The following is a 51,697-nucleotide window of genomic DNA, read 5'->3' as shown; positions in this document are numbered from 1 at the left end:
CCTTTATGGCGCCTTCGGCGACAAGCGCGCGCTCTACATCAAGAGCTATCAGCGCTATCGCGATGACTACACCGCCAAGGTACTCGCGCTGTTCAAGGCCGATATCGATATCCGCGAACGCCTGCGTCGCTTCTATGCCGCCGCGCTCGACATCTACACGACGGGTGACGTCGATCCGCGTGGCTGTTTCGCGGTCATGACGGTGGCGTCCGATGCCATCGCCGATCCGGAAATCCGCAGCTTGATGGTCGAAGGCTTCAAGGAACTCGACGATGCCTTCGCGTGGTGCTTCCGCACCGCGATGGCGCGGGGTGAGTTACCCGAGACGACCAATGTCGATGTGCTGGCAAAGATGGCATCCGCCCTGCTGAATCTGTCGTCGATCCGAGCTCGCGCGGGCGTATCGCGCGCCGAGATCGATGCCATCGTGGATGGCGCCATCGAGCAACTCTGTCGCGCCTGATGCGGGAACCCGCCTGCGCGCCAGACCACAATAATTTCAGCTAACCTGTCGGCATCGCCGCGCGCTGCCCGTCTTTCAATCAAGGAGCACCCATGCTGTACGCCATTCTCTGCTACCACGATGAGGCCGTTGTCGGCGGCTGGTCCAAGGACGAAGACGACAACGTCATGGCGAAGCTCGCCGTCGTGCATGGCAAGCTGGCCCAGCAGGGCCGGCTCGGCCCGGTGGCGCGGCTGCTGCCGACCACGGCGGCCACCACGCTGCGGAAGGACGATCCGCCGGTGGTGCTGGACGGCCCGTTTGCCGAGACCAAGGAGCAGCTGCTCGGCTTCTATGTCGTTGAGGCCGAAAACCTCGATGGTGCGCTGGAGATCGCGCAGGAACTCGGCCGCGCGAATCCCGGCGGTGCCTATGAGATCCGTCCGATTGGCGTCTTTCACGGGACATTTGCGCCATGACCGATGTTGCCTGGATCGATGCAGCCCTGACCTCGGCCCGTCCCCAGGCGCTCGGCGCGCTGCTGCGCTATTTTCGCGATCTCGACACCGCGGAGGAGGCGTTCCAGAACGCCTGCATCCGCGCGCTGAAGACTTGGCCGCAGAACGGCCCGCCGCGCGATGCCGCGGCGTGGCTGATCATGGTCGGTCGCAACACCGCCATCGACGATCTCCGCCGCGGCAAGCGCCAGCAGCCACTGCCCGATGACGATCACGCGATTTCCGATCTCGACGACGCCGAAAGCGAACTCGCCGACCGGCTCGATGGCTCGCATTATCGCGACGACATTCTGCGGCTGCTGTTCATCTGCTGCCATCCGCAACTGCCGGCCACGCAGCAGATCGCCCTGGCGCTCCGCATCGTGTCCGGCTTGACAGTGAAGCAGATCGCGCGCGCGTTCCTCGTCAGCCAGGCGGCGATGGAGCAGCGCATCACCCGCGCCAAATCTGCCATCGCAAAAAACAAGGTGCCATTTGAAGCGCCCGGCGCGCCGGAGCGTAGCGAACGGCTGGCCGCGGTGGCTGCCATGCTCTATCTCGTTTTCAACGAAGGCTATTCGGCCGGTGGCGACAGCGCCGATCTGCGCGCGCCGCTCTGCGAGGAAGCCATCCGCCTTGCGCGGCTGCTGCTCAAGCTGTTTCCCGCCGAGCCCGAGATCATGGGTCTCGCGGCACTGATGCTGCTGCAATATGCGCGCTCGAGCGCGCGTTTCGATGCCAATGGCGACGTCATCCTGCTGGAAGATCAGGATCGCGCGCAATGGAATGGCAAGATGATTGCCGAAGGCCTGGCACTGATCGACAAGGCCATGCGCCATCGCCGCACCGGCGCCTATCAGATCCAGGCGGCCATCGCGGCTCTGCATGCGCGCGCCGCAAAGCCCGAGGATACGGATTGGGCCCAGATCGAACTGCTCTATGGCTCGCTCGAAATCCTGCAGCCGTCCCCGGTGATCACGCTGAACCGGTCGGTGGCGGTCTCCAAGGTGCGCGGCCCGCAGGCGGCGCTCGACATGATTGCGCCTTTGGCCACCAAGCTCGCCAGCTACTTCCACTTCTTCGGCGTGCAGGGCGCCTATCTGATGCAGCTCGGCCGCAGTGACGAAGCCCGCGAGAGTTTCAATCGCGCGATCGCGCTGGCGAACACAACCGCCGAGGCCGACCATATCCGCAAGCATATTGACCGGCTGATGGAAGACAGCAGGGCGAAAGTGGCTAGGACGTAGCAAGCACATAGGATGGGTTGAGCGCAGCGATACCTATCCTGCAAAAATCTTCGCCGGCACTGTCGGGATCGGCTAGTTCTGTTCGTCTTGTTTGTATCGACGGCTTGTCATCTCAAGGACCACCATGCCCATCTCCCGTACCGCTCTCTGGATCGGCCGCATTCTCAGCGGGCTCGTCATCGCCTTCCTGCTGATGGATGGCGGCATCAAAATGGTGCCGATCAGGGAAGTCACCGACACCATGCAGCAGCTCGGCTATAGTGGTTCGGTCGAGCAGGCGCGCCTGCTCGGCGCCAACACCTTCGCTTGCGCCGTGCTCTATGCCTTTCCGCGCACCGCCATTCTCGGCGCCATCCTGCTCACCGGATTGCTCGGCGGCGCCATGGCGACGCATCTGCGGGTCGACAGCCCGCTGTTCACCCATCTGTTGTTCGGCCTCTATATCGGCCTGATGGCATGGGGCGGGCTCTATCTGCGCGATCCCGCCCTGCGGGCGCTGATGCCGATCCGGAACTAGAGACTCAAACCAAGGAGACGACCATGCAGATCAATCCCTATCTCCACTATGACGGCAATTGCGAGGAAGCCTTCAAGTTCTACGAGAAGGCGATCGGTGCCAAGATCGATGTGATCATGCATGTCGAGGGCTCGCCGGCCGCCGAACAGATGCCGCCTTCGATGGCCAAGAAGGTGCTGCATGCCCAGCTCTCGATCGATGGCGAGGTCATCATGGCTTCCGATTGCCCGCCGGATTATTTCGAGAAGATGCAGGGTTTCTCGGTCTGCCTGCAGGCGCAGACACCGGCCGAGGGTGAGAAGTGGTTCAACGCACTCGCCGAAGGCGGCGAGGCCAAGATGCCCTTCGCCGCCACGTTCTGGTCAAAGGGCTTTGGCATGTGCGTGGACAAGTTCGGCGTGCCTTGGATGATCAACACCGCGCAGGACTGTCCCGACCAGTGATGGTTTGCCGGCTTCTCCCCGTGATATGCGGGGAGAGGCCGATCCTGCTGAATTGAAAAGTGTCTGCAATGTCCCCGTTCGCCCGCAACGCCATCGTGCTCGGCCTGCTTTGTGCCGTCGGTCCCTTCGCCATCGATATGTATCTGCCGGCGCTGCCGGATATCGAAGCCGATTTCGGCGCGACCACATCGGCAACGCAGCTGACACTGACGTCCTATTTCATCGCCTTTGGCCTGTGCCAGATCGCCTATGGTCCGCTCTCCGATGTCTATGGCCGCAAGGCGCCGCTGTATGCGGGCCTGGCGCTGTTCGTCGTAGGGTCGGTCGGCTGTGCACTGGCGCCGACGGTTGAAACGCTGATCGCGTTTCGCTTCGTGCAGGGGCTCGGCGCTGCGGCCATGGGCGTGATCCCGCGTGCCATCATCCGTGATCTGCACACAGGCGTCGAAGCGACGAAATTGATGTCGCTCGTGATGCTCGTGTTCTCGGTCTCGCCGATCCTGGCGCCGCTCGGCGGCAGTGCGCTAATCGTGCCATTCGGCTGGCGCGCCGTGTTCGTCGCCGTCACGATTGCAGCTCTCATCGCGACCGTGCTGCTGGCGGTGATGCTGCCGGAAACACGGCCGGTGCAGGAGCGCATCCGCGGCGATGTCCGTAGCGTGCTCGGCCATTTCGGCACATTGTTTCGCGATTGGCATTTCCTCGGCCTCACCTTCATCGGCGGCCTCGGCATGTCGAGCTTCTTCACGTTCCTGTCGATGTCGTCCTTCGTCTATATCAAGACCTATGGCATGAGCCTCGCGGAATACAGCGTGGCGTTCTCCGTCAACGCGGTCGGCTTCATCGGCATGTCGCAGCTGGCAAGCCGGCTCGGCGGACGTTTCGGCATGGGGCGCGTGGTGATGGGGGCCGTGGCCGCCTATGCCAGCTTCGCCGTGCTGCTGCTGGCGCTCACGCTGGCCGGCTTCACCAGCCTGTGGGTGCTGATCCCGCTGCTGTTCACGTCCTTCGCCTTCCTCGGCCTGGTGATCCCCTCGACCATGGTGCTGTCGCTGGAAAATCACGGCCCCATCGCGGGCAGCGCCAGCGCGCTGGGTGGCACGCTGCAAATGCTGACCGGCGGCGCGGTGATCGCGGTCGCCGGCCTGTTCTTCAACGGCACCTCGATGCCGATGGTCGTCACGATCGCGCTGACGGCGGTGACTGCACTGGTGATCACGGTGGCCACACTGCGCCCGCGTGAGCTTTCGCCGCAGCTCGCCGAATGAGTGAAATCTGCTAGGTTTGATCGATCGAGGGGGAGGGATGAAGCGAATGACGTTCGGTTTGGCCTTCGCGGCAGCGATCGGTTCGGGCCTGATGGCCGGGCTGTTCTTCGTCTTCTCGGTCACGATCATGAGTGCGCTCGGCAAACTGCCGGCCGCCGCCGGCATCGCCGCGATGCAGTCGATCAACACGACCATCCTCAGCCCGCTTTTCCTCACCGCTTTCATGGGCACGGCGCTGCTCTGCGTCGTGCTTGCGATTGTCGCGATGCTGAATTGGTCCGGCCCGGCATCAGGCTGGCTGGTGACGGGTGCGCTGCTCTATGTGGCCGGCACCTTCCTCGTCACCATCGTCTTCAACGTGCCGATGAACGACGCGCTGGCGTCTGCTGCGCCCGACAGCGGCGAGGCGGCCAATCTCTGGACGCGCTATCTATCGGTGTGGACCGGCTGGAACCACGTGCGCGCGGTCACCTCGACCGCTGCGCTCGGGGCATTCATTCAGGCGCTGCGCCTGCTCTAGCCGTTGATCCCCTCACGCCGCAGCGTGGGCAAGCCGATGCCGGTCGCGTCGAAGCCGCCATCCACCGCCAGCATCTGGCCGGTGATATAGCTGGCGCGATCGCTGCACAGGAAGAAGATGGCATCCGCCAATTCGTCCTCACCGCCATAGCGATTGAGCGGGATTGCGTCGTGATAATCGGCGCGGATCGCCGGCGTATGGACGGCCTTGGCCATGGCCGTTTCCACCGGGCCTGGCGCCACCGCATTGACGCGGATGCCGAGCAGTGCCAGTTCGACCGCGCATTGCTTGGTGAAGTGAATGATGCCGGCCTTGCTGGTGCCGTAGGCGACGCGCAGCGTCGATGCCCGGAGCGCCGAGATCGAGGCGATATTGACGATGGCGCCGCCGCCATGTTCGCGCATCAGGGGCGCTGCCGCCTTGGTGCAGAGGAACGGGCCGGTGAGGTTCACCGCCATGATGCGTTCCCACTCGTCCAGCGTGGTTTCCAGCACCGGCTTGAAATTCGCGATACCGGCATTGTTCACCAGCGCATCGAGGCGGCCGAAGCGGGCCTGCGTCTCTGCAAAAGCCTTGGCCACCGCTGCCTCGTCGGACACATCGGTATGCAGCGCCAGCGTATTTTCCGGATCATTCAGCGCCTTGACGCTGGCGGCGAGCAGATCGCCCTCGATGTCCAGCAGGGCAACGCGAAAACCCTCTCCGAGAAACCGCTTCGCCACCGCGAGCCCGATGCCCCGCGCGGCGCCCGTCACCAGCGCCACTTTACCGGTGTTTTGTGTGCCTTCAGTCTTGACCATTGTCCGTCCCGATCCGTTTCGTCATCTTTGCCGGCGTGTTTAGGAGACACTGCGGGGCGAGACAATGCGGATTTTGTCGGAATCCGGACATTCGCCTGTCGGAAATCGCTTTCGCGGTTCGTCTTCCAGACACCAATCAAGATCGGAGAATGCCTTGTCGCTCACCCTGCATTTTCATCCGCTGTCGTCTTATTGCTGGAAGGCCCTGATCGCGCTGTATGAGAACGACACGACGTTCACGCCCAACAACGTCAATCTCGGCGATCCCGATCAACGTGCGGCGCTGCTCGGGCTATGGCCGATCGGCAAGTTTCCGGTGCTGCAGGACGACGCCCGCGGTGAGATCGTGCCGGAATCGACTATCGTCATCGAATATCTCGATCGTCACTATCCCGGCGCGACGCGTTTCATCCCGGACGGTGATCCCGGCCTGAAGACGCGGCTGCGCGATCGCTTTTTCGATCTGCATTTCCACGCGCATATGCAGATGATCGTGGGTGACCGGATCAGGCCGGCCGATGTGAAGGATCCGCACGGTGTCGCCGAGGCAAAGCGCAAGCTGCGTGTTGCACTGGACATGGTTGAGCGCGACATGGCCGACCGACAATGGGCCATGGGCGAGGCTTTCACGCTGGCCGACTGTGCTGCCATGCCCCCGTTGTTCTATGGCAACAAGGTTCTGCCCTTTGCGGAGACGCATCCCATCGCATTCGCCTATCTCCGGCGTTTGCAGGCGCGGCCTTCGGTGGCGCGTGTGCTCGAGGAAGCCGAGCCCTATCTGCACATGTTTCCGGAGGAGTGACGATGCCGAGGAACGATAAGGCCGGGATCATCCGTGACTTATTCGCGGCCTATCTGGCGGATGACCGCTCGGCCATCGAAGCCGCATTTGCCGACGACTTCAGCTTCACCAGCCCGTTCGACGACGCGATCGACAAGGCCACCTATTTCGCCAGATGCTGGCAGTCGACTGACTGGATCGCCGCCCATGACATCGAACACATTGCCGTTGAAGGGGATGTAGCCTTCGTGACCTATCGCTGCACCACGACCAGCGGCAAAAGCTTCCGAAACACCGAGCTGTTCACCTTCGCCGGGTCGCGCATTCGAGCGATCGACGTCTATTTCGGCGCGACCTATCAGGGCGGGGTGTTCTAGAAGCAGGCGTCCTGAACGCGCTGGCGCTCACAGAAATAATGTTCGCGCCATGTCGGATCGCTGATGTCTCCACCGTCATTCTGACAGTCGAACATCAAACGGAGAGTGGTCCATGCGTTTCATGGTGATCGTGAAAGCCTCGAAAGACACCGAAGCCGGCGTGATGCCGTCGATGGAGTTGCTCACGGCGATGGGCAACTTCAACGAGGAGATGGTCAAGGCCGGCGTGATGCAGGCCGGCGAAGGTCTGCATTCGACATCGAAGGGAATCCGCATCCGTTATGACGGCGGCGAGCCGACGGTCACGCCGGGGCCGTTCGCTTTTTCGGATCATCTTGTCTGTGGCTTCTGGCTGATCGAGACGGAGACGCGGGACGAGGCCGTCGCCTGGATGAAGCGCGCGCCGTTCGAGAGCGGTGCCGAGATCGAGATCCGCCAGATATTTTCGACGGAGGATTTTGGCGACGCGCTGACGCCTGAACTGCGCGAGCAGGAAGACCTGATGCGCGCGCAGCTTGAGAAGTAACTGCCTCAGGCGGCGAGCGACATCTTTCGATACAGCGAAGAGTAGCTCGCCGCCGAGATGTTCCACGAGAACGACTTCGCCATGGCGCTGCGGCGCATGGAGTTCAGCCTGTCCTGCGAGCCGAAGGTCGCGAAGGCGCGCAGGATGCCGCCGAGGAAGGACTCGGTGGAGGGCTTGTTGAAGAGGAAGCCGGTCTCGCCATCGATGATGGTTTCGGCCAACCCGCCGGTCTGATGACCGATCGGCAGCGAGCCGAAGCGCTGGGCATACATCTGGCTCAGCCCGCAGGGCTCGAAGCGCGAAGGCATCAGCGTGAAATCGCTGCCGGCAAAGATGCGGCGCGCTTCGCGGTCATTGAAGCCGATGGCGACGCCGATAGCATCCGGGCGGCGGCGATGCGCTTCCATCAGCGCGTTCTCGATCTCCACCTCGCCGCGCCCGGTGACGACGATCTGGCCACCAGCGGACACGATGGCGTCGGCGGCGGCGAGGACAAGGTCGACACCCTTCTGGTGAACCAGGCGCGCCACCAGACCGAAAATGGGCCCGCGTGACAGCGCGAGCCCGAATTGCTGACGGACGCCATCGGCATTGGCGCGTTTGGCTTCCCAGTCGCCGGCGCCGAACGGGCGCATCAGCTCGGAACAGAAGCGCGGATCCCAGGTCTCGTCGATGCCGTTGAGGATGCCGGTGAGCTGCGAGGCATTGGAGCGCTTGCGCAGCAGGCCCTGCAGGCCGCAGCCGAATTCTTCCGTGGTGATCTCGCGGGCATAGGTCTCGCTCACCGTAGTGAGATGCGTCGCGTAGTTCAGCCCGCCCTTGAGGAAGGACAGCTTGTCATAGAATTCGACGCCGTCGATATGGAACGAGTCCGCTGGCGCCCCGATGCGGCGCAGCGCGGTCTTCGGGAACAGGCCCTGATAGGCGAGATTGTGGATCGTCAGGATGGTCGGGATCTGGCTGCCGTTCCAGGTCAGATAGGCCGGCACCAGCGAAGCCGGCCAGTCATTGGCGTGGACGAGGTCGGCGCCCCAGTTCGGGTCGAGTTGGCCCGCGGCCAGCAGCGCGGCGGCCGAGGCGAAGCGGGCGAAGCGGATATCGTTGTCCGGCCAGTCGCGGGCATTTTCGTCGCCATAGGGATTGCCGGGGCGATCATAAAGCTGCGGGCAGAGCAGCACATAGATCGGCATGCCGTCCTTGGTGGCGGCGAGGCCGAGGGTACAGGCCGGCATTTCAGCCAGCGCCGGGCAGTGACCGACGATCTCGATATGCCCGCACTGGGAGATGACGTCCCGATAGCCGGGGAGGATGACGCGGACATCGGTCCAGTTGCGCAGCGCGCGGGGAAGGGCAGCCGACACGGCGGCAAGTCCGCCCACGCGGACATAGTCGTCGATCTCAGGCGTGACGAACAGAACCCTCAACGCAGCCCCTCGTGCCCCCAAGCGGCGAAAGTCATGAAAGCTGGTCCAGTGCCCTTGGGTGCACACTACCTGACGGTTTTGGAACTCAGTTTTATTACTTGCGCCGCAAATCAACTCTCTTTGCAATGCAGTATATCACACCACTTAATGCGGCGTTGCAAAAGAGAAATGTGATGCGCGCGATTTGTCGCTAAAATTTCTCACGCGTCGGTCGGGTGCTGGACGACCAGCCGAAGGAAGCTCATCACACAGCCAATGGCGGCGAAGCCGGCGCCCAGCGCCAGCGCCCAGGTCGCACCGGCATGGCCGAACAGGCCGAAGCAGAACGCGGCAAGGGCCGCGCCGGTACTCTGGCCCGTGAGCCGGGCGGTGGCGACGATGCCGCTGGCGCCACCGCTGCGGCCGGCCGGGGCGCTGGACATGATGGCTTTCATGTTCGGCGCCTGGAAGAAGCCGAAGCCCGCACCGCAGATCACCATGCGCCAGACGATGTTGGCGATGCTCGGTTCCGGCGGCAGCGTCGCCAGCAGCACCATGCCGATGCCGAGCAAAGCGAGACCGATGCCGCCAAGGGCGCCGGCGGGGTAACGGTCCGAGAGACGACCGGCGATCGGCGCCATGAAGCCGACGACCAGCGGCCACGGTGTCAGGAAGATGCCGGTCTCGACGGCGGAGCGATGTAGAACTTCCTCGAAGTAGAAAGGTAGGGACACGAAAGCGAGGCCCTGCACCGAAAAGGAACAGACCGCGGTCGCCGCCGACAGTGCAAAGAGCGGCCGGCGGAACAGGTCGATGGGGAGCATCGGCGCGGGATGTCCGGCCTGCCGCCGCAACAGCACCCACCCGATCAGCAGCCCGACAATCAGTTCGGCGATCACGATCGGCGCCGAGACGTGATGCGCGGCGCTGTCGATTCCGGTGATCAGCAGGCCAAGGCATGTCACCGCGAGCAGGGCGCCGAGATAGTCGAAGCGGTGGGTTGCGCGGGGTGTCGCGGGGAGGGTCTTCAGGCTGATGATCAGGGCCGCGAGGCCGAAGGGAAGATTGATCGCGAACAGCCATTCCCAGCTGGCGACCGAGAGGATGGCGGAGGCCACGGTCGGCCCGATCGTGAAGGATGTCGCCACCACAAGTGCATTATGCCCGAGCCCGCGGCCGAATTGGTGCGGTGGATAGATCGTGCGCACGAGGGCGGCATTGACGCTCATGGCGCCGGCGGCGCCGAGGCCTTGCAGGATGCGGGCGATCAGCAGTGTCTCCAGTGACCAGGCGAGCGCGCAGGCGACCGAAGCGACCGTGAACAGGACCAGCCCGAACAGATAGATGCGTTGATGGCCGATGATCTCGCCGAGCGCGCCGAACGGCAGCAGGGTCGCGACCATGGCGATCTGATACACATTGACCACCCAGATGACATCGGCCGGCGTCGCCTTGAGCTGCGCGGCGATGGTGGGAAGGGCGACATTGGCAATCGCGGTATCGAGCGAGGCCATGGCCAGCGCGGTGAAGATCGCGGCACGTGCCCAGCGCTGCTGCTGCGGCGTCAGCCCGTCCGTCGGCTGAGGAGCCTGTGCCGCGATACCATCTGCCATCTCTGGGAATTCCTGGATGCGGCCGCCACCGTGGCCGATCCCGGCTATCTAGGCCAGTTCGTCGCAGGCCTGCAGGCGTGCAACTGCATGTGCCATATGCGCCCGTCGACGGCTCAGTTCGCTTTCGGCTTGAACCACGTCCCGCTCGCGACAGCCGTGGCGATGATGGTGCCATAGGTCACCAGTGCGAATGCGAGACAGGCGAACAGCCAGGTCAGCGAGCCTGTCAGCCGCAGCGCCAGCCAGCCGCCGCCGATCGAGATCAGGAGCCGCAGCACGCCGGCCACCAGCGGGAACAGCATCTTGCCCGCACCCTGCGAGGCGAAATACAGCGACAGGCCAAGACCGAAGAAGCCGTAAGCCGGACCAACGATCCGCAGATAGGCGCTGCCGGTCTCGATCATCTGAGGGTCCCAGCCGAACAGGCCGAGCCAGGCCGCCGGCCAGATCGCCGCTGCGAGGCCGACCGTCTCGGTGATCGCAAACACCATGGCGCCGCCGATCAATGCTGCGCGCAGAGCGCGGTCTTCCTGCCCGGCGCCGATATTGGTGCCGACCAGCGCGACCAGGGGGCCGCCAAAACCGAAGGCCAGCGGCACCATCAGGAATTCCAGCCGCACGCCGGTGCCGAAACCGGCCACCGCATCGCCGCCGGCGAAGCCGCCGACCAGTGCGGTGGTGAGCAGCACCGTCAGGCTTGTCTGCAGCGAGATCACCGCAGCGATGGCGCCGACGCGCAGGATGTCGGCCGACAGATCCCAGCGCAGCGGCGCCCATTTGAAATGCACGATGCTGCGGCCGGACAGGATATAGCCTGCCAGCACGGCGCCCACGGTGAAGGTGGAGAGCACCACCGCCCAGCCGCCGCCGGCGATGCCGAGGGCGGGGATCGGTCCCGAGCCGAAGATCAGGAGCGGCGAGAGCGGGATCAGGATCACCACGCCGATGCAGATCGACAGCGACGGCACCAGCATGTTGCCGGTGCCGCGGATGATGCTGGCAAAGCCGTTCATCAACCACACCAGGACGCTGCCGCCGAACACGACATTGGAGTATTGCATGGCCGCGTCGAGCGCGCCGCCGCTGACGCCCATGGATGTGTAGATGGCGCGGCCGAAGATCAGGAAGATGGCCGAGCCAGTGAGGCCGAGCAGGATATTGATGAAGGTCGCATGCAGAACCAGCGCTTCCGCATCTGCCGTGCGCCTTGCGCCGAGCGCGCGGGCAATGGCCGAGGAGATGCCGCCGCCCATCGCGCCGGCCGAGAGCATCTGCATCATCATGAAGCCGGGAAACACCACGGCCATGCCGGTCAGCGCGTCGCTGCCGAGATGCGAGACCCACCAGGTTTCGATCAGGCCGGTGGACGCCTGCGCCAGCATCACCAGCAGATTGGGCCAGGCAAGCTTCACCAGCGTGGAGGCGATCGGTGCCTGCAGCAGCATGCGGGTGCGCGGATTCATCTCAGGCACCGGCGCGGGATGGGCGGCTGCGATCGCCTGCGGCGTTTCCAGTTTCATTGTGTTCCGTCCTTCTGCGGGCGCGGTTTGGTGAGCCGGCGTTGCACGCGCGCGCTGGCGGCGGGGCCGGGCGCATTGGCGTGGGTGGCTTCGGTGATGGGCTTGCCGGTGTTGCGATCGACAAGGATGGGATCAACGCGTGCGCCGGTTTCCTTGTCGACCAGAACAACGCTCTCGCCTTCAGGCGCGAAGTGCCGGTTGCCCCAGGCCTGCAGCGACCACAGCACGGCGCGGAAATCGCGACCGCGCGGGGTGACGATGTATTCGTAGCGCAGCGGCTTTTCGCAATAGGGTCGTTTCTCGAGCAGCCCGGCCTCGACCAGCACGGCGAGGCGCCTAGTCAGCATGTTCGGGGCAATGTTCAGGTTCTTCTGAAACTCGTCAAAGCGCGTCATCCCGTAGATGGCGTCGCGCATGATCAGGATGCTCCACCACTCACCCACGCGCTCAAGGCTGCGGGCGACCGGGCACTCCATCTTGTTGAAGCTCTTCCTCTGCATGGGCGACAACCTAGGTGAGTCACTATCATCATGCAAGTAACGACGCGGGGACGTTTGCCCCGGAAGCGTTACGGCCGCTCATTAAATGGAGACAATGAGTAAGAGAGAGGTATTTAGGTGTGAAATTATCTTATGTCCGCTGCCGAACTTATCGGGCCGACCGTCGTTGTGAAGCACCACCGCTCTGCTTTTGGCTTCTATCGGTGATGAGATCGCATCTGGTCCCGCCTTCTGCAAATGGGATCATGCGATGTGTGACAAGTGTACCGAGACCCAGGCGCAGATCGCGAAATTCCGTCACTTTCTCGACCATCCCCTCGACCCGCTGACCAAGGAACGGCTGACGGCGGCTGTGGTCGAAATGGAGGCGAAGCTGCTCGGCTTCCATCCCAGGGCCGATAAGTGATCAAACGAGAGCGTTACCAGTGGCCGCCCATCTGCAGGCCGGCGACATAGAAAACGGCAAAGGTCAGCGCCATCGCGGCGCCGACAAGCAGTTGCTCGCGAAGCGGAAGCTGGAACCAGGACATTTTGAGACCCAAGTGAAAGTCGCGTGGAAGACGATGATGTCCGGTAAAGCATCGGCCAGCGCTTGAAAAGTTAAAACGCGGTTCCATGCGCTGAAGCCGTAGGATGGGTAGAGCGCAGCGAAACCCATCACCATAGGCGCGCGGCCGTCATGGGTTTCACTCCGGCGCTGCGCGCCTTCGCTCTACCCATCCTACAGGCCTGAGCGCTCATCCCACCATCCGCTCCCGCCCGACCCAGAAGCTGGCCCGCAGCGCCTTCTTGTCGATTTTGCCGACACCCGTCATCGGCAGTTCCGTCACGAACTTCACATGTTTCGGCGCATGGGCCGAACCCTTCTGCGTTTTCACCAGATTGATCAGTTCCTTTGCATCCGGTTGCGCGCCGCTGCGCGTCACCACGACGGCCGTGACGGCCTCGCCCCATTTGTCGTCGGGAATGCCGATCACGGCACACATGGCGACATCGGCGTGGGTGGAGAGCACATCCTCGACTTCACGCGGGAAGATGTTGAAGCCACCGGAGACGATCATGTCCTTCTTGCGGTCGAGGATGAACATGTAGCCGCGCTCGTCCATGCGGGCGATGTCGCCAGTATGCAGCCAGCCGTTCTTCAAAGTCTCCGCGGTCTGCTCCGGCCGCTTCCAGTATTCCAGCATCACATGCAGCGCGCGCACACAGATCTCGCCGGCTTCGTTTGGCGCGACCTCGTTGTCGTCATCGTCGAGAATGCGGATATCGCACATGGCGATGGGGAAGCCGCAGGACAGGAACAGGTCGGGCTGCTTCACATCGTGATCCGACTTGCGCAGCACGGACATCGGATAGCATTCGGTCTGGCCGTAAAGCTGCGAGAACACCGGCCCGATCCGCTCGATGCTTTCCACCAGCCGACTCGGCGACATCGGCGAGGCGCCATAGAGCACGAGGTCGAGCGAGGAGAGATCGGTCTTCGCCAGTGCGGGGTGATCGAGCAGCACATAGATCATGGTCGGCACGAACAGCGTGAAATTGATGCGCTGGCGCTCGATGGTCTTCAGCACGGCCTCGGGATCAAAGCCCTTGAGCATATGCACCGTGCCGCCGCGCATCAGCGCCGGCAGCACCTTTGTGCCGGCCACATGGCTGATCGGCGCCACGGTGAGGTAGCTCGGCGTGTCGGGAATCTCGAAATCCGACAGGATGCCATTGGCAAAGGGCGAAACCTCGCGATGCCGGCGCAACGCGCCTTTGGATTTTCCTGTCGTGCCGCCGGTGTAGTTCAACACGGCGACGTCATCGATCTCGGCCAAATCACGTGCGGTGGCAGCACCGTTCTTCTCGATCACCTGCAGGAGATCGACGCCGTAATCAGCACGGCCGAGCGTTAATACGTGGCGCAGCCCCTGCGCCTTGGCCGCCAGTTCGCCACCACGCTGCAGGAAATTGTCGGCATCGATGACCAGGATCTGCGATTCCGAATCCTCGATCTGGTCGATCTGATCCTGTTGGGATCCCAGAGGATGCAGCCAGGTGATGGCGAAGCGTGACAGTTGCGCGGCGACGCCGGTGCACCATGTATCCGCGCGATTGGCGGTGAGCAGCGCGACCTTGGTGCCGGGCCTTGCGCCCAGGGTCATGAACACATGCTGCAGCCGCCCGATCATGTCGGTGGCGCCGCGATAGGTGAGGGAGCCGCCGGGCCAGCTGAAGGCGATGCGATCGGGATAGCGCGCCAGCGCACGCAGGGTCTGCAGGCCTACCGTCGGAAACGTGTTGAGCACGTCCGTCATCGCATCCTCCCGTTTTGTCCCGGCCTCTGCGGGCCGATGATGGCGATCAGGCTAGCAACGATTTCAGTGCGTGCAAATACAATCCGATGCGCGCAACGCAGCATGGCGTGCGCGAACTTGTGGCGACTCCCGGAGTTTGCCTGTGCTAGATATCCGGCCGATGGTTCGGCTGCGTCACAGGAGACAACGATGCGCAAGTTCTTGACCGTGCTGGCAGCACTGGCGACCCTCGGCCTATCCGGTTGTGGTTACAACGCGATCCAGACCAATGACGAACAGGTGAAATCGGCATGGTCCGAGGTCGTGAACCAGTATCAGCGCCGCGCCGATCTCGTGCCGAACCTCGTCAATTCCGTGAAGGGCTTTGCCCAGCAGGAGAAGGACGTGCTGCTCGGCGTCACCAATGCCCGCGCCAAGGTCGGCAGCGTGCAGGCGACGCCCGATGTGGTGAACGATCCCGGCGCGCTGCAGAAATTCCAGGCCGCGCAGGGTGAACTCTCCAGCGCTCTGTCGCGTCTGCTGGTCGTCACCGAGAATTATCCGCAGCTGAAATCGGACGCGCTGTTCAAGGACCTGATGTCGCAGCTCGAAGGCACCGAGAACCGCATCACCGTGGCGCGCAACCGCTACATCAAGTCGGTGCAGGATTATAACGTTGGCGTGCGCACCTTCCCGAATAATCTGACCGCCATGATGTTCGGCTATAAAGAGAAGGCGAACTTCTCCGTCGCCAATGAAGGCGAGATATCCACCGCGCCCAAGGTCGACTTCAACCCGACGCCGGCGCCCGCGAAGTAACGCGGCGATGAGGCTCGTTCAGGCCGGCCTGCTGGCGCTGCTGCTGTTCTGTTGTGGCGCGCCGGCCTTTGCCGATGTCGCCGTGCCGGCACTCACCGGGCGCGTGGTCGATCAGACTGGCACGCTGTCGTCCAGCGAACAGGCCGATCTCAGCCGCACGCTGGCCGATTTCGAGAAACGCAAGGGCAGCCAGATCGCTGTCCTCATTGTGCCAACCACGCAACCCGAAAGCATTGAGCAGTTCTCCATCCGCGTCGCCGAGGCGTGGAAGATCGGCCGCCAGAAAGTCGATGACGGCGCGATCCTGCTGGTCGCCAAGAACGATCGCAAGCTGCGCATCGAGGTCGGTTACGGCCTCGAAGGCGCGCTCACGGATGCCACCACCAAGCGCATCATCGACGAGATCATCGCGCCGCGTTTCAAGTCCGGCGATTTTGCCGGGGGCATCACGGCCGGCGCCGAACGCATGATGAAGGTGATCGACGGCGAGCCGCTGCCGGCGCCTGCGGCAAAGTCGGAGTGGACGTCGTCGCCGAACATGATCGAGAATCTGTTCGATGCTGCGCCGTTCCTGCTGATCGGCTCGCTGTTCGTCGGAGGCCTGCTGCGTGCCGTCTTCGGCCGCTTTATCGGATCTGCAGTGGCGGCTGTAGTGGCCTCGGCTGCGGTCTGGTTTCTGTTCGCCAGTTTTCCGCTTGCCTTTGCCGCAGGCCTGGTCGCCTTCGTCATCCTGTTCATCGCGGATGCGTCGACTTCCAGCGGTGGTGGTGGCGGAAGCTATTCCGGCGGTTCATGGTCGTCGGGGAGCTCAAGCTCGTCGAGCAGCAGCGGCAGCTTCAGCGGCGGCGGGGGCAGTTTTGGTGGCGGCGGCGCTTCGGGGAGTTGGTGATGAGTGTGTCACGCATCGGCAGACATCTGCTCGCCAATCGCGCCCGCGTCCGCAGGGCGTTTTCGCCCAAGGCGATGGCGGCGATCGAGCAGGCGATCAAGGCAAGCGAGGCCACGCATGCTGGCCAGATCCGCTTCGTCGTCGAAGGTGCGCTCGACGGCGTGCCGCTGTTCCGCAACCAGGCGGCCCGCGACCGCGCCATCGACGTGTTCGCGCAACAGCGTATCTGGGACACCGAGCACAATAACGGCGTGCTGATCTATCTGCTACTGGCCGATCGTGATGTCGAGATCGTGGTCGATCGCGGCATCGACCGCCATGTCGGCAAGGCGGGCTGGGAAGTGATCTGCCAGATGATGGAAACGCATTTTCGCGCCGGTCGTTTCGAGCAGGGCGTCATCGCCGGCATCGAGGCGGTGACGGCGCATCTGGCGAAGCATTTTCCGCGCGATGGCGCGGCGGTGAACGAACTCCCCGACGCTCCGGTGGTGTTGTAATTCTCGTCATTGCGAGCGCAGCGAAGCAATCCAGCCTTTTGGCTTGGCTCCGGATTGCTTCGTCGCCTGCGGCTCCTCGCAATGACGGTGAGAGGCCGGGCCTCAAGCCTTCATCGACTCCCGTGCGCCCACGCGCTCGAACCACGCGGCGATCTTCTGATTGCCGCGGTCCCAGGGCTGGCCGACCTTGTCGGCAAAATCGAGCCAGCAATACAGCACGATGTCGGCTATGGTGAACCGCGTGCCGGCGAGAAAAGGCCGATCGCCCATCTGCCCGTCGAGCCACTTCAGCCGATCGGCCACGATCTTCTTCAGACCGGGTGCTGCTTCCGGCACACAGACGATGCGCGTCTCGAAGCGCTTGAGCCCCTCGGCGAAGCGATAGGCATTGGCGATGTGCTGGCAGATGTTGAGATCGATGCGTTGACGCCACATCCGCGCGTCCGCGCGCTCCTGCGGTGTCGCGCCGATCAGCGCCGGCTGCGGTTGGGTTTCCTCGAAATATTCGCAGATCGCCACGGTCTCGGAGAGAAAACTGCCATCGTCGAGCTCGAGGGTCGGCATCTGCCCATGCGGATTGCGCGCCAGATGCGCGGCTTCGCGGTTTTCGCCAGCGGCCAGATCGACGGTCTGCGAGGGCAGGGTGATGCCCTTCTCGGCCAGAAAAATGCGCACGACGCGCGGGTTGGGGCCGATGGAATCGTAGAGCTTCATGGCATGTCCTGATGTTCGTAGTTGCGCCTCGTTGTGCGAAGCCGGCGCCTGCGCGTCAAGCCATGGTTCCGCCGCCGGACAAGAGGTGAAATTTTCGTAACCGGGCGCCTGGGTAAGAATTTGGCAAGTAATGAAAGTTACCAAATTATTGAACGATCCTGGAGACTTTTACCGTGAGCGAGCACAGCGCCGATTTCACCCCTGACGCAAATGACCGCAACAGGCATGTGGATTCGCCCAATCTGGTGCCCGGTCAGGGCGATGGACATCGCGCGGGTGGTGCGACGAAGGAAGCGCCGAAGCTCGGCGCGCCCGGTCGCATCACGCTGATGGGGCCGTCGCTGGATGGTGCGCAGCGCGACGACCACAAGCGGGAGCGCTCCTGGGAAGACATGGTCAATTCCGAGCCGCGCATCGAGCACGAGCAGAAGGCCGGCACCGCGCGCATGCTGGCGATTGCGGCCATGATCGCGGTCGGCATCACGGTCGGCGCCGTCGGCGGTTCGGTGGCGATGAGCGGTCTCGGCAAGCTGTTCGCGGCCGATGAGAGCAAGTCAGCCACGACCGTGGCCCTCGAAGAACATATCACCCGCCTTGAAAGCGAAGTGGCCGCGCTGAAGGTCGATGCCGACAAGGCGAACAAGGCGACCGCAACCGCGCGCGCCAAATTCAACGATCGCCTCGACAAGCTGGAAAAGGCCCAGGCCGAGCCGAATGCCAAAATCGCCAAGCTGAACGAAGCCGTCGAGAAACTGCGCACCGCGCCGCCGCCGGCCCCCGTCGCGGCTGCTCCGGCTCCGACACCAGCGCCCGTCGCAGCCGTCCCCGCCAAGGAAGCGACCGGCTCGATTAACAACACGCCGGCTCCGGCGCCGAAGCCCGAAGTGGCACGCCTTCCCATGGTGGACGGCTGGCGCATTGTCGATGTGGCCGCCGGCGGCGCCACCATCGAAGGCCGTCAGGGCATTTTCGAGGTCTATCCCGGCGATCCCGTCCCCGGCCTTGGCCGCGTTGATGCCGTCCGCAAGCAGGACGGCAAGTGGACGGTGGTAACCAGCCGCGGCCTGATCGTCGCGCGGTAACCTCGGAGGTCTCCGGACTCCAGAAGGCCGCTGCCCGTGCAGCGGCCTTTGTTTTGCGCTAGCCTTGCGGCCTGACCTGTCGGGATTGTGCCGTGCGATGTCGTTTTTTCCTGCTTGCCTTGCTGCTGTGCGTCGCGCCCGCCTGCGCGCGGGCGGAAGCGGGCGGTGGCCTGGCGGTCACCGATGCCAAGACGCTGCACGCGCTGGAGGCGTCGCGTTTCGGCCTCGCGCAATTGCTGGCACCGGCTACGGTGGCGCCCATCACCAATGACGCGCTGTTCGCTCTGCCGGGCCTGGCGCCAATCCGCATTGCGCTGGATGAGGCCTTTGCGCGCTATCTCGCCGATCACCGCACGCGGTCGCCAAAGGAGAGCATCGGCATTGGCGCGGGGCATGACGTGCTGCTGTTCGACAAGGCCATGCTCACATCGTCCGATACGCGCTTCGTCCTGGCCGGCATCGTCAACCGTATTGACCGCGCCTATGTGGCGCCGGACGCCTGCGGCGAAATCCGGTTGATCTATCGCCTCACCCGCACCAGCGCGGGTGACAGGCCGCCGCGCCTGCCGATGACGCTCAATCTGGTTCTGCATGCGAAGACGCCGGGCGAACAGATCACATGCGCCGATCTCGCTGCGCGCTGGCTTGCCGTATCGGCGTTCACGGAAACCGGGACAGCGCTTGCCGGTCGCCTCATCGCGAACGATGGCCCGCTGGCATCGGTCAACGCCACACAGATCGATCGGATCGAGACCAACATCCAGATCGGACATCGGCCGAAGTCGGAAGCCGGAGACTTTCGCACCGATTATCTGCAGAAGGTGTTCCACTTCGACGCGGTGCTGAAGCGCTTCCACGAGGCGTCGATGGAGAACCAGATCGACCGCGACCGCCTGCTGGCGGACCCTGCGCTTGGCCGCGCCTTTCGCGACTGGCTGCTGGCGCCGGACAATCTCCGTGCCTTCGATCGCGGCACGCTGCTGATCCCCGAGAGATTTCTCGCCACCACGTCGCTCGCCGCGACGCCGGCAGGCTTTGCGCCATCCGCGCTGCAGCCCGCATTCGGCTTGATGACCGATGGCAAGAAGCAGGGCGTGTTTACCGAGCGCGACGTGGTTACGGCGCTGGAGCGCGCGGCCGCGCAGGGCGGAGCGCTGGAGAACATCCGCACCCCGGCGGGTTTTGCGCGGCGGTTGAACGATGTCACGTGCGGCGGTTGCCATCAGATCCGCGGCATCGGCGGTTTTCACTTCACCGGCACGGACTCACTCGCAGTCGAGACCGTTCAGGGCGCGGTGCCGGCGTCGCCGCATTTCGTGGGTGACCAGATCCGCCGTCGCGCTATCGTCATCTCGATGCGCGATGGGAAGGCGCCGGACTTTTCCCGCGGATTCACGGATCGCCCGCAGACGCGTGGCAGCGCCGAGCTGGCAGGCACATCGCTGCTCGATGGTTGGGGCGCGACTTGCTATCGTCGGGACGGGGCCGGCAAGATCGATGCGAGCTTCGGATCATGGCGCTGCGCCGAGGGGCTGAGTTGCCAGCCGGTGGGCGACGATGCGAGATCGCGCATCGGCATGTGTTTCGTGAAGTGACAGGGGCGAGGCGATGAACGAGACCGAAAAAGAGATCAAGGACCGCGACGCCGTCATCGCCGAGAATGAAAGCGCCAAGCAGACGGGCAGCGCGATCCGCGTGAGCGTCTGGGCCGTGGCTGTCGCAGTGCTGCTCGGGCTCGGTTTCTTCGGCTGGTTGCTGGCGCGGTGAATTCTTTTCCCTTCTCCCCTTGTGGGAGAAGGTGGCTTCGCGAAGCGAAGACGGATGAGGGGCAATGCTGGGCCCGGAGCTTGTGGCTACACCTCACCCGTCTCAAACGCTTCGCGTTGGATCCACCCTCTCCCACAAGGGGAGAGGGAAAAGAGGCCGCTACTGCACAGCGCCCGCCGCCCTGAGCTTTTCGATCTCGTGATCGTCATAGCCCATGGTCCGCAGAATCTCGTCGCTGTGCTGCCCGATGGACGGCGGCAAACGTGGCTTGCGCTTGGTCTCGCCGCCGACCCAGATCGGGCTGTTGATGGTGAGGATGTCCGAATTCTCGAACGGCACCAGCACGTCATTGTCCTTCATCTGCTGGTCGTTCGGGATATCGTCGAGAATGCCGACAAAGCCGAACACCAGGCCCTGGCCGTCGAGACGCTGGCGCCAGTCGGCGAAGTCGCGCTTGGCGAACACCTCGTCGAGGATATTGATCAGCTCGACCGAATTGGCGTGACGGTCCGGCTTGGTGGCGAAGCGCGGATCTTCGAGCAGATCGGGACGCTCGAGACACTTCGTGAAAGCCGGCCACTGCCGCTCTTCCGCCAGCAGCGACAACATGATCCAGCGGCCATCGCGGGTCTTGTAGTGATTGGTCACCGCATTGAGCGCTTCATGGCGGCCGCGGCGCTTCTCGAACGTCGCGCCGCAAAGTTTCGCCTGCGCCAGCACGCTGGATGACCACACGCCATTGGCCATCAGGTTGGATTTCACCTGGCAGCCCTTGCCGGTCTTCTCGCGCTTGTAGAGCGCGGTGACGATGGCGCCATAGAGCGCCATGGCGCAGGGATGATCGCCCATGCCGGCGATCGAGCGCGCCGGCACCGTGTCCTCATCGGCGCGGACCAGATCCATCATGCCGGAGCGCGCCCACCAGGCGGTGCTGTCGAAGCCCGGCTTCTCGGCCTCGGCGCCCTTGTCGCCATAGCCGGTGAAGCAGGCATAGATCAGCTGATCGTTGAGATGGGCGATGTCGTCATAGGCGATCTTCAGCTTGCGGCGCACCGGCGGCGGGAAATTGGTGATGAAGACGTCGGCCTCGGCGATCAGCTTGTAGAGCACCTCGCGGGCTTCCGGCTTGGCAAGGTCGAGCGCGAGGCTCTTCTTGTTGCGGCTTTCCATCATCCAGGCGTAGTTGTGCTCGCTCTTGGGATAGCCGGGGAGGTTGGGCAGGTTGCGATAGGGGTCGCCGGCGCCGGGCGGCTCGATCTTGATGACGTCGGCGCCGAAGTCGGACAGCACGGTGGCAGCGGCCGGTGCAGCGATGAAGCTCGCGCAATCCAGAACCTTCAGCCCCTTGAACAAACCGTCTTCCATCGCGTCACTCCCGTCGCATTTTGTTTTGCCGTCTGCCGGAATTTAATTCCATGGCGACTCCAGCGGCGCATTTGAACCATCTTGCACAGGTGATGCAACGGTCGGAAATGGGGGGCTGTGCTGTCATCCCGCACTCCGTCCCTCAGGGTGAGGGGTGAGCTTCAGTCACTCGCCGTCATCAATGCTGCATTGCCCCCTGCAGCCGCGGTGTTGATGCTCACCGTCTGCTCGGTGGCGAAGCGTGCGAGATAATGCGGCCCGCCGGCCTTCGGCCCGGTGCCCGACAGGCCAAATCCGCCGAAGGGCTGCACGCCCACCACGGCGCCGGTCATGTTGCGGTTCACATAGACATTCCCGACCTGCAGGCGTGCGATGGTCCGCTCGATCATGTCGTCGATGCGCGAGTGAATGCCGAGGGTGAGGCCATAGCCGGTGGCGGCGATGTCGCTCAGCACCCGGTCGAAGTCGGCGGCCCGGTAGCGAACGACATGCAGCACCGGGCCGAACACTTCCGCGGTGAGTTGTCGCGCGCTGGAAAGTTCGAACACATGCGGCGCGACGAAATTGCCGGAGGGCGCAGTGCCGGCATGATGCAGGCGTGCCTCGTTCTTCATCCGCGCGACATGGGCGTCGAGTTTCTGCTTCGCTTCCACGTCGATGACCGGGCCCACATGCACCGAGGGATCGGCGGGATCGCCGATCTTCAACTCGCGCGCGGCGCCGACGATCATCTCGATCATGCGATCGGCCACATCGTCCTGCAGGACCAGCAGTCGCAGCGCCGAGCAACGCTGTCCTGCCGAGCGGAACGCGGACATCACCACGTCGTCGGCGACCTGTTCGGGAAGTGCCGTGGCATCGACGATCATGGCATTGATGCCGCCGGTCTCGGCGATCAGCGGCACGATCGGGCCGTCCTTGGCGGCGAGCGTGCGGTTGATCATCCGCGCCACCTCCGTGGACCCGGTGAAGACGACACCGGCGACATCGAGATGTTCGACCAGCGCAGCGCCGACGCGACCGTCGCCCTGCACGAGCTGCAAGGCCTGCGCTGGCACGCCGGCCTCATGCAGCAGCGCGGTCGCCATCGCCGCAATATGCGGTGTCTGCTCGGCCGGCTTGGCCACGACCGCATTGCCGGCCATCAGCGCGGCGGCGATCTGGCCGAGAAAGATGGCGAGGGGAAAATTCCAGGGCGAGATAGCGACGAACACGCCGCGGCCGCGGAGCTGCAGCACATTGCGCTCGCCGGTCGGGCCGGGCATCACCTCGCCGCTGCCGAACAGTTTGCGACCCTGCGCGGCATAGTAGCGGCAGAAATCGGCGGCTTCGCGGACTTCGCCGAGCGCGTCGTCGAGGGTCTTGCCGCCTTCGCTTTGCAGCAGCGCAATTAAGGAGGGGCGGCGTTGTTCGAGCAGATCGGCAGCGCGGTCGAGCATCGTGGCGCGGGCATCCGCAGAGACGTGGCTCCAGCGCGCAAAACCCGCCAGCGCATCCGCAACGGCCTTGTTCGCTTGCGTTGACGATGCGTTGCTGATCCCGCCTGTCGCCGTCTTGTTGACGGCGATATCGGCCAGCAGCCGGTCCAGCGCCTTGCGGTCACCGAATTCGATCCCGGATGAATTGGCGCGTTCGCGACCATAAAGATCACGTGGCAGCGGAATGTGCTGGTTGCTTGCCCGCGCGGCATTGCCGATCAGATCTGCCGGCCGCTGCAGCAAGGTCGCGACAGGGACGGCCTCATCCGCGGCAACCGCGACGAAGGAAGAGTTGGCGCCGTTCTCCAGCAGCCGTCGCACGAGATAAGCGAGCAGGTCGCGATGGCTGCCCACGGGTGCGTAAGTGCGCCAGCGGATGTCAGGTCGGTCCTTGCCGAGCTGGGCATAGAGCGCGTCGCCCATGCCGTGCAGGCGCTGGAACTCATAGCCGCCGCTGCCTCCGGCCAGTTCGAGCAGGGTCGCCACCGTCAGCGCATTATGCGTGGCGAATTGCGGAAAGATGCGCGGCCGGAGCGCCAGCAGTTTTTGCGCGCAGGCGACGTAGTTGAGGTCCGTCATCGCCTTGCGCGTGAACACGGGGTAGCCGTCCAGCCCGCGTTCCTGCGCACGCTTGATTTCGGTGTCCCAATAGGCGCCCTTCACCAGCCGGACCATCAGCCGGCGATCATGTTTGCGCGCCAGCGCATCGATGTGATCGATCACCGCCATGCAGCGCTTCTGATAGGCCTGGATCGCAAGCCCGAAGCCATCCCAGCCCCGGAGCGCGGGATCGGCGATGGTCGCGTCGATCACGTCGAGCGAGAGTTCCAGCCGGTCGGCTTCCTCCGCATCCACCGTGAAATTGAGATCGTAGCCTTTTGCCTGCTGCGCCAATGCAATCAACCGCGGCACCAGTTCGATCATCACGCGATCGCGGCTCACGGCTTCATAGCGCGGATGCAGGGCGGAGAGTTTGACGGAAATGCCCGGCCGGTCGGGCAGCGGCTTGTTGCCCGCGGCACGCCCGATGGCGTCGATCGCCGCCGCATAGGAGTCGTGATAGCGCTGCGCGTCATCGGCGGTCCGCGCGCCTTCGCCGAGCATGTCATAGGAATAGCGCGGCGCGCGATCGCTGGCCTTGGCGGCGCGGTCCAGCGCATCGCCGATGGTTTCGCCGAGCACGAAATGGCTGCCCATCAGCCGCATCGCCTGTCGCGTCGCGGTGCGCACCGCGGGCAGGCCGATCCGCTTGGCCAGCCGGCCGAGCGTGCCCTGCGGCGTCTCGCCGGGCTGTATCGCGCGGGCGGACAGGCCAAGCGCCCAGGCGGAGGCATTGACCAGGAAGGCGGTCGACTTCGTTTCATGGTGGATGAAGTCGCCGTCGGCGAGCTTGTCCTCGATGAAGGCGTCGGCAGTGCGCGCATCCGGCACGCGCAGCAGCGCTTCAGCCAGCACCATCAGCGCAAGGCCCTCCTTGGTGGAGAGCGCATATTCGCGCAGCATGTCCTCGACGCCGCCGAAGCGATCGTCGCGGGCGCGGATCGCGGCGATCAGGCGTGTTGCGGCGCGGTCGATGCGAGAGTCCTGCTCCGGCGTCAGTCTCGCCTCTGCCAGCAGTTTGGCGGCGATGCCGGTATCGTCGGGGGCGTAAGGGGCCGAAAAAGCGGACGTCATGCACAGCCTCGCAAGCGGAACGACTCGGGCAGTGCCCGACGCTTGGCATCATACGAGCCCTCGGCTAGTTTCGGAAAAGGCTTCGAAGGGGCGGTGACGGATTGATGTCGTTCGGAAATTTGCAACGCGGCGCGCTGTTCGCCGTCGCCATGTTCGGTTTCGCGCAGGGATCGCCGGCCCTTGCCATCGAGATGTCGCCCGCCGTTGCCGATCTCTACACCTCGGTGTCGATCTATCCGCCTTCGGCCAGTTCCATGACCGTCTGCTACGGCTTCACCTGCCGTCGCCGCCACATCCTCGATCTCTCGACCGCCGATCGCGCGGCCCTTGGAAAGATCATGGGCTCCGGCAAGGCATCCGCCCCCGCCGAGCGCGCGGCGGTGCAGAAGGCGGTGGTCTGGTTCGATCGCCGCCTCGGCCCCGTGCTCGGCACCGACAGGCGTGTCGCCAAGGCGGATATCCGCCATCGCGACGACGCCCACAACTACGATTGCTGGGACACGACCCGCAACGTCACCAGCCTGCTGCTGATCATGCAGAACTGGGGCATGCTCAAGCATCACACCATCGGCAATCCGCATTATCGCGGCAATGCGCTGGCGCTGCAGACCCCGCACAATACGGCGGTGCTGCGCGACAAGGCGACTGGTACCGAGTGGGCGGTGGATATGTGGACCCAGGCCTATCTGCAGCCGCCGGCAGTCATGCCGGTCACGCAATGGGTCAAGGAAAACTGAAGGGCCGTCGAAGCCGCACGCGCAGGGCCGGATTGCTGCGTCCCGGAGGGCGTCTCGCAATGACGGCAGTTTCAGCGCGCAAAAGCATCCCGCAGAGGGAGGCTTGACCAGCCGCCCTGCCGAACATGTTTCACACGATTGGCGTTCTTGATTTCATCTCCACTGGCCGCTGCAGACAAAAGCTCTAGGCGAGACTTCGCTGCTGGCCAATGGCCCCCAATCACGCCGTCTCAGGTCTGGATCAGACCTTGAGGTTCTCGGCCGATGTCTTGCCGCGATTTGCGACTTCTTCGAACTCGATCGTCTGGCCCTCGTTCAGCGAGGTCAGGCCGGCCTTCTGAACTGCAGAGATATGCACGAACACGTCCTTGCCACCGGCTGCCGGCTGGATGAAGCCATAGCCTTTGGTCGGGTTGAACCACTTCACGGTACCTTTAGCCATCACGTCGTCTCCGCGGGATCTCACACCAGAACGAATGACCGGTCCCCGCCAACCGATTGATCCGACCCGTGCAGCTTATGCGCGGGCAGCACAGCTTGACAGCACAAAGGGTAGGCGGCAATCGCGAATTTCGTGCTCACTTTGAAATCGGTCGCGTGCTTTGGTCGCGCGCGGGGCGGTTTGCCGCAGCGGAGGGCGATGATGGGTAGCTGTGTCGCGCCATACTGCACCGCACCGGCGATCAGGCAGGCGTGGTCTCTCTGGGGGCAAGTGATAGCAGTTGCCGTGTATCGCCCACCGCACGCACCTTGATCGGCGCCACGCGGCCACGCACAGGAAGATCGTGCGGCGCCAGTGTCTCGGTATCAAAGCCTGCACTGATGAACACGTCTTCCGACACGATGGCGGCGCATGACAGGGTCTTGGTCATGTCCTGCAGCCGTGCTGCGACATTGACGGGATCGCCGAGTGCGGTGAACACCATATTGTCGCGATAGCCGATGTCGCCGACGATGACTTCGCCGCCATGGATGCCGATACCGAAACGCAGCGGCTCCGGCAGGTCGTATTTCAGGGCTTGATTCAATTCGTCGATATTCTCGGCGATCCTGGCTGCGGCCTGCAACGCCTGGCGGCATGCGGTCTGCGGATCGCAGTTGAGTCCGAACAAAGCGAGCTCGCCATCGCCGATGAACTGGTTCGGCTTGCCGCCCGCAGTAACGACCGCCTGCGACACCGCCGCGAGGAAGCGGTTGACGATGAACACGGTGTCGTAAGGCAACCGCTTTTCCGCCAGCATGGTGGAGCCGCGCATGTCGATGAACATGCAGACGAGATAGCGCTCCTGGCCGATCCGCGCCGGATGCGTCGCATGGGCATTGGCACTCGATACATGCGGCGCCAGCAATTGCACGAAAGCGAGATCGGCGGTGGGGTGCAGCTGGCAGGCGAGGCGGATCGCGGGATCGTTATCGGTGCCGAGCCGGTTCAGCACGAAGCTCTCGCGCGCCGACGGCGCGGGCAGGGCGGCGAGATCGCTGGTGACGCGGATGCGGCAGGTGGAGCAGCGCGCCCGGCCACCGCAGACGCTGGCATGTGGCACCTTGTGGCGCAGGCTGGCTTCGAGAACGCTGAGCCCGACCGGCACGCGCACGGTACGCCCGCCGCCATAAGCGAGGCTGATCATCCCGGCGCGTCGCTCCAGCAGGATGCGGATGCCGCGCGCGGCGAGCACCAGCAGCAACAGCACGGCGTAGCCGATCAGGAGATTGTCGGTGATGGTCGCGAGCGCGTCCTGCTGCGCGGACGTGCCGACCTGCTCGACGCCGAGATTGGCGGCCCGCCATTCCGGTGACGCGATGCTGGCCGCGACCATGCGCTGGCCCTGGAAGATGCCGAGCAGCGCCAGCGTCGGCAGCAACACGGCCGCGGCGAGCAGCCACGGCGCGGCGCGCCTGAACCAGCGCTTCATGCGCAGCCAGAAATACAGGCCGATACAGCCATGGGTCCAGGCGACGAGCACCACGGTGTACATGGCCCACAGCCGCAGGGAGGAGGATATCCAGCTCGCAAACACCTGCGGATAGCTGCGATCGATATCATAGATGTTCTCGCCGAGGCGGATCGCCACCACATGGGCGACGATCAGCGCGGGAATGCTGAGGCCGAGCACGAGCTGCAGCGGTTCGGTCGTCTTCCACTGGAACTGGCGGCGCTCATACATGGCCCAGATGCCGAGCGAGCCGTGGATCAGGACGGAGGTGTAGAAAATCACGGCGACCGGAAAGAACTGCCAGATGCCGGCATGGATGACGACGCCGGCCTGCAGCGCGTCCATGGAGATGTTGCCGAGCGCGTGATTGATGAAGTGGCTGAGCAGATAGGTGAACAGCACCAGCGCCGAGGTCAATCGGATCTGGCGCAGGCCGATGCCTTCCCACCAAGGGGCGGAAGAATGCGAGGCAGGGAGCGGAAGGGTGGTCCGGGGCATGCTGAGGCCATGGAGAATGCGTAGGATGGGTTGAGCGAAGCGAAAATCCATCAACCGCCAGCACTGGAATCGATAGGTTTTCGCGCCGCTCGACCCATCCTACACGAGTGTGGTCAACAAGTTGACACCATGGCGTGACCAGCCCAAAAGCCCGCCATGACGTCATTCTCTCCCACACCTCTCGCCCGCAATGTCTCGCGCCGGTCGCTCGCCGCCGTGGGGGCACTGCTGCTCGCACTTCTGGTGATGCGGCTGGTCTATGCCGGCGCGTTCGAGCTGCGCACCGACGAGGCCTACTACTGGACCTGGTCGAAGGAGAGCGTGCTGTCCTTCCTCGATCACCCGCCGATGATCTCCTGGTTCATCCGTCTCGGCACCGCGATTTTCGGCGACACGGCCTTCGGCGTCCGCTTTTTCGGCATCGTCGCGCTGGCCGTCACGCAGGGGCTGCTGGTCGATATCGTCCGCCGCGTCACGCAGGATCTGCGGGCGATGGTGGTCACCGTGCTGATGACCGAGGCCGCGCTGTATTACGGCCTGCTGATGGCGAAGGTCTCGCCCGACGTCGCGATGATCCCGTTCGCCACGGCGATGCTGTGGTCGCTGGTGCGCCTGGCCGAAACCAGTGATGGCCGCTGGTGGCTGGCGGCAGGCTTTTTCGGCGGGCTCGCGTTGTTGTCGAAGCTCACGGTGGTGCTCGTCGTGCCCGCCATCCTCGTCTTCATGCTGGTGCCGGATTGGCGGCTGCGCTGGCTGAAGAGCCCGTATCCGTGGCTCGCGGTCCTGGTCGCGCTGGCGGTGTCGTCGCCGGTGGTGATCTGGAATGCGATGCATGACTGGGCATCGTTCAAGTTCCAGTTCGTGCGCGTGACGGCGCCGCATGAATTCTCGCTGGGCACCTTGGGCGAATTCATCGGCCTGCAATTCGCGCAGGTGGGCTTCGTGCTGTTTCCGGTGCTGGTCTCTGCCTGCGTGCTGACGCTGTGGCGCGGTGCCCGCCGGCGCGATCCGGTGGCGCTGCTGCTGTCTTTGAGCGTGCTGCTGCCATTCCTGTATTTCCTGTGGCGCTCGCTCACTTTGCGCGTCGGCGATACCTGGCCGATGTTCATGTGGCCGCCGGCCATTGCGGTGGCGGCGATCAATGTAACGCGCCTCGCGGACGACGGCTGGTCCGCCGCGACGGTGCGTGCCGGCCATCGCTGGATTGCGACGTCGATCGTGGTGGGCATTCCCTTTGTCGTGCTCGCATTCCTCTATTCGATCGCGGCGCCATGGAATCTGCTCGGCCGCAACGATCCCATCGGCACCGAGGCCGGCTATGACGGGCTCGCCGCGCGCGCCGTGCAGGAGATGAAAGCAACGGGCGCGACCTGGATCGCCACGACGAATTACCGTGTCTATGCGATGCTGCGCTGGCACCTGAAGGACAGCGTGCCGGTGATCCAGGTCAACGAGCGCTCGCGCTTCCTCGGCTTCCGCGATCCCGGCATGGATCGCATCAAAGGCAAGCCCGGCCTCTATATCGCACAGCCGGATGGGGAAGAACGCGCCTTGCTGCTCGGCGCCGGTGCCACGCTGCAGCCACTGGCCCAGCTCAACACCATGTGGCGCGGCACACCGATGCGCGCGTTCCAGATCGACAAGCTCACCGGCTGGACGCCGGAGCTGAACCCCGCGCCGGACACGCCGTTCTATCGGCCGCCGGCGCTGGCCCGTGCCGCAGGACGGATCAGCGAAGCGTAGTCCGCCACGGCGTTTCAACTATACACTCGGCCGGCGGATTACGGCTTGGAGCCTGTAGGGTGGGCAAAGCGTAGCGTGCCCACCTTCACCAGCCGTGCACTGGAAGGTGGGCACGGCGCAAGCGCGCCTTTGCCCACCCTACAGGTTCGCCTCTTCCTTCTTTCGCACCAGATCCCTGGCCAGATCCGCCAGCTGCGGCCGCGGCAGCGCCGTGAACGGCAATGGTCGCGTCACGTCGATCGCTGCAAGGCCGAGTCGCGCCGTCAGCAGCCCATTCAAGATTCCTTCGCCCAGTCGCTGCGACAGCTTGGCCGCGATGCCGTGGCCGAGTGCCTGCTGGATGATGCTGTCGCTGGCGGCCATGCCGCCGGTGATGGCGAGATGGCTGATCACATGGCGCAGCAGCGTAATCATGCCGAGCGCGCCCGGCCGGCCGCCATAGAGTTTTGCGAGTTGCCGCACCAAACGGATCGCCGCGGCGAACACGAACAGCATGTCCACCAGCGCCCGCGGCGAGATCGCGGTGACCACGGAGACTCTTTGCGCAGCGACGGAGACCAGTCGCCGGGCTTCGATATCCAGCGGCGACATCAGCTCGCGTTCGGCGAGGCGAATGAGATCGGCGCCATCAATGATCTCGCCGGCATGCGCCTGCAGCGCGGTGCGCGCGCGGGCGAGGCGGGGATTGCTGTGGGCGAGCTTGAGCAGGTCGGCCAGCACGGCGCGGCTTTCGCTGCGGTCGTCGCTGGCGATCACCTCCAGCGCGCGCGCATGCAGCTTCTCGATGGTCGCGAGCCGGATCAGGCCGAGCGCCTCGCGGACGATGATCACTACCAGCGCCAGCGACACCAGCGCGGCAAGGCCGAGGCCGAGGAATCCGAGACCGTCATTGATGCTGAACAGGTCGCGGATCAGATTGGCGACGCCGAGACCGGTGCCGAGCAGCACGAGGCCGCCGAGCGCGCTCCAGAACAGCGTGCCCCAGCCAAAGCCCTTGCGGGCCGGGCGCAGCGGCTCGTCCATGGCGACAGGCAGTTGCGGCTCGGGCTCCGGCGTGATGCGGATGGCGCCGCGGGCGAGGCGGCCGATATCGTCATCGCCATCCATCACGGTGACATGAGGATCGTCGAGCCGGAACGTGGCCGGGCGGCGCGTGCGGTCGGTCATTGCAGGCGGTCTCCGATCAGGAACTGGAGCGCGCGGTCGAGGCGGATGTGAGGCAGCGCGGGTTCGGCGCCGGCCTCGCGCACCAGCAGCGGCGGACGGAATTTGAGAAAACGATAATCGGCCTTGTCCGCGGTTGCGCTGGAGAGACCGGTGAAGGCGCCGCCGGTGAACAGGCCGTCGAGCTTGGTCGGCAGATCGCCGGGGAAGGTCGCAACCTCCGTCTCGCCGTCGAAAATCTCGCCATTGGCGGACTCGCCGGCCACCGGCGTGCCGAGAATGGACGGCAGCTTGTCGCGGCCCTGCTGCACCAGGGCTTCCTTGGTGGCGCGCACCGCCGCGATGGCGACCACGTCCACGGCGGCGCCGGACAATTCCGACCGCGCCAGTGCCTTGCGCACGATCTGCTTCAGGACGTCCTCCAGCCGGTCATGGCTGAGATGGTGCAGATGATCGGCCTTGGTCGCGGCGAACAGGATGCGATCGACGCGCGGGCGGAACAGCGTGCTCAGGATCGAGCTGCGACCGATGCGAAAACTGTCGAGAATGCCGGCCAGCGCCGCTTCGAGATCATGCAGCGCCTCCGGCCCGGCATTGAAGGCCGACAATGCATCAACCAATACGATCTGCCGGTCCAGCCGCGCAAAGTGATCGCGATAGAACGGCCGGACGACGACGTCCTTATACGCCTCATAGCGCCGCTTCATCATCGCCCACAGCGAGCCATCCGGCGCGCTGCCATCGGCCGGGACATCCAGCGGCGCAAAGGTGAGGGCGGGCGATCCCGCGAGATTGCCCGGCATCAGGAAGCGGCCGGGCGGCAGCAGGCTCATGGCAAAGCGTTCGTCGCGGCAGGCGCGCAGATAATCAGTGAACAGTTTTGCGGCGGTCAGCGTGAACTGCTCGTTCTCCGGCGCCGCCGGATCGAGCGTCGCGAGATGTGCGAGGAAGCCGGCCGCGATCGCCGCGCGTGGGCCTTGCCGCGACAGCGCGAGGCTTTCCGCCGACCATGCCTCGTAGCTCTTGTTCAGCAGCGGCAGGTCGAGCAGCCACTCGCCGGGATAGTCGACGATATCCAGCGTCAACGTTCGCTCGGCGCCGTTCTTGCGCTGATAGTCGATGACCAGCCGCAATTCACTGATGTCGGTGGTCGAGTTCGGCCAGCGCCGTTCGTCGATCAGCGTGGCCAGATGCTGCTCATAGGCGAAGCGGGGCACTGCATCGTCGGGCTGCGGTGCGAGCCGCGCCTTGGCGATGCGCCCGGTGGCCAGCGATTCAAACACCGGAAACTTGCCGCCCCGGGTCAGGCCGTGGACGAGTGCTGTAATGAATACCGTCTTGCCCGCGCGCGACAGGCCTGTGACGCCAAGCCGCAAGGTGGGATTGAACAGACCGTCGCCATAATCGAGCAATGCGCGCGCGGACAGCCGGGCTTCTTCGACAAGTTCGGAAAGGCTGGCCATATTGCGCGTGGGTACTCCTGATGCGTTCGCGGGCGCGAGTTCAGAAAATGGAACGCGATCACAAGGTGGCGATTATCAGGCTGAAATCAAGTTCGCTGACGGAGTGTTACAGCTTCGTCATTCAGCTTTCATTGACCTTCCGCAGTGCATCATCTATCGCGGGATCATGGGGAATTAACCGGCGCGCCTGGGGCGGGCGCGTCATCTGCATCACCAGCCGACCGGCCAGCATTCGCCATGACCGTTTTCCGCCTGAAGCAGTTCACCGCCAACTCCGCCACCATGGTCGCCGGCGCGATCCGCTGGAACTATGACCGCGCCGAGTTGATCGCCGATGGCATCGTCCATGGCGTCGGCGTGTTCAGCGGGCTGATCGCGCTCACGGTGCTGATCGTCCTCACCGCCGTCTTCGCCTCGGCCACCGAACTCGTCACCGTCTCGATCTATGCCGCCGGCCTGCTGGCCATGCTCGGCTTCTCCGCGGCCTACAACATGTGGCCGGTGTCGCCGCGAAAATGGTTCCTGCGGCGCTTCGATCATTCCGCGATCTATCTGCTGATCGCCGCCACCTACACGCCATTCCTCGCGCAGATGGCGAATGGCTGGCTCGCCGCGGGGCTGCTTGCTTTCGTCTGGAGCGTCGCGATTGCCGGCATCGTCATCAAGCTGCGCTATCCCGGCCGCTTCGATCGCCTCGCGGTGCTGCTCTATCTCGCTCTGGGCTGGAGCGGCATGATGGCCTACGACTCCGTGTTCACGCCGTTGCCGCCGCTCACCATGTGGTTCGTCGCCGCCGGCGGCACGCTCTATACGCTTGGCGTGATCTTCCATGCCTGGCGCAGCCTGCGCTTTCAGAATGCCATCTGGCACGCATTTGTCCTGCTTGGTGCCGCATGCCACTATACGGCGGTGCTCGACATGGTGCTGAGCACCGCGGCGTAAGCCGCCCAGAAAAAATGCAGGGAGTGAAGGCATGCAGGTGGACGGCAAGATCGTCGTCGTGACCGGCGGCGCCAATGGCATCGGCCAGGCGCTGTGCGAGACGTTTCACAAGGCCGGCGCCAAGAAAGTCGTCGTCGTCGATCTCGACGGCGAGCGTGCTAAGGCGGTGGCCGACGGCATCGGCGGTGCGTCGTTCAGATGCGATGTGGGTCGCGAGGACGACATCAAGCATGTGATCGACGAGACCGAGCGGCAATTCGGGCCCATCGATCTGTTCTGCTCCAATGCCGGCATCGGCGGCGGCTTCGATCCCCTGAGCCCGAATGCGGGCGGCACCTCGGACGAGCCGTGGATGAAAAGCTGGGCGATCCATGTGATGGCCCATGTCTATGCCGCCCGCCATCTGGTCCCGTTGATGAAGGAGCGCGGCGGCGGCTATTTCCTCAATACGATTTCCGCGGCGGGCCTGCTGTCGCAGGTGGGCAGCCCCGCTTATTCCACCACGAAACATGCGGCGGTGGGTTTTGCGGAGAGTCTTGCGATCTCGCATCGCGCCCATGGCATCAAGGTCTCGATCCTGTGCCCGCAGGGCGTCGATACCAATATGCTGAAGAACATCCCGAAAGGCCCGCAGTCGAATGACGGCAACCTGTCGCCGGAGCAGGTGGCCGCGGACGCGTTGGCGGGGATCGAGGCGGAGAGCTTTCTCATTCTGCCGCACAAGCAGGTCATCGATTACATGCGGAAGAAGACGGAGAACTATGACCGCTGGATCGGCGGCATGGCCAAGATCCAGGCGAAGATGCGGGAGGAGTTTGGGAAATAGCGGCTCTCCTTTCCCTCCCTCAAGCACAGCGAAGCTGTGCGCAGTGGGGAGGGTGGATCGAACGCGAAGCGTTCGAGGCGGGTGGGGTCTCTCCCCACGCTCTGACGTCACGTGGGGATAGACCCCACCCGGCGCTACGCGCCACCCTCCCCACGGCGCGGCTGCGCCGCTTGGGGGAGGGAGATCAGAGGCGCCTGTGGCCTACAAAATAAAAACTACTCCGCCGCTTCCAGCCGTGGCGGCTTAGGCCGTGCCACCGGCACCGGCGGATCGTAGCACTGGATCGGCGGCAGGTTGCCGGTGAATTTCTCCACCTGCACCACCGTCAATTGTCCCGTACATCCCTGTGCCAGCGACGACGTGCCCACATCCCGCGTCAGCACATTCGGATTGCCGTGCACGCAGAGCGGCTTGTCCTCGTTGATGTCTTCCGGATCGTAATAGGCGCCGGTCGGCAGCTGGATCACGCCGGCCATCACGTCTTCGGTCACGACCACCGACGCGAGACATGCGCCACGCTCGTTGAACAGCCTGATGATGTCGCCATCCGCAATCTCACGTGCCGCGGCATCTGTCGGATGCATGCGCGCCACTTCACGTCCGCGGCGCTTCTCCGCAGCGCTGTGGCCGCCGAAATCGAGCTGGCTGTGCAGGCGCGAGGCCGGCTGGTTGGCGACGAGATGCAGCGGCGTCTCCGCCGTCGGCACATCGATAGGTGTAAGCCAGGCCGGATGACCCGGGCAGTCCGCATAATTGAAGCCCGCGATGGTGGCGGAGAAGATCTCCACCTTGCCGCTCGGCGTCGGCAGCGGATGCGCTGCGGGATCATTCACGAACGCGCGCAGCGTGCCGCCATCCAGCGGCTTTTGCGGCAGCAGCACTTCGCCATTCGCCCAGAACGTCTCGAAGTCCGGCGCCTCATGCCCCCCAGCGACCAGCCCGTCATAGGTCGTCTTGTAGAGATGCTGCAGCCATTCGCGCACGCTGCGGCCTTCGGTGAATTCCGCACCCTTGCCAAGGCGCTCGGCCAGCCCCGAGAAAATCTCGTAGTCGTTGCGCGCCTGGCCGAACGGCTCGGCCATCTGGTGCATCGCGACCATCAGGGGATCGGTCTGCGCGCTGCCGATGTCCTCGCGCTCCAGCGACATGGTGACGGGCAGCACGATATCCGCATGGCGCGCGGTGCCGGTCCAGGCCAGCTCGTGCACCACCAGCGTGTCGATCTGCGCGAAGGCGCTGCGCAGGCGGTTGATGTCCTGGTGATGATGGAACGGATTGCCGCCGGCCCAATAGACCAGCTTGATATCCGGATAGGTCATCCGCTTGCCGTTATAGTCGAACGGCTGGTTCGGCTTCAGTAACATATCGGAGATGCGCGCGACCGGGATGAAATCGGCAACGCCGTTCTTGCCCTGCGGCAGGCCCGCGATCGGCACTGCATTGTAGCGGCGGCCGTAATTGGCGATGGCGCCGAGCGCATAGCCGAAGCCGCCGCCGGGCAGCCCGATCTGGCCGAGCATGGTCGCCAGCACCGCCGACATCCATACCGGCTGCTCGCCATGCCGCGCCCGCTGCAGCGAATGCGCGACGGTGAACAGCACGCGCTTGCCGGGCAAGCGGCGCGCCAGCTTGAGGATCACATCCGCTTCGAGCCCGGTGATGTCAGCCGCCCAGGCCGCATCCTTCGGCTGGCCGTCGCTGCGGCCCATGAGATATTTTTCGAACTCATCGAAGCCGACGCTGCAGCGATCGATGAAGGCGCGGTCATGCGTGCCATCCATCACCAGCGTATGCGCCAGTGCCAGCATCAGCGCGACATCGCTGCCCGGAGTCGCCTGCAGCCAGTCCTGGTTCACCTCGTCGGGCAGGTCGGTCTTCAGCGGCGAGATCAGCACGAATTCGCCGCCGCGCTTGCTCACCGCGATCATGTCGCGATGTTCGGTGTGCTTGCTGATGCCGCCGCCGGCGACGCGCGAATTCTTGGTGTTCATGCCGCCAAAGGCAACGACGAGATCGCAATGCTCGACCACTTCGTCCCAGCCGATGTTGCGGCGGGTCATGTCCTCATAGTCGCCGAGAATGCGCGGGATGATGACCGTGGAGGCGCCGGCCGAATAGGAATTGACCGAACGCACATAGCCGCCGAGCGCAAAGTTCAGGAAACGATGCACCTGGCTCTGCGCGTGATGGAAGCGGCCGGCGCTCGACCAGCCATAGGAGCCACCGAACACCGCCTGCGGTCCATGCTTGTCCTTGACGCGCTTCAGCTCGCCAGCGAGCAGGTCGAGCACCTCGTCCCATTCCATCTCGACAAAGCCATCGCGGCCGCGGCGATCGCTCGGGCCCGGACCATGTTCCAGCCAGCCGCGGCGGACCATCGGCTTGGCGATGCGCGCCTTGTGGCGCAGCGCTTCGGGAAAATTCTGGATGATCGGGTTCGGATCGGGATCGATCGGATGCGGCGAGATGACGAGCTGGTCGTTGACCCACTCGCCAGAGAAGGCACCCCAATGCGAGCTGTGGGTCATCCGGCCCGACGGGCGGATGTCGTTCGGCTTGCCGTCGTGCGCCTTCGTCATGCGTCCTCTTCCGTTATCCCGCATCGTCATCAATGCTTTTGTCCATAAAGCACGGGAACCGCGGAGTCGACGACCACCTCGACAAGGCTGACGCCCGCATGCTGCAAGCTATGCCGGAAAGCCTTTTCAAGTTCCGAATGGGTGCTGACCCGCGTGGCATGCGCGCCCATTCCTTCGGCAATTTTGACGAAATCGATTCCGGGCAGATCGAGGCCGGGAACATTTCTGACTTGCATCACCTGGCTGAACGAGCGCATGGCGCCATAGCCGGAATTGTTGATCACCACGACGGTGATCGGCAGTTTTCGCTGGGCCGCAGTCCACAGCGCCTGGATCGAATACATCGCCGAGCCATCGCCGATCAGGCACACCGTACGGCGGCCGGGATACGCGAGCGCGATGCCGACCGAGGCCGGCAATGACCAGCCAAGGCCGCCCGACGACATCGTGCAGAATGAATTCGCGCCGCGCATGGGCAGATATTTATGCATCGCGGGGCGATGCGAGGGCGCTTCCTCGACGAGCATCGCATCCGCCGGCATCGCCTGCGAGAGGGTGTGCAGCAGGAAGTCGATCGGGATCGGATCAGCCGCCGCTGGCGCCGGCGGCAGCACGCGTCCCTTGGCAATGTTTCGTTTTGTTTCCGGCATCAGATCGCGCAGCATCGTCAGTGCGGGCTTCATGGTCGCGATGATGCTGGTGCCGATCGGCGCGACCGCGGCTGAGTCCGGATCATCCGTGACCTGGAAGATCGTGGTGCCGCCGTCGAAGATCGGCGCATGGCCTTCCACGTGGAAGGTGAAAACCGGCGCACCGATGACGACAACGAGATCGTAATCTTTGAGCGCATCGGAGAGCTGTGCCGGCGACGCATGCAGGAAGCCGTGGAATTGCGGATGCCGTTCCGGAAAACTGCAGCGCGCGGAGAACGGACTGACCCACACGGCGGCTTTCGTCTTCTCCGCCACGGCCACCATCTCATCCACGCAGCCAGCGCGATCGACACCCGGGCCGACGATGAGGGCAGGGTTCTTGCTTGCTCCGAGTGCCGCCACGAGCCTCTGCATCGCTTCGGGCTCCGGCCCGATCTCGCGGCTCACATGCCGTGCTTCGATCAATTGCGTGGGCTTGGCCCAGTCATCGATCGGCACCGACACGAAAGTCGGCCCGCAAGGCGGCTGCATGGCGACGTAGTAGGCCCGCGCGATCGCCGCCGGCACGTCTTCGGCGCGCGCGGGTTCGACGCTGTATTTCACATAAGGCCGCGGGAATTCCGATGCACGGTCCGCATAGAGAAACGCCTGCAGCGGCAGGATGCTGCGCGCCTGCTGGCCGGCGGTGATCACCATCGGCGTCTGGTTGCGATGCGCGGTATAGATATTGCCGAGCGCATGGCCGACACCGGCGGCGGAATGCAGATTGACAAAAGACGCATTGCGCGTCGCCTGCGCATGGCCATCGGCCATGCCGATCACGGAGGCTTCCTGCAGCCCGAGGACATAGTCGATGTCGTCGGGCCAGTCGGACAGGAACGGCAGTTCGGTGGAGCCGGGATTGCCGAATACACGATCGATGCCGAAGCCGCGCAGCAGATGCAGCGTGGCGTCTTTGACGGTGGTGGTTTTGGGGGCGCGGGCCAAGGCGGTTTCCTCACGATGCGGGCAGTTGTTCTGCCGTGTCTTGTTGACTCATCAACGGCGGAAAGACGCGGGGTGTCAATGCCGTGATGAATGGCACTGAGACACTTGTTTCCCTCACAAGGACAGGTCAATCGATAAACTATAGCAATAGTTGACAAGGTCAGGTGCGCGTGACATCGTCTACTAAACTCATAGTAGGAGGAGCGTGGTGGACATTTTCTTCACGGATCGCGAGGCCGATGTGATGGACGTGCTGTGGGAGCGAGGTCCGTCGCTGGTGGCCGAGGTGCAGGACGCCCTGGATGACAAGCTCGCTTACACCACCGTCCTCACCATCCTGCGGACGCTGGAAAGCAAGGGCTATGTGGCGCACGAACAGGAGGGGCGCGGCCACCGCTATTTCGCGGCGGTCAAGCAGAAGGCCGCGCAGGAAAGCGCGCTGCAGCACCTGACGCGCAAACTGTTCAAGGGATCGACCGAGCTGCTGTTCACGCGTCTGGTGGCGGATCAGAAGCTCAGTGCCGAGCAGATCCGCAAGATGCGGAAGCTGCTTGCTGACAAGTCCGGACAGGGAGACGACTGATGCTTGGCTGGATGTGCTATGTCATCGTGGTGAGCCTGCTGCTCGGGCTCGCGGCATGGGCCTTCGAGCGGTCGGCGCGTCTCCGCAAGCAGCCGACACGCTGGGTGTGGGTCACCAGCATCGTGGCGTCGCTGCTGATTCCGCTCGTGGTCTCCTCGGTGTCGGTGCAGCTGCCGCAAATGCCAGGCACAGCGCCGGCGACGACGCCCACCACCGCCGTGCTGCGCGACATCACACTGCGCGATTTCTCACCATCCAGCTGGGTCGCGGCCGGCACCGGCCCGATCGCGACCTCGCCAAGTCTGGACACGATGCTGAAAGCCGGCTGGCTGGCCATGTCGCTCGGGCTGCTGCTCGTCGTCGCCGGCAGCGCCTGGCACCTGCAGCGACAAGGACGACGCTGGGCGCGCGGCAGCATGGCCGGCGTGCCGGTTGATATCTCCGACAACACCGGCCCTGCGATTGTCGGGCTGCGCCATCCCCGCATCGTCGTGCCGCGCTGGCTGACGACCGCGTCCGTGCAACAGCAGGAATTGGTGATCGCCCATGAACAGGCGCATCTCGATGGGCGTGATGCGCAGGTGCTGATGGTCGCGCTCGCTATCCTGATCTGCATTCCCTGGAACATCCCGCTGTGGTTCCAGTTCCGCCGGCTGCGCTTCGCCATCGAGATCGATTGCGATGCGCGGGTGCTGCGACGCGGCTACGACGTCGGGCGCTATGGCGAGACGCTGATTGCAGTTGGCGAACGGCAGTCCGGCAACATCGCCGTGGTGGCCGCGATGTCGGAATCGAAATCTTTCCTCGAGCAAAGGATCGGCAACATGCTGCGGCAGAAGACGAAGTGGACATGGACATCAGCGGCGGCGCTCGCCTGCCTCGGGCTGTCGCTGGTTGCGGGCGCGGCGCAGGTAAGCCCGCCCGACAACACGCCGACCGCGCCTGCAGTCAATGCTGCGAGCGCCGCAAACCAGCCGTCACGGAAGGAGATCACCTTGGACAGCGCTCTGCTCGATCGCTATGTCGGCTTCTATCGATTGCACGAAAACGCCGTCATGACGGTGACGCGCGAGGGCGATCACCTGCTGGCGCAACTGACCGGGCAGCGCAACTCGCCGATTTTCGCCGAGACAGACACCCGCTTCTTCTCCAAGGCGGTGAATGCGCAGTTCACATTCGTGGCCGACGCTGGCGGACCGGCGAACGCGCTGATCCTGCATCAGGGCGGCGGCAACATGACGATGCCGCGCATCGATGCGACGGCGGCGCAGGCAGTTGAGGCGCGCACTGTCGATCGGATGAAAAGCCAGACCGCCAATCCGCACTCCGAGGCTGCCATCGGCCGCCTCATTGCGGGGACCATGAGCGGCAAGCCCAACTATGCCGAAATGAGCCCGGCACTGGCGGAAGCGACACGGAAGCAGTTGCCAAAGCTGCAGGCCAACATGCAGGAGCTGGGCGCGGTCAAGTCTATCAAGTTCCTGGGCGTCGGCGCGCAGGGCACGGACTCCTACACGGTCTGGCACGAAAACGGCGCCTCGCACTGGCGCATCTCGATGGACAGCGACGGAATCATCGCACTGGCGGCGGTGTCGCCGGGACCGTGAGTTGTTGAACCCTCGCCACGCACTCGAGCCCTCATGGTGAGGAGGCGCCTCTAGGCACTGTCTCGAACCATGAGATGCTGAGCTCCGTCGTCATCCTTCAAGACGCCGCGCGCTGCGCGGCGCCTCAGGATGAGGGTGGAATTGAAGGAAGGCGGAGCTACCAGCTCGCCGTCGCCTTCATCGTCGGCGCGCCCTTGTCATTGGCGGTCCAGAGCTCCAGCCCGTCCGCCGTCTCGTTCGCATTCACCGTAAAATCGGCGCCATCGAACAGTGGCGACACGCCGCGATAGGCGAACTTGGCCGGCGCCTTGCCCTTCAGCTTCGCCGCAAACTCCACCAGCAGCGCCGCCTGCAGCGGGCCGTGGAAGACGAGGCCGGGATAGAACTCGACCTTGGTGACGTAGTCGCGGTCGTAATGGATGCGGTGACCGTTGAAGGTCAGGGCGCTGTAGCGGAACAGCAGCACCGGATCGGCGTAGTGCGTTTCTTGATGTTGTGCGGTCGGCACTTCCTTTGGTGCTGGGGCTGCTGGCGCCATGCTGGTCGGCATGGCGCGATAGACGATGTCCTGGCGCTCGCGAATGGCGACGCCGCGCGGCGTGGTGATGGTGTGCTCGACATTGACGAAGCACAGGGTGCCGGTGGAGCCGGTCTTAACATTCACATCGAGGATCTTCGACGACCGCGTCACCTCATCGCCGACTTGCAGCGGTGCGATGAACTGCACCTCGCCACCGGCCCACATGCGGCGCGGCAGCGGCACCGGCGGCAGGAAGCCGCCGCGGGCAGGGTGGCCGTCGGTGCCGAGCTTGTCCATGGCCGCCACCGGCTGCGCCAGGCACCAATGGGTGGTGAATGGCGCGATGTCGCCGGTCTTCGGCGTGCCGATATCGAGGAACAGCGTCGCGCGCAGGCCCTTCACCAGCTGCGCGGTGATGGCGTCGGACGCCTCGTCGGTGCGGCCGATCCACTGCTTGAGATGATCGATGTCGAGTGTGTCGGTCATGTTGTGTTCCTTACTTCTGCACGTCGCCGATGCCCGGCACCGCGCCATATTTGCGGTCCGCATCTATCCAGATCGCACCGGGCGCGGGATAGGCCACCGGGCCGTTCGGCGTGTCCACGGTGATGCGACGCAGATGCGGATGCTTCGACAGATCCGCCATGGTGTTCACCTCGGCGAATGCGATGTCCGCATCGCTGAGGCGCTTCAGCAGCTCCTCGCGTGACAGCGAGCCAAAAATGTCGCCGACCACCTTGTCGGTGTAGTCGCGGTTGTGCACGCGGGTGACATTGTTGACCATCTGCGCATCGGTGGCGAGATCGGCATTGCCCAGCACCTTGGCGCAAAGGATCTTCCATTCGCGCTCGCTCTGGATCGAGATCAGGATGCCTTTGCCTTCCTTCGAATTGAACACGCCATAGGGCGCGATGGAAGGGTGCGCGAGGCCCATGCGCTTCGGCTCCTTGCCGTTCTCGGCATTGAGCAGCGGCACGGTCAGCCAGTCGGCCATCACGTCGAACATGGAGATGCGGATATCGGCGCCTTCGCCGGACACGCTGCGCCCGATCAGCGCTTCCAGGATCGCCGCATGCGCAGTGGCACCCGTGGCGACGTCGACGATGGAGACACCGACGCGCGACGGGCCTTCCGGGCCGCCGGTAATGGAAGCGAGGCCGCTCTCGGCCTGGATCAGCAGGTCATAGGCCTTGCGATGGGCATAGGGGCCGCTATCGCCATAGCCGGTGATGGTAGCGCAGATCAGCCGCGGATAATCCTTGCGCAGGCGCTCCAGCGTGAAGCCGAGCTTGTCCATGGAGCCGGGCTTGAGATTCTGGATCAGGACGTCGGCGGTGGCGATCAGCTCTTCCAGCTGCTTGCGGCCTTCCGGCGTCGCGAGATCGACCACAGCCGAGTCCTTGCCGCGGTTGAGCCAGACGAAATAGCTGCTCTGGCCCTTCGCGGCGGCATCATAGCCGCGGGCGAAATCGCCTTCGGGCCGTTCGATCTTGATGACATGGGCGCCGGCGTCAGCCAGGCGCGAACTGCAATAGGGCGCCGCCACGGCCTGTTCGACGGCGACGACGGTGAGGCCTTTGAGCGGCAGCATGTGATTTCCCCGAATGACGTTAGTCGTCATTGCGAGCGCAGCGAAGCAACCCAGAAAGCTGCAAGCAAGAACTGGATTGCTTCGTCGCTACGCTCCTCGCAATGACGAGGAGTGGGTGACTTAGTACGAGCGCGGCATTCCGAGCACGTGCTCGGCCACGAAGGAAAGGATCAGGTTGGTGGAGATCGGCGCCACCTGATACAGTCGCGTTTCACGGAATTTGCGCTCGACGTCGTATTCCTCGGCGAAGCCGAAACCGCCATGGGTCTGGATACACGCGTTGGCCGCTTCGAACGACGCATCGGCCGCGAGCATCTTGGCCATGTTGGCCTCGGCGCCGCATTCGAGGCCCGCTTCATATTTGCGAAGCGCTTCCTTCACCATCAGTTCGGCCGCGCGCATCGACGCGTAGGCTTTGGCGATCGGGAACTGGATGCCCTGGTTCTGGCCGATCGGCCGTCCGAACACGTGACGCTCCTTGGCATAAGCGCTCGCCTTGGCGATGAACCACTTCGCATCGCCAACGCATTCGGCGGCGATCAGGATGCGCTCGGCATTCATGCCGGAGAGGATGTAGCGGAAACCCTTGCCCTCTTCGCCGATCAGGTTTTCCTTCGGCACCTTCATGTCGGTGAAGAACACTTCGGTGGTCGCATGATTCATCATCGTGCGGATCGGGCGGATCTCGAGGCCCTTCTTCTTAGCCTCCTTCATGTCGACGAGGAAAACCGACAGGCCATCAGTGCGCTTCGCCGCCTGGTCCTTCGGCGTGGTGCGCGCCAGCAGCAGCATCAGGTCGGAATATTCGGCGCGGCTGGTCCAGATCTTCTGGCCGTTGACGATGTAGTCGCCGTTGTCGTCCTTTTTCGCCACCGTCTTCAGCGATGACGTGTCTGTGCCCGAGGTCGGCTCGGTGACGCCGAAGGCCTGCAGGCGAACCTCGCCCGAGGCGATCTTCGGCAGCCACTGCGCCTTCTGCGCGTCGCTGCCATGACGCAGCACCGTGCCCATCGTATACATCTGGGCGTGGCAGCCGCCGCCATTGCCGCCGGCGCGCTGGATCTCTTCCAGGATCGCCGCCGCCGCGGAGAGCTTGAGGCCCGAGCCGCCATATTCCTCGGGGATCAGCACCGAGAGATATCCGGCTTCCGTCAGCGCATCGACGAACTGCTTCGGATAGGCCATCTCGCGATCGAGCTTGCGCCAGTATTCGCCGGGAAACTGCGCGCACAATTTGGCGACGGCATCGCGGATGTCAGCATATTCGTCCGCTTCAGCGGCTGCATGTTTCGTCAAGGAGGCTTCTCTTCTTGATGGGAAATTACGTGATCCTGGACGGCTACGTGATCCCTGGCCTCATGTAATCCGGACCGGAAGATGCTCGTAGCCTTTGACGAAGCTCGAATACACGCGCTTGGGTTCCCCCACAACTTCGATGTTTTCGAACCGTTTCAGTATTTCCTCCCAAACGATCTTCAATTGCAACTCCGCCAGGCGCATGCCCACGCAGCGGTGTATGCCGAAACCGAATGACAGGTGAATCTTCGGCCGCTTGCGATCGATGATGAATTCATTCGGCCGCTCGATGACCTCGTCGTCGCGATTGCCGGAAACATACCACATGACGACGCGGTCGCCCTTCTTGATGTCCTTTCCGCCCAGATTGGTATCCTGCAATGCTGTCCGACGCATATGCGCCAAAGGCGTCTGCCAGCGGATCACTTCCGGCACCATGGTTTCGATCAGCGCCGGATTGTCGCGGAGCTTCTGGTACTGGTCCGGATTCTCGTTCAGGGCGAGCACCGAGCCGGTCATCGTGTTACGGGTGGTGTCGTTGCCGCCGACGATCAGCAGGATCATGTTGCCCATCAGGTTGTCGGGCTCCATGAAGCGTGTCGCATCGCTATGCGCCATCATGGAAATCAGGTCATTCCGCGGTTCGGAATTCACGCGTTCATTCCAGAGGTTCTGGAAAAACGCGAAGCACTCGCCCATCTCGCGGCGGCGTTCGTCTTCCGAGGACACGATGCCACTCTTGGGCAGCGCGGTGGCGACATCCGACCAGCGCGTCAGTTTTCGCCGTTGCTCGAACGGGAAGTCGAACAGCGTGGCCAGCATCTGCGTGGTCAACTCGATCGACACGCGATCGACCCAGTCGAAGGTCTCGTTGCGCGGCAGGCCGTCGAGCACCTTGGCTGTGCGCGTGCGGATCAGCTTTGCCAGTTCGTCGAGATGTTCGGGCGTGAACATCGGCGTCACGGTCTTGCGCTGGGGCGTGTGCTTCGGCTCGTCCATGGAGATGAAGCTCGGCCAGCTATAGCCTTCCGGCTCGTCGCGAATGCCGATGCCGCCGAGCTTTGAATCCGACGAGAAGATGCCGTGGCTGGTGTCCACCTTCATGATGTCGTTGTACTTGGTCACCGACCAATAGGGCTCGATCGGCGCATTGGTGCAGTAGTGCACCGGCTCTTCCGCGCGCAGCCGTTCGAAGAATGGCCATAGCGTGTCGGTGGCAAACAACTTTGGCGCGCCGGGATGGAAGTCCTTCAGCGGCATCGAATAAGCGAGCTCGCGCGCGATGCGGTCGCGGGTCGCCTTGTCGGGATCGATACGGTTCTGGATGTTCATGGCGTCTGCTCTTCTGGTAGCGATTCTGTGTGGATCAGTGGATGCGAACGGGCAGCGTCTCATAGCCCTTCACGAATGAGGAAAAGACCCGGTGCGGTTCACCAACGACCTCGATGCGCTCGAAGCGTTTCATGATTTCTTCCCACACGATCTTCAATTGCAGTTCGGCGAGGCGCAGGCCCACGCAGCGGTGGATGCCGAAGCCGAAGGAGAGATGGCGATTGGGGCGCTCGCGGTCGATGATGAATTCATCCGGCCGCTCGATCATCTCGGCATCGCGATTGCCGGAGACATACCACATGACGACCTTGTCGCCTTTCCTAATCTGCTTGCCGCCGAGTTCGGTATCGGCGATCGCGGTGCGTCGCATATGCGCGAGCGGCGTCTGCCAGCGGATGATTTCCGGCACCATGCTGTCGATCAGTGCGTGATTGGCGCGTAACTTATCATACTGCTGTGGAAACTGGTTCAGCGCATAGACGCCGCCGGACATGGAGTTGCGCGTGGTGTCATTGCCGCCGACGATCAGCAGGATGATGTTGCCGAGAAAACTCTCGGGATCGAGATGTCGCGTGGCTTCGCTATGCGCCATCATCGAGAGCAGGTCGCTCTTCGGCGGCGCGTTCATGCGCTTCTGGAATAGCCGGCCGAAGAATTCGCCGCATTCGCGCAGCTCCTTCTGCCGCTGCGCTTCCGCTTCCGGTGTCGGTGGCAGCATGGTGGCGACGTCGGACCAGTGCGTCAGCTTGCGCCGCTCCTCCCACGGAAAATCGAACAGCGTCGCCAGCATCTGCGTGGTGAGTTCGATGGAGACGCGATCGACCCAATCAAACGTTTCGTTGCGCGGGAGAGCATCGAGCACCTCTGCGGTGCGCGAGCGGATCAGGCCGGCGAGCTCGTCCATGTGGTTGGGCGCGAACATCGGCGCCACGGTCTTGCGCTGGGCCGAGTGATGCGGCGGATCGGTGGCGATGAACATCGGCCGGCGAAACTGCACGCCGGCATCGCGAATGGTGATGCCGCCGAACGAGGCCGCCGATGAGAAGGTGCTGTGGTTGATCTCCACCGCCATGATGTCGTTGTATTTGGTCACCGACCAATACGGCCCGAACATGCTGTCGCGGCAGTAATGGACCGGCTCCTCCTGGCGGAGGCGCTCGAAATAGGGCCAGAACGTATCGTCGCGGAAGAGTTCGGGATTGCCGGGATCGAAGTCCTCGAGCGGCGTGGCATAGGCGGCGTCGCGGGCGCGACGCTGGCGCAGCATGTGGTCGGATTCGATGATGCGATCGGACTCAATTGTCCCGTGCATGACAATTCCCCGGTTTCGTTCGTCCCTGATGCACACCGTCTTGCGTCGCGGTGTCTTTATTGCGTCTAATTAGATGCTGGAATGAGGATTGACGCAAGCGTGACTACAACTTTCGGACGAGCCGAAATGGTTGATTTGCCAGCGCATTTGCTGTCTTCAATGAGCCAAACGCGCGCTCGGCGCGCCATAAATGCGAGACGACCGGAGGCCGCCCGATGATCCCGAACGCCCAACACATGTTCAACTTCGATCTCGGCGAGACCGCCGAGGCGATCCGCGAAACGGTGCGCGATTTCGCCCAGAACGAGATCGCGCCGCGCGCCGACGCCATCGACAGGAATAACCAGTTCCCGATCGATCTGTGGCCGAAGCTCGGTGAGCTCGGCCTGCACGGCATCACGGTGGAGGAGGAGTATGGCGGGGCAGGGCTCGGCTATCTCGAACACGTCATCGCCATGGAGGAAGTGTCGCGCGCATCCGCCTCGGTGGGCCTGTCCTATGGCGCGCATTCCAATCTCTGCATCAACCAGATGCGCCGCAACGGCAGCGATGCACAGAAGCGCAAATATCTGCCCGGCCTGATTTCCGGCGCGCATGTGGGCTCACTGGCCATGTCCGAGCCCGGCGCCGGCTCCGACGTGGTGTCGATGAAGACGCGCGCCGACAAGAAGGGCGATCGCTACATCCTCAATGGCAGCAAGATGTGGATCACCAATGGCCCGGTGGCGGAGACGCTGATCGTCTATGCCAAGACCGATCCCAATGGCGGTCCGCGCGGCATCACCGCCTTCATCATCGAGAAGGGAATGAAGGGTTTTTCGACCGCGCAGAAACTCGACAAGCTCGGCATGCGCGGCTCGGATACCTGCGAACTCGTCTTCGAGGATTGCGAAGTGCCGGAAGAAAACGTGCTCGGCGCCGTCGGCAAGGGCGTCAACATCCTGATGTCCGGCCTCGACTATGAGCGCGCCGTCCTGTCGGGCGGCCCGCTCGGCATCATGCAGGCCTGCATGGATGTGGTGCTGCCCTATGTGCATGAGCGCAAGCAGTTCGGCGAGCCGATCGGCAATTTCCAGCTGGTGCAGGGCAAGGTTGCGGACATGTATGTCACCATGAACGCCTCGCGCGCCTATGTGTATGCGGTGGCGAAGGCCTGCGACCGCGGCGAGACCACGCGCGAGGACGCCGCCGGCGCGATCCTCTATTCCGCCGAACGCGCCACCCAATGCGCGCTGGATGCGATCCAGCTGCTCGGCGGCAACGGCTATATCAACGACTATCCGACCGGGCGGCTGCTGCGCGACGCCAAGCTCTACGAGATCGGCGCAGGCACGAGCGAGATCAGGCGCATGCTGATCGGGCGGGAATTGTTTGCGAAGAGTGGTTAGTGATTGGCGCAGGCAGATGTTCTCCCTCCCCCAAGTCGCGTAGCGACGCAGCGGGGAGGGGCGGGGTGGGGCGCCCCACGTGCCGTCGGAGTTTGGGGAAGCACCCCACCCGTCACAATGCTCGCTGAACGCTCGCATTGTGCCACCCTCCCCGCTGCGCGCGGCTGCGCCGCGCTTGAGGGAGGGACAACAAGTGCGCCGCGCGCGAGATGCTTGTTCCTATTTTGTTCTTGACAAAATTCCCATCTCCGCCATTATCCCTCCCGTCTTGTCCACGAGGGGCGCTCTCATGAGGCGTCTTTGAGTGGGGCAGGATGCGGCGCCTGCGGGCAGGGGGACCACGCATCCTCTTGCACTCGGGCGGTCGGGGGTAACCGTCCGGCCCCACTATGGGGGTCTGCCGCTATTGCGCGGCTGGACGTGGCATCGGCGACAGGCAGGAAACTGCCGGGCCTGCGGGCCAACTGCCTTTGCCCGGAAGAACGGTCCTTCGACTGGAAAAACGTCGCGGTGGCGCGCCGTAAGGCGTTGCGCGGCCGGCCAGCACTGGCGATCCAGTGCGCACCGATCGCGTCCAGTCCCACCAAGTGCGCCTTGCGGCGTGCCACCTCCCCTCGTGTCTTCGAGGGTAAACCGCTCACACCTCGGACGCTCCGGCGCCGCGAGAACGGGATCTCATGATTTCAGCAATGACGTGGCTGTTTGACATGTGAACAAGCGATGCTCCCAACGTCGTGCTCCCTCCCTCAAGCCACGCGGCCGGGGAGAGATAAGGACCGCCGTTGTTCCGACACATCCGTCATGCCACACTCGCGCAACCGCAACCGGGCAGGATTTCCATGTCGTTTCGTCTCGCCGCCATTGCCGCTTTGTCGATTGCCTCAGCCGCCATTGCCACACCGTCCTACGCCGCCAAATGCGGTGGTGATTTCCAGAGCTTCGTCGCGCAGATGTCGCAGGAAGCCGCGGCCGCCGGTGTCTCGCAAGGCGTGATCCAGCAGGCTTTTGCCGGCGTCACCCAGGACCAGGCGGTGCTGAATTTCGACCGCCGCCAGCGCGGCACCTTCAACAAGACCTTCGAGCAATATGTCTCGACCCGCGTCGGCGCCGGCCGCATCAAGATGGGCCTGCAGATGATGCAGCGCCACGCCTCGCTGCTGTCGCGCATCGAGCAGCGCTTCGGCGTGCCGCCGCAGATCGTTGTCGCGATCTGGGGACTCGAGTCCGACTTCGGCAAGGGCGATATCGGCAAGATGCCGGTGATCCGCACGCTAACCACCATGGCGCATGATTGCCGCCGCACCGAGCTGTTCCAGGGCGAATTGCTGGCGGCGCTGAAGATCGTGCAGCGTGGCGACCTGCCGCTGAAGGATCTGGTCGGCGCCTATGCCGGCGAACTCGGGCAGACCCAGTTCCTGCCGTCCAGCTACATCAAGTACGGCGTCGATTTCGACGGCAACGGCCATGTCGACCTCCGCCATTCGGTGCCGGACGTGCTGGCGTCTACCGCCAATCTGCTGAAGACCGCGGGCTTCAAGGGCGGCCAGCCTTACGGCGAGGGCACCGCGAATTTCGAGGCCATGCGGGAGTGGAACCGGGCGACTATCTACCGGAAAACCATCGGCTATTTTGCTGATCGCCTCGCGGCTGGAGGTTGATCGCGCCCGCCCAGCGAACCCGGCGGGTTCCCGTGGTTAAGGAAGACTTGCCGGTTTGCCTTCACGCTTTCAAAACCACGGTGTGGATTATCCCGCGCTGGTGACATTCCGTTAAGCGTCACGGCTGCAATTTGCGGCCTCTACGGGAACGGCAGGTCAGCGGGATGACAGCGATCAAACTCAGCGTGCGCAAGCGCGCCGTACAGCCAATGGGAGCAATCCCATGTTGAGCGTACCGACGCTGTTCACGGTCTTCGACGTCAATTTTCTCGCGCTCGGCGTGGTCTGGGCCTATGTCGCCCGCAGCTATCCCAACCTGCATGCCGCGCGCTACTGGGCGGCAGCCGCCTTCACTGCAGCGATCGGCATGGTGGTCTCGCTGTTGCGCAGTCTGGTCGAAATCGACCCGCTGGTTCCGATCGTGCTCGGCAATGGCATGCTGCTGATTGCCACCAGTCTCGCCGTCATGGGCGTCAGCCGCTTTTACGACCGGCCGCCGAACTGGCGTTGGGAGTTTGCGCTGATCGCCGTCGGTGTCGTCGGTCTCGCCATCTTCACCGTCTGGCATGACAGCATTGCGATGCGCATCGCCGTCTATGCGGTGGTGCAGTCCATCTCGGTTGCCGGCACCATCCCCTTGTCCCTGTCGCGCAGCAATGGCGGTCGCACAGCCGGCAGCTATCTGTCCGCCACTCTCGCGGTTCTGGTGATCGTGGCGCATACGGTCCGCTCGCTCTGCGGCCTGCTCGAGTCCGGCGGCACCATGGGGTTCGTCGAGCTGAACCAGGTGCAGGCGGTGCTTCTGCTGGTGCTGGTCTTCCTCACGATGTCGTGGAATTTCGCCTTCCTGGTGATGGCCATCGACCGCCTGCGCGACGAGGTTGCTGAACTCGCGCTGGTGGATGATCTCACCGGCGTCGCTAATCGTCGCCATCTGGTGCAGCGCCTGTCGGAGGAGTGCGCACTGGCGCATCGCACGCAGAAGCCGTTTGCGCTGCTGGCCATCGATCTCGACGGCTTCAAGGAAATCAATGATGGCCACGGCCATGCGGCCGGCGACGATTGCCTGCGCCATTTCACGGTCATGACTCAGAGCAAGCTGCGCCCCGGCGATCTACTGGCGCGTTCGGGCGGCGACGAGTTCTGCATCGTGCTGCCGTCGACTTCTGTGTCTGAGGCCGCAGCCATCGCGCATCGCATTCTTGATGCCTGTCGCGCCGACGCCGCCGCCTGCATGCCCGGCGAAGTCCAGATCGCGGCATCCATCGGTGTCGCGCAGTGGCAGTCGCGGATCGGCCAGTATCCGGAACGGCTGATCGCCGCCGCCGACCAGGCGCTCTATGTCGCCAAGAATGACGGCAAGAACCGCTATGCCGTCTGCGACGTCGACTCGCCGTCGATGGCGCCGGAGATCGACATGGACGCCATGATCGACCGCGCACGCAGCAGCGCCGCGTAAGTCGGATCGTCAGTTCATCTTCTTGTCGTGGGTGATGTCGATCAGTGCGCCGGGCAGCCGCACCGGTCGGCCGTGGCGGTCGAGCGTGCAATTGCCGCGCGCCATAATCCAGTGAACGCGATCGTTCCTGATCAGCCGGTACTCACACTCGAAAATGCCACCGCGCCGCATGGAGGCTGCGACTGCAGCCTGCAGGTGGGCGATATCGTCGGGATGGATCGCGCCAAAATAGTTTACATTCGGCAGCCCGCGCGCGGCGCGTTCCGGATCGACGCCGAACAGATTGGCCGCGCCGGCATCGAGATGGTTGCGGTCGTTGCTGATGTCCCAGTCCCAGATGCCGGCGATCAGCTCACGCGCAGCGAACTTGCGCACCATCGGCAGTTCGAACGCATCTTCTTCGGCGG

At 63.9% G+C, this 51,697-nt stretch carries 47 protein-coding genes; 26 read left to right on the top strand and 21 right to left on the bottom strand.

Annotated elements, in window-relative coordinates; translation table 11 throughout:
- The 7 genes from ACIQ17_RS04175 to ACIQ17_RS04145 all read left to right on the top strand — a co-directional run.
- The coding region (locus ACIQ17_RS04175) for a TetR family transcriptional regulator C-terminal domain-containing protein (protein WP_398465699.1) at nt 1–463 on the top strand (463 nt) is incomplete at its 5' end.
- A 92-nt stretch (nt 464–555) separates the two neighbouring features.
- A complete protein-coding gene (locus ACIQ17_RS04170; protein ID WP_398465697.1) occupies nt 556–921 on the top strand; it encodes a YciI family protein in 366 nt (121 codons plus the stop codon).
- Entirely contained in the window at nt 918–2,186 is a 1,269-nt protein-coding gene (locus tag ACIQ17_RS04165; RefSeq protein ID WP_398465695.1) for an RNA polymerase sigma factor, read from the top strand. The genes ACIQ17_RS04170 and ACIQ17_RS04165 overlap by 4 nt, the downstream gene beginning before the upstream one ends.
- A 124-nt stretch (nt 2,187–2,310) precedes the next feature.
- Nucleotides 2,311–2,703, top strand: coding sequence for a DoxX family protein (locus ACIQ17_RS04160; RefSeq protein WP_398465693.1), 393 nt, complete (start codon nt 2,311–2,313; stop codon nt 2,701–2,703).
- A 23-nt stretch (nt 2,704–2,726) separates the two neighbouring features.
- On the top strand, nt 2,727–3,146 hold the full coding sequence (locus ACIQ17_RS04155; protein WP_398465691.1) for a VOC family protein: 420 nt from the start codon (nt 2,727–2,729) through the stop codon (nt 3,144–3,146).
- 68 nt (nt 3,147–3,214) lie between these two features.
- Nucleotides 3,215–4,414 carry a multidrug effflux MFS transporter gene (locus ACIQ17_RS04150; protein WP_398465689.1) on the top strand — a complete coding sequence of 400 codons (1,200 nt, stop codon included), beginning with the start codon at nt 3,215–3,217 and terminating at the stop codon, nt 4,412–4,414.
- Nucleotides 4,415–4,451: 37 nt separating this feature from the next.
- Complete coding sequence (locus ACIQ17_RS04145; protein ID WP_398465687.1) at nt 4,452–4,934, top strand: DUF1772 domain-containing protein; 483 nt, start codon at nt 4,452–4,454, stop codon at nt 4,932–4,934.
- Here ACIQ17_RS04145 and ACIQ17_RS04140 read toward each other — a convergent pair.
- Nucleotides 4,931–5,734: an SDR family NAD(P)-dependent oxidoreductase gene (locus ACIQ17_RS04140; protein ID WP_398465685.1), complete on the bottom strand. Its 804-nt coding sequence runs from the start codon at nt 5,732–5,734 to the stop codon at nt 4,931–4,933. The two genes, ACIQ17_RS04145 and ACIQ17_RS04140, sit on opposite strands and share 4 nt — an antisense overlap.
- A gap of 154 nt (nt 5,735–5,888) precedes the next feature.
- Between ACIQ17_RS04140 and ACIQ17_RS04135 the strand changes: the two genes are divergently transcribed.
- The 3 genes from ACIQ17_RS04135 (at nt 5,889) to ACIQ17_RS04125 (ending at nt 7,418) form a co-directional block, all read left to right on the top strand.
- Nucleotides 5,889–6,536 carry a glutathione S-transferase family protein gene (locus tag ACIQ17_RS04135; RefSeq protein ID WP_398465683.1) on the top strand — a complete coding sequence of 216 codons (648 nt, stop codon included), beginning with the start codon at nt 5,889–5,891 and terminating at the stop codon, nt 6,534–6,536.
- A 2-nt stretch (nt 6,537–6,538) separates the two neighbouring features.
- Complete coding sequence (locus tag ACIQ17_RS04130; RefSeq protein ID WP_398465681.1) at nt 6,539–6,892, top strand: nuclear transport factor 2 family protein; 354 nt, start codon at nt 6,539–6,541, stop codon at nt 6,890–6,892.
- A 112-nt stretch (nt 6,893–7,004) separates the two neighbouring features.
- Nucleotides 7,005–7,418, top strand: coding sequence for a YciI family protein (locus tag ACIQ17_RS04125; RefSeq protein ID WP_398465679.1), 414 nt, complete (start codon nt 7,005–7,007; stop codon nt 7,416–7,418).
- 5 nt (nt 7,419–7,423) lie between these two features.
- Here the strand turns inward: ACIQ17_RS04125 and glgA are convergent, their stop codons facing one another.
- From glgA to ACIQ17_RS04105, 4 genes are all read right to left on the bottom strand, one after another.
- Complete coding sequence (gene glgA / locus ACIQ17_RS04120; protein WP_398465677.1) at nt 7,424–8,842, bottom strand: glycogen synthase GlgA; 1,419 nt, start codon at nt 8,840–8,842, stop codon at nt 7,424–7,426.
- A gap of 200 nt (nt 8,843–9,042) precedes the next feature.
- Nucleotides 9,043–10,434, bottom strand: coding sequence for an MFS transporter (locus ACIQ17_RS04115; protein WP_398465675.1), 1,392 nt, complete (start codon nt 10,432–10,434; stop codon nt 9,043–9,045).
- 113 nt (nt 10,435–10,547) lie between these two features.
- A complete protein-coding gene (locus ACIQ17_RS04110; RefSeq protein ID WP_398465673.1) occupies nt 10,548–11,954 on the bottom strand; it encodes an MATE family efflux transporter in 1,407 nt (468 codons plus the stop codon).
- Nucleotides 11,951–12,454, bottom strand: a complete 504-nt coding sequence (locus ACIQ17_RS04105; protein ID WP_398465671.1) for a winged helix-turn-helix transcriptional regulator — start codon at nt 12,452–12,454, stop codon at nt 11,951–11,953. The genes ACIQ17_RS04110 and ACIQ17_RS04105 overlap by 4 nt, the downstream gene beginning before the upstream one ends.
- A 250-nt stretch (nt 12,455–12,704) precedes the next feature.
- Between ACIQ17_RS04105 and ACIQ17_RS04100 the strand changes: the two genes are divergently transcribed.
- A complete protein-coding gene (locus ACIQ17_RS04100) occupies nt 12,705–12,860 on the top strand; it encodes a hypothetical protein (protein ID WP_398465669.1) in 156 nt (51 codons plus the stop codon).
- A gap of 331 nt (nt 12,861–13,191) precedes the next feature.
- Here the strand turns inward: ACIQ17_RS04100 and ACIQ17_RS04095 are convergent, their stop codons facing one another.
- Nucleotides 13,192–14,754 (bottom strand): AMP-binding protein, encoded by a 1,563-nt coding sequence (locus ACIQ17_RS04095; protein ID WP_398465667.1) that lies wholly within the window; start codon nt 14,752–14,754, stop codon nt 13,192–13,194.
- A gap of 189 nt (nt 14,755–14,943) precedes the next feature.
- Here ACIQ17_RS04095 and ACIQ17_RS04090 point away from each other — a divergent pair, with 189 nt between their 5' ends.
- The 3 genes from ACIQ17_RS04090 to ACIQ17_RS04080 are packed head-to-tail and all read left to right on the top strand — an operon-like array spanning nt 14,944 to nt 16,938.
- Complete coding sequence (locus tag ACIQ17_RS04090; RefSeq protein WP_398465665.1) at nt 14,944–15,552, top strand: LemA family protein; 609 nt, start codon at nt 14,944–14,946, stop codon at nt 15,550–15,552.
- 7 nt (nt 15,553–15,559) lie between these two features.
- Nucleotides 15,560–16,441 (top strand): TPM domain-containing protein, encoded by an 882-nt coding sequence (locus ACIQ17_RS04085; protein ID WP_398465663.1) that lies wholly within the window; start codon nt 15,560–15,562, stop codon nt 16,439–16,441.
- A complete protein-coding gene (locus ACIQ17_RS04080; protein WP_398465661.1) occupies nt 16,441–16,938 on the top strand; it encodes a TPM domain-containing protein in 498 nt (165 codons plus the stop codon). The genes ACIQ17_RS04085 and ACIQ17_RS04080 overlap by 1 nt, the downstream gene beginning before the upstream one ends.
- Nucleotides 16,939–17,040: 102 nt before the next feature.
- On the opposite strand, the gene ACIQ17_RS04075 is transcribed toward ACIQ17_RS04080, so the two are convergent.
- Nucleotides 17,041–17,652: a glutathione S-transferase family protein gene (locus ACIQ17_RS04075; protein WP_398465659.1), complete on the bottom strand. Its 612-nt coding sequence runs from the start codon at nt 17,650–17,652 to the stop codon at nt 17,041–17,043.
- Nucleotides 17,653–17,825: 173 nt separating this feature from the next.
- On the opposite strand from ACIQ17_RS04075, the gene ACIQ17_RS04070 reads away from it, so the two are divergent.
- The 3 genes from ACIQ17_RS04070 (at nt 17,826) to ACIQ17_RS04060 (ending at nt 20,501) form a co-directional block, all read left to right on the top strand.
- The gene (locus tag ACIQ17_RS04070; RefSeq protein WP_398465657.1) at nt 17,826–18,734 is read left to right on the top strand and encodes a hypothetical protein; all 909 of its coding nucleotides are present in this window, start codon (nt 17,826–17,828) and stop codon (nt 18,732–18,734) included.
- Between the two features lie 92 nt (nt 18,735–18,826).
- Nucleotides 18,827–20,329: a hypothetical protein gene (locus ACIQ17_RS04065; protein ID WP_398465655.1), complete on the top strand. Its 1,503-nt coding sequence runs from the start codon at nt 18,827–18,829 to the stop codon at nt 20,327–20,329.
- A gap of 13 nt (nt 20,330–20,342) precedes the next feature.
- Nucleotides 20,343–20,501, top strand: coding sequence for a hypothetical protein (locus tag ACIQ17_RS04060; protein WP_398465653.1), 159 nt, complete (start codon nt 20,343–20,345; stop codon nt 20,499–20,501).
- Between the two features lie 159 nt (nt 20,502–20,660).
- Here the strand turns inward: ACIQ17_RS04060 and ACIQ17_RS04055 are convergent, their stop codons facing one another.
- Together ACIQ17_RS04055 and putA are read right to left on the bottom strand one after the other, a co-directional pair.
- Nucleotides 20,661–21,866, bottom strand: a complete 1,206-nt coding sequence (locus ACIQ17_RS04055) for a CaiB/BaiF CoA transferase family protein (RefSeq protein ID WP_398465651.1) — start codon at nt 21,864–21,866, stop codon at nt 20,661–20,663.
- A gap of 161 nt (nt 21,867–22,027) precedes the next feature.
- Nucleotides 22,028–25,018 (bottom strand): bifunctional proline dehydrogenase/L-glutamate gamma-semialdehyde dehydrogenase PutA, encoded by a 2,991-nt coding sequence (gene putA, locus ACIQ17_RS04050; RefSeq protein ID WP_398465649.1) that lies wholly within the window; start codon nt 25,016–25,018, stop codon nt 22,028–22,030.
- 104 nt (nt 25,019–25,122) lie between these two features.
- Between putA and ACIQ17_RS04045 the strand changes: the two genes are divergently transcribed.
- Nucleotides 25,123–25,755 carry a hypothetical protein gene (locus tag ACIQ17_RS04045; protein ID WP_398465647.1) on the top strand — a complete coding sequence of 211 codons (633 nt, stop codon included), beginning with the start codon at nt 25,123–25,125 and terminating at the stop codon, nt 25,753–25,755.
- 241 nt (nt 25,756–25,996) lie between these two features.
- Here ACIQ17_RS04045 and ACIQ17_RS04040 read toward each other — a convergent pair whose 3' ends face one another.
- Entirely contained in the window at nt 25,997–26,197 is a 201-nt protein-coding gene (locus ACIQ17_RS04040; protein ID WP_211912309.1) for a cold-shock protein, read from the bottom strand.
- Between the two features lie 241 nt (nt 26,198–26,438).
- Nucleotides 26,439–28,187 carry an adenylate/guanylate cyclase domain-containing protein gene (locus tag ACIQ17_RS04035; protein WP_398465644.1) on the bottom strand — a complete coding sequence of 583 codons (1,749 nt, stop codon included), beginning with the start codon at nt 28,185–28,187 and terminating at the stop codon, nt 26,439–26,441.
- A 156-nt stretch (nt 28,188–28,343) separates the two neighbouring features.
- On the opposite strand from ACIQ17_RS04035, the gene ACIQ17_RS04030 reads away from it, so the two are divergent.
- Nucleotides 28,344–29,930 carry a glycosyltransferase family 39 protein gene (locus ACIQ17_RS04030; protein ID WP_398465642.1) on the top strand — a complete coding sequence of 529 codons (1,587 nt, stop codon included), beginning with the start codon at nt 28,344–28,346 and terminating at the stop codon, nt 29,928–29,930.
- A 138-nt stretch (nt 29,931–30,068) separates the two neighbouring features.
- Here the strand turns inward: ACIQ17_RS04030 and ACIQ17_RS04025 are convergent, their stop codons facing one another.
- Complete coding sequence (locus tag ACIQ17_RS04025) at nt 30,069–31,097, bottom strand: YcjF family protein (protein WP_398465640.1); 1,029 nt, start codon at nt 31,095–31,097, stop codon at nt 30,069–30,071.
- A complete protein-coding gene (locus tag ACIQ17_RS04020; RefSeq protein WP_398465638.1) occupies nt 31,094–32,557 on the bottom strand; it encodes a YcjX family protein in 1,464 nt (487 codons plus the stop codon). Before ACIQ17_RS04020 ends, ACIQ17_RS04025 begins: the two co-directional genes overlap by 4 nt.
- Before the next feature lie 237 nt (nt 32,558–32,794).
- On the opposite strand from ACIQ17_RS04020, the gene ACIQ17_RS04015 reads away from it, so the two are divergent.
- Nucleotides 32,795–33,499 carry a hemolysin III family protein gene (locus ACIQ17_RS04015; protein ID WP_398465636.1) on the top strand — a complete coding sequence of 235 codons (705 nt, stop codon included), beginning with the start codon at nt 32,795–32,797 and terminating at the stop codon, nt 33,497–33,499.
- Between the two features lie 31 nt (nt 33,500–33,530).
- Nucleotides 33,531–34,325: an SDR family oxidoreductase gene (locus ACIQ17_RS04010; protein ID WP_398465634.1), complete on the top strand. Its 795-nt coding sequence runs from the start codon at nt 33,531–33,533 to the stop codon at nt 34,323–34,325.
- 215 nt (nt 34,326–34,540) lie between these two features.
- Here ACIQ17_RS04010 and ACIQ17_RS04005 read toward each other — a convergent pair whose 3' ends face one another.
- Both ACIQ17_RS04005 and mdlC read right to left on the bottom strand, forming a co-directional pair.
- Nucleotides 34,541–36,904, bottom strand: coding sequence for a molybdopterin guanine dinucleotide-containing S/N-oxide reductase (locus ACIQ17_RS04005; protein ID WP_398465632.1), 2,364 nt, complete (start codon nt 36,902–36,904; stop codon nt 34,541–34,543).
- Between the two features lie 29 nt (nt 36,905–36,933).
- The gene (gene mdlC / locus ACIQ17_RS04000) at nt 36,934–38,544 is read right to left on the bottom strand and encodes a benzoylformate decarboxylase (protein ID WP_398465630.1); all 1,611 of its coding nucleotides are present in this window, start codon (nt 38,542–38,544) and stop codon (nt 36,934–36,936) included.
- 208 nt (nt 38,545–38,752) lie between these two features.
- On the opposite strand from mdlC, the gene ACIQ17_RS03995 reads away from it, so the two are divergent.
- Together ACIQ17_RS03995 and ACIQ17_RS03990 are read left to right on the top strand one after the other, a co-directional pair.
- The gene (locus ACIQ17_RS03995; protein ID WP_398465628.1) at nt 38,753–39,127 is read left to right on the top strand and encodes a BlaI/MecI/CopY family transcriptional regulator; all 375 of its coding nucleotides are present in this window, start codon (nt 38,753–38,755) and stop codon (nt 39,125–39,127) included.
- On the top strand, nt 39,127–40,734 hold the full coding sequence (locus tag ACIQ17_RS03990; protein WP_398465626.1) for a M56 family metallopeptidase: 1,608 nt from the start codon (nt 39,127–39,129) through the stop codon (nt 40,732–40,734). Before ACIQ17_RS03995 ends, ACIQ17_RS03990 begins: the two co-directional genes overlap by 1 nt.
- 157 nt (nt 40,735–40,891) lie before the next feature.
- Here the strand turns inward: ACIQ17_RS03990 and ACIQ17_RS03985 are convergent, their stop codons facing one another.
- The 5 genes from ACIQ17_RS03985 to ACIQ17_RS03965 form a co-directional block, all read right to left on the bottom strand.
- On the bottom strand, nt 40,892–41,740 hold the full coding sequence (locus ACIQ17_RS03985; RefSeq protein ID WP_398465624.1) for a MaoC family dehydratase N-terminal domain-containing protein: 849 nt from the start codon (nt 41,738–41,740) through the stop codon (nt 40,892–40,894).
- 10 nt (nt 41,741–41,750) lie between these two features.
- On the bottom strand, nt 41,751–42,845 hold the full coding sequence (locus ACIQ17_RS03980; RefSeq protein WP_398465622.1) for a CaiB/BaiF CoA transferase family protein: 1,095 nt from the start codon (nt 42,843–42,845) through the stop codon (nt 41,751–41,753).
- A gap of 120 nt (nt 42,846–42,965) precedes the next feature.
- Complete coding sequence (locus ACIQ17_RS03975; protein ID WP_398465620.1) at nt 42,966–44,141, bottom strand: acyl-CoA dehydrogenase family protein; 1,176 nt, start codon at nt 44,139–44,141, stop codon at nt 42,966–42,968.
- A 60-nt stretch (nt 44,142–44,201) separates the two neighbouring features.
- On the bottom strand, nt 44,202–45,473 hold the full coding sequence (locus ACIQ17_RS03970; RefSeq protein ID WP_398465617.1) for a cytochrome P450: 1,272 nt from the start codon (nt 45,471–45,473) through the stop codon (nt 44,202–44,204).
- Between the two features lie 34 nt (nt 45,474–45,507).
- Nucleotides 45,508–46,785, bottom strand: a complete 1,278-nt coding sequence (locus ACIQ17_RS03965) for a cytochrome P450 (protein WP_398465615.1) — start codon at nt 46,783–46,785, stop codon at nt 45,508–45,510.
- Between the two features lie 215 nt (nt 46,786–47,000).
- On the opposite strand from ACIQ17_RS03965, the gene ACIQ17_RS03960 reads away from it, so the two are divergent.
- From ACIQ17_RS03960 to ACIQ17_RS03950, 3 genes are all read left to right on the top strand, one after another.
- On the top strand, nt 47,001–48,173 hold the full coding sequence (locus tag ACIQ17_RS03960) for an isovaleryl-CoA dehydrogenase (RefSeq protein ID WP_398465613.1): 1,173 nt from the start codon (nt 47,001–47,003) through the stop codon (nt 48,171–48,173).
- An 839-nt stretch (nt 48,174–49,012) separates the two neighbouring features.
- Nucleotides 49,013–49,831, top strand: a complete 819-nt coding sequence (locus tag ACIQ17_RS03955) for a lytic transglycosylase domain-containing protein (protein ID WP_398465611.1) — start codon at nt 49,013–49,015, stop codon at nt 49,829–49,831.
- Nucleotides 49,832–50,054: 223 nt separating this feature from the next.
- On the top strand, nt 50,055–51,290 hold the full coding sequence (locus tag ACIQ17_RS03950) for a GGDEF domain-containing protein (RefSeq protein ID WP_398465609.1): 1,236 nt from the start codon (nt 50,055–50,057) through the stop codon (nt 51,288–51,290).
- A 9-nt stretch (nt 51,291–51,299) separates the two neighbouring features.
- On the opposite strand, the gene ACIQ17_RS03945 is transcribed toward ACIQ17_RS03950, so the two are convergent.
- A partial coding sequence (locus ACIQ17_RS03945) for a PAS domain-containing protein (protein ID WP_398465607.1) occupies nt 51,300–51,697 on the bottom strand: 398 nt, incomplete at its 5' end.

Source organism: Tardiphaga sp., assembly GCF_044340795.1.
GTDB lineage: Bacteria > Pseudomonadota > Alphaproteobacteria > Rhizobiales > Xanthobacteraceae > Tardiphaga.
Note: the sequence above shows the minus strand (reverse complement) of the source record. Positions and strands in the feature narration are given on the sequence as shown.

What these genes read in the sequence shown, in the direction of transcription:
- ACIQ17_RS03965 (WP_398465615.1), bottom strand. Translation starts at nt 46,785, where the DNA reads ATGCACGGGACAATTGAGTCCGATCGCATCATCGAATCCGACCACATG.
- ACIQ17_RS04090 (WP_398465665.1), top strand. Translation starts at nt 14,944, where the DNA reads ATGCGCAAGTTCTTGACCGTGCTGGCAGCACTGGCGACCCTCGGCCTA.
- ACIQ17_RS03955 (WP_398465611.1), top strand. Translation starts at nt 49,013, where the DNA reads ATGTCGTTTCGTCTCGCCGCCATTGCCGCTTTGTCGATTGCCTCAGCC.
- ACIQ17_RS04125 (WP_398465679.1), top strand. Translation starts at nt 7,005, where the DNA reads ATGCGTTTCATGGTGATCGTGAAAGCCTCGAAAGACACCGAAGCCGGC.
- ACIQ17_RS04155 (WP_398465691.1), top strand. Translation starts at nt 2,727, where the DNA reads ATGCAGATCAATCCCTATCTCCACTATGACGGCAATTGCGAGGAAGCC.
- ACIQ17_RS04095 (WP_398465667.1), bottom strand. Translation starts at nt 14,754, where the DNA reads ATGACGGACGTGCTCAACACGTTTCCGACGGTAGGCCTGCAGACCCTG.
- ACIQ17_RS04055 (WP_398465651.1), bottom strand. Translation starts at nt 21,866, where the DNA reads ATGGAAGACGGTTTGTTCAAGGGGCTGAAGGTTCTGGATTGCGCGAGC.
- putA (WP_398465649.1), bottom strand. Translation starts at nt 25,018, where the DNA reads ATGACGTCCGCTTTTTCGGCCCCTTACGCCCCCGACGATACCGGCATC.
- ACIQ17_RS04010 (WP_398465634.1), top strand. Translation starts at nt 33,531, where the DNA reads ATGCAGGTGGACGGCAAGATCGTCGTCGTGACCGGCGGCGCCAATGGC.
- ACIQ17_RS03980 (WP_398465622.1), bottom strand. Translation starts at nt 42,845, where the DNA reads ATGCTGCCGCTCAAAGGCCTCACCGTCGTCGCCGTCGAACAGGCCGTG.
- ACIQ17_RS04075 (WP_398465659.1), bottom strand. Translation starts at nt 17,652, where the DNA reads ATGAAGCTCTACGATTCCATCGGCCCCAACCCGCGCGTCGTGCGCATT.
- ACIQ17_RS04030 (WP_398465642.1), top strand. Translation starts at nt 28,344, where the DNA reads ATGACGTCATTCTCTCCCACACCTCTCGCCCGCAATGTCTCGCGCCGG.
- ACIQ17_RS03985 (WP_398465624.1), bottom strand. Translation starts at nt 41,740, where the DNA reads ATGACCGACACACTCGACATCGATCATCTCAAGCAGTGGATCGGCCGC.
- ACIQ17_RS04160 (WP_398465693.1), top strand. Translation starts at nt 2,311, where the DNA reads ATGCCCATCTCCCGTACCGCTCTCTGGATCGGCCGCATTCTCAGCGGG.
- ACIQ17_RS04100 (WP_398465669.1), top strand. Translation starts at nt 12,705, where the DNA reads ATGTGTGACAAGTGTACCGAGACCCAGGCGCAGATCGCGAAATTCCGT.
- ACIQ17_RS04130 (WP_398465681.1), top strand. Translation starts at nt 6,539, where the DNA reads ATGCCGAGGAACGATAAGGCCGGGATCATCCGTGACTTATTCGCGGCC.
- ACIQ17_RS04035 (WP_398465644.1), bottom strand. Translation starts at nt 28,187, where the DNA reads ATGCCCCGGACCACCCTTCCGCTCCCTGCCTCGCATTCTTCCGCCCCT.
- ACIQ17_RS04165 (WP_398465695.1), top strand. Translation starts at nt 918, where the DNA reads ATGACCGATGTTGCCTGGATCGATGCAGCCCTGACCTCGGCCCGTCCC.
- ACIQ17_RS04045 (WP_398465647.1), top strand. Translation starts at nt 25,123, where the DNA reads ATGTCGTTCGGAAATTTGCAACGCGGCGCGCTGTTCGCCGTCGCCATG.
- ACIQ17_RS04105 (WP_398465671.1), bottom strand. Translation starts at nt 12,454, where the DNA reads ATGCAGAGGAAGAGCTTCAACAAGATGGAGTGCCCGGTCGCCCGCAGC.
- ACIQ17_RS04080 (WP_398465661.1), top strand. Translation starts at nt 16,441, where the DNA reads ATGAGTGTGTCACGCATCGGCAGACATCTGCTCGCCAATCGCGCCCGC.
- ACIQ17_RS04140 (WP_398465685.1), bottom strand. Translation starts at nt 5,734, where the DNA reads ATGGTCAAGACTGAAGGCACACAAAACACCGGTAAAGTGGCGCTGGTG.
- ACIQ17_RS03950 (WP_398465609.1), top strand. Translation starts at nt 50,055, where the DNA reads ATGTTGAGCGTACCGACGCTGTTCACGGTCTTCGACGTCAATTTTCTC.
- ACIQ17_RS04060 (WP_398465653.1), top strand. Translation starts at nt 20,343, where the DNA reads ATGAACGAGACCGAAAAAGAGATCAAGGACCGCGACGCCGTCATCGCC.
- ACIQ17_RS04005 (WP_398465632.1), bottom strand. Translation starts at nt 36,904, where the DNA reads ATGACGAAGGCGCACGACGGCAAGCCGAACGACATCCGCCCGTCGGGC.
- ACIQ17_RS04085 (WP_398465663.1), top strand. Translation starts at nt 15,560, where the DNA reads ATGAGGCTCGTTCAGGCCGGCCTGCTGGCGCTGCTGCTGTTCTGTTGT.
- ACIQ17_RS04150 (WP_398465689.1), top strand. Translation starts at nt 3,215, where the DNA reads ATGTCCCCGTTCGCCCGCAACGCCATCGTGCTCGGCCTGCTTTGTGCC.
- ACIQ17_RS03990 (WP_398465626.1), top strand. Translation starts at nt 39,127, where the DNA reads ATGCTTGGCTGGATGTGCTATGTCATCGTGGTGAGCCTGCTGCTCGGG.
- ACIQ17_RS04015 (WP_398465636.1), top strand. Translation starts at nt 32,795, where the DNA reads ATGACCGTTTTCCGCCTGAAGCAGTTCACCGCCAACTCCGCCACCATG.
- ACIQ17_RS04115 (WP_398465675.1), bottom strand. Translation starts at nt 10,434, where the DNA reads ATGGCAGATGGTATCGCGGCACAGGCTCCTCAGCCGACGGACGGGCTG.
- ACIQ17_RS04170 (WP_398465697.1), top strand. Translation starts at nt 556, where the DNA reads ATGCTGTACGCCATTCTCTGCTACCACGATGAGGCCGTTGTCGGCGGC.
- ACIQ17_RS04025 (WP_398465640.1), bottom strand. Translation starts at nt 31,097, where the DNA reads ATGACCGACCGCACGCGCCGCCCGGCCACGTTCCGGCTCGACGATCCT.
- ACIQ17_RS04040 (WP_211912309.1), bottom strand. Translation starts at nt 26,197, where the DNA reads ATGGCTAAAGGTACCGTGAAGTGGTTCAACCCGACCAAAGGCTATGGC.
- ACIQ17_RS04145 (WP_398465687.1), top strand. Translation starts at nt 4,452, where the DNA reads ATGAAGCGAATGACGTTCGGTTTGGCCTTCGCGGCAGCGATCGGTTCG.
- ACIQ17_RS03970 (WP_398465617.1), bottom strand. Translation starts at nt 45,473, where the DNA reads ATGAACATCCAGAACCGTATCGATCCCGACAAGGCGACCCGCGACCGC.
- ACIQ17_RS04110 (WP_398465673.1), bottom strand. Translation starts at nt 11,954, where the DNA reads ATGAAACTGGAAACGCCGCAGGCGATCGCAGCCGCCCATCCCGCGCCG.
- ACIQ17_RS04020 (WP_398465638.1), bottom strand. Translation starts at nt 32,557, where the DNA reads ATGGCCAGCCTTTCCGAACTTGTCGAAGAAGCCCGGCTGTCCGCGCGC.
- ACIQ17_RS03960 (WP_398465613.1), top strand. Translation starts at nt 47,001, where the DNA reads ATGATCCCGAACGCCCAACACATGTTCAACTTCGATCTCGGCGAGACC.